The organism is Cryptosporangium sp. NPDC051539 (genome assembly GCF_044454545.1).
Taxonomy (GTDB): domain Bacteria; phylum Actinomycetota; class Actinomycetes; order Mycobacteriales; family Cryptosporangiaceae; genus Cryptosporangium.
The window spans coordinates 599455-654307 of sequence record NZ_JBITDV010000002.1; the positions used below are offsets into that span (position 1 = coordinate 599455).

A 54853-nucleotide genomic window follows, 5' to 3' on the forward strand; every position below is an offset into this window, starting at 1 on the left:
TGGTGTTCCCGCGGCCGACGCCGAGTGAGATCCGCCCGTTGGACAGGATGTCTTCGGTCGCCAATCGCTCCGCGACGCGCAGCGCGTGATTGATCCTCGTCGGCAGCAGCGTCACCAGATGGATGAAGTGGATCCGGCTGGTCAGCGCCATCAGGTACGGGTAGATCACCTCGGGAGCGGAGGTCGTGGCCGTGCCGATCGCGACGTGTTGTTCGGAGGTGCCGAACGCGTCGAACCCGACCTGTTCCGCGAGCAGCACCTCGTCGATGAGCTCGCGGTAGCGCTGCTCGTGGGTGTGCCCGGGCGGGGTCTCTCCCTCGCTCATGAAGATGAACCGCATGCGTCTGGACCGCCTTCAGACTCGACGTGTTAATCGTCGCTAACAATCAACCCGGCGATCAGGTTTGTCAACGGCCGGCCGAGAGATCGGGCCCTGGACGCAGGATCGGCAGCTCATAGCGACTATCTGAGCCTTCGATGTCGGCTCCAACGCGTTCCACAGTGGCTCCTAGATGTTAATATCAATTAACTCCAGGAGGAGATATGACCGAATCGCAGACTTATGGGAAGGTCGCACGCCGGCCGGGGACGGAAGGCACTATTTCGCCGGCCGCGCAGTATGGTTCGGGCCGATGAGCATTCAGCCGTTGCCCGCCAAGCGCGCATCCACCGGCCGCCGCCGGGATCAGCTGATCGCGGTCGCCGCCGAGCTCTTCCTGCAGCACTCCTACGACGCCGTCACCGTCGAGATGATCTCCGCGCGGGCCGGCATCACCGGGCCCGGGCTGTACCGCCACTTCCAGAACAAACAGGCCCTGCTGATCGCGGTTCTCGAAGAGCCCACGCGGATCGTGCACGAGGCCGCGAGGCGGATCGCCGAGTCGACCGCCGATCCCCGGGCGGCCATCGTGGGGATGGTCGAGTCCCACATCCGGCTGATCCTGCTGGGGCCGCCGAGCACGCTCATCTTCGCCAAGAACGAGCACGCGCTGCCCGAGCACGACCGCCGACGCATCCGGCGCGAGATGGCGATGTACGCCGAGGAGTGGATCTCCGTCGTGGCCCCGTTGCGACCCGATCTGTCCGAACCCGAGGTGCGCCTGCTCACCCAGTCCGTGTTCTCGATGCTGAACACGGCTGCGACCCTGAGGAAGGGCCTGGACGAGGAATCGATCTCCTCCACCATGCGACAGGCGGCGTTGCACGCACTGCTCGGGCGGGGCAGCCCGTGATGCCGACCTGCCCCGCTCCGCACCGGCCCCTATGACGCCTCTTCGGACGCGGGGGTGCGGCGGTGGGCGCGGTGTTCGGTGTGGGCGAGCACGATCGTCGGGAGAGTGGCGGCGATCGTGATCGCGAGCACCCAGAGGAACGCGGTCCCGAACGCGCCGGCCTGCCCGCTGGGCGTGCCGTGGTGGCGGAGCTGACCGGTGAGGACGACCGTGAGCACGGCCGTGCCGATCGCGCCGCCGACGCGTTGGAGGACGTTGAGCTGCGGGGTGGCGTCGGGGATCTTGTCCGGCGGCAGGGCACCGTAGGCGGCGGTCATGGCCGGGATGATCGACAGGCCGAACCCGATGCCGCGGATGACCATGACGACGCACAGCAGCAGGTAAGGGGTCGTTGCGGTCAGGAACACGAACGGGATGGTCGAGGCCACCAGGACGGCGGCACCGGTGAAAGCGGTGATCCCGGCGCCGTAGCGGTCGGTGAGCGGCGCCGAGAGCAGCGCGCCGAACCCGGTCGGTGCGAGGAGGAGCCCGGTGAGGATCACGCCGTCGCCGCGGACGGTCTGGAGGTACAGAGGCATGAGGATCATCCCGCCGAAATTCGCGGCGCCGAGTGCGAACTGGGCAACCGACGCGGCGGTGAACCCCCGACCGGCGTACAGCCTGAGGTCGAGCAGCGGTCGCTCCGCCCGCAGGGCGTGCACGACGAAGCCGACCACCGCGGCCGATCCGGCCGGCAGTGCCACGAGGGCAGCCGGGTCCGGCGCACCCGCGGCGCCGAGTTCGGTCAGCCCATAGGTGATCCCCACGATCCCCGCGGCGGCCAGGATCAGGCCGATCACGTCCAGTGGTCCCGCGTCGTCCCCCCGGGTTCGAGGGAGGAGCCGCCGGGCGAGGACGAGTCCGACGACGCCGACGGGGACGTTGATCCAGAAGATCGCCCGCCAGTCGATGCCGTGGATGAGCAGACCACCGATCAAGGGCCCGAGCGTCGGGGCGAGCACGATCGGCACCGCGATCAGGCCCATCACCCGCCCCATCTGCGCCTTGGACGACTGTGCGGTCCAGATCATCGTGCCGACCGGCAGGATCGCCCCGCCGCCGACGCCTTGCAGTGTTCGGGAGGCGATCAGCATCCCCACGCTCGACGAGCACGCGCACAACACCGACCCGACGGTGAACACCGCCAGCGCGGCGACGTACAGCCGGTCGGCACCGAACCGGCGGGCTGCCCAGCCGGTCGCCGGGATGACCGCGGCGAGCGCGAGGAGGTAGGCGGTCACGACCCACTGCACCGTCCCCAGTCCGGCGCGCAGATCGACCGAGAGCGTGTTCACCGCGACGTTGACGATCGTCGAGTCCAGGAACGACAGCGACGCACCGATCATCACCACCCCCACCGATCGGCGCAGGGCGGACGAGAACGGTTCAGCGGAGACGGTCATCGTCACGTCATTCATCAGCAACGCACTCCTCAAGTTAGCCAGGCCTAAGTTAGGCTGGCCGCTGTGCGCGCACTGGCCAATCGATACCCGAAACCGGACAGCCCGGCGGCATCGCCGATCCTGTGCATCGACCGCGACACGGCTCAGGACCACGAGCTGCTGCACCTGCACTCGCACCCGGAACCGATGCTCACCTGGAGTTCGACCGCGACGCTGATGGGTACCGTGGCCGGTCGTGACTGGGTGATCCCGCCCGGCTTCGGGCTCTGGGTGCCCGGCGGCGTCGAGCACGCCGGTGCCGTGCTGCACGCGGGCGAAATGTTGACCGTGACGTTCGCCGCCGACGGCTGCCCCCTCGACTGGACCGAGCCCACCTGTATCGCGGTCGGGTCGCTGCTGCGCGAGGTCATCACCCACCTGCACCACATCGCTCCCGACGACCCCAGTCGTCCGGCCGCCGAGGCGCTCATGTTCGCGGTGCTGGCCCCGCTACCCGCGCATCACATCCAGGTGACACTGCCCGTCGACCCCCGGGCCCGCACGATCGCCGAACGGCTCATCGCCCACCCGGCCGACCAGCGCGAACTCACCGCCTGGGCCGACTACGTCCACGCCAGCGTCCGCACCCTGTCTCGGCTGTTCCGCGCCGAGACCGGGCTCAACTTCGCCACCTGGCGCACCCAGGTCCGCGTTCGCGCCGCCATTCCGATGCTGGCCGACGGCAGATCGGTCAACGCCACCGCCCGAGCGGTCGGCTACCGCAAACCCAGCACGTTCATCGCCGCCTTCCGCCGGGCGACCGGCCACACTCCGGGCACCTACCTGCCGCCGACGCGGTAGGCCGGGGCCGGTGGACCGCCCGAGGCGGCGGGCGAGCCGGGCGACGATCAGATGGCGCTCAGCGTGCGGGCGATCGAGACCGGTTGGCGAGGCCGCGCCAGCCGGCGCAGCCGTCCGTGGTGATCAACAATCAGGTCGGCGCGTACGCGGCGGCGACCGTCGCGCCGGTGTACGCGATGCCACTCAGGATCGGCCTGTCCGGTGGGGCGCACACATTGCACCTGCTCGCCACGCTGTTCACCTGCGGACCATGGGCGCCGATCTGGATCATCCACGCGATCCTCGCGGGCCGAACTGTTCGATAGGCCCGCCGGTCCCGGCCCGCCCGGCGCGTCGTTGCCGGGAGCTGCTTCTTTTTGACGACTCAGTCGGCTCGAGGGACAGGTCGCAGGCCGTCGACCAGAACGTTCAGCAGACGGGCGGCCCTGGCGTCGTGCTGGCGCGGGCGCGCCACCGTGAAGATGCCGATGAGGCCGGCCGCGAGGTCTTCGGCACTGACGTCGGCGCGGATCTCGCCCGTCGCACGTCCGGCGGCGAGGATGTCGTCGACGGCCGCGAGCAGCTCGGTCTGGGTTCGGTTGTGGGCGATCTCGCCCGACTCGATCATCGCGAGCAGCGTGTCGAGCATGCCGTTCTTGGTCGCGATCCAGTCCCCGAACAGGTCCATCCACCGTCGCAGCGCCGCGGCCGGGGGCAGCTCGGCGAGGAGCTCGCGGGCGCCGGCGGTGAGCCGCTCGACCTGATCGCGGTAGACCGCGTCGACCAGCGCTTCGCGGGTGGGGAAGTGCCGGTAGAGCGTGCCGATGCCGACCCCGGCCTCCCGGGCGATCGCGCGCATCGACGGCTGGGCATCGGCGGACACGAACACCCGGGTCGCGACTTTCAGGAGTTCGTCGCGGTTGCGGGTCGCGTCCGCCCGCAGGGCGCGGCTCTCCGGCTCCGTCAAAACGGATCACGCTCCGGTTGTGTTACGTTGAGGATGTAAGCGGAGCATAGTCCGGTTTGAGGAGACGTGACGATGAGCGTCCACACCACGAGCAGAGCGGTCCGGCTCGAGTCGTTCGGCGGCCCCGAGGTCCTGCACGTCCGCGAGGTGCCCGCGCCGCAGGCCGGCCCGGGACAGATCCGCGTGCGAGTCACCGCGGCCGGGCTGAACCCGATGGACTGGTTCATGACGTCCGACGCGGACACCGCCACCCGGTTCGGCCTGAGCCTGCCGTCCGGGTTCGGAACCGACTACGCCGGGGTGGTGGACCAGACCGGCGACGGCGTGACCGGGTTCGCGACCGGCGACCGGGTGTTCGGCGGCGCCCTCTCCCGCGCGGTCGCCGACTACGTCGTCATCGACGTGGCCGGGTCCATCGCCGCGGGCGGCGACGCCCACCACACGCCCGACGGCGTCGACGACCGCACCGCCGCGACCCTGGCCATCGCCGGATGCACGGCCGCCGCGGCGCTCGCCGTCGTCGGCCCCGGCCCGGGCGACACGCTGCTCGTCGGAGGCGCGGCCGGCGGCGTCGGCGTGTTCACCGTCCAACTCGCCCGCCTCGCCGGCGCCCGCGTGATCGGGACGGGATCGGCCGCCTCGGCGGAGGCACTGCGTGCCCTCGGGGTCGAGCCGGTCGTGTACGGCGACGGTCTGGCCGACCGTCTCCGGGCGCTGGCTCCCGACGGCATCACCGTGGCGATCGACCTCTACGGGGCGGACGCCGTGCACGCGGCCCGAGAAGTGGGCGTGCCCGACGAGCGCATCACCACGATCGCCGCACAGATCGACGGGATCACGCCGTCGAACGGGGCGAATGCCGCGCCCGGGGCCGTCGACGAGATCGCCCGCCTGGTCGCGGCGGGCCGGCTCCGGGTGCCGATCGCGGCGAGCTTCCCGGTGGAGCAGATCCGCGCCGCGGTCGAGCTGCAGGCCGGGCGGCACGTGCACGGCAAGGTCGTCGTCGACCTGTAGCCGTCGGCTAACCCGGAGGCAGCGTGACCAGGAACGTGGCTCCCGGCCCGGCGGTGGAGTCGAGCGTGACGTCGCCACCGGCGCCGTGGGCCAGCCGCCGGGCCAGGGGCAGGCCGAGTCCGGCTCCCCAATGCCCGGCTTCCGGCCCGGCGCTGAAGCCGGGGTCGAAGAGGCGATCGGCGATGTCAGCGGAAACGCCGGGGCCGTCGTCCCGGACGGTGATGGTCACAGCGGTGCCGGTCCGGGCCGCGCTGAGCGTCACGCCCGACCGGGCGTAGCGGCGGGCGTTGTCGAGCAGCGGGGAGAGGATCCGGTCCAGGACGTCGGCGTCGACTCCCGCGGTCAGGCCGGACTCCGGCTCGGGACGCACGACGAGGGCGACGCCGGGTCCGGCCGCCTCGACGAGACCGTGCAGAGCCGGGCCGAGTGCACACCGCCCGGGGACGGCCCGCGAGCGGCCCCGGGCCTCGGTCAGGAGCGTCTCGATCAATCCGCTCAGCCGTGCGATCCCGGCCGCCAGCGACGCGTGTCCGGCCTCGAGCTCGGCCGGGCCGCGTGGCCGGCTCCGCAACAGGTCGAGCTCGGCGGACATCGCGGCGAGCGGCGTCCGGAGTTCGTGGGAGAGCTCGGCGGTCAGCTGCCGATCGCTGCGCACGACGGCTGATTGACGGGCGAGGAGCTCGTCGAGGATCACGGCGAGCCGGTCGAGCTCGGCCGGCCGGCGCTGGTCGCCGAAACGGTGCTCCAGGTCGTTCGCGCTCCAGTCGGCCGCCTGCCGCGCCATCTGCTCGACCGGCCGCAGCGTGCGCGCCACCACCGCGCGGGACGTCGAATACACGAGCGTCAGCAGGATGAGCGCGACGACGGCGGACCCGATCAGCGTGACGCGGCGGGCGTCCAGGGAGGCGTCCAGGTCGATCGCCGCGACCACGGTGGCCACTCGCTTGCCGTCGATCGTCACCGGCTGGGCGTAGAGGCGGGTGAGCAGGTCGTCGCCGGCCCGGGCGAACCCGCCGGTGCGGGCGAGCCGGTCGGCGGCCTGCTCCAGCTCCCGGTCGCCGGACGGGCGCAGCACGGCTCGGTTCCCGGCGTAGACCCAGATCCCGCGGTCGATCCCGGCCCCGTCGGCCGGGGCACGCAGCGAGACGGCACCGGCGTTGTCCACAGTGACGAGCGCGGCCACAGCGGCGGTCCGGGTGCGGAGGGTATCGTCGGCCTGGGTCGCCAGCCGGTCGGCGAGGATCAGGTTGAATGCGGCGGTCAGCAGCACCACCCACACCGCGGTGACGGCGAGTGCTGCGAGAGCCAGGCCACCGCGCAGGCTTCCCGGGGTGAGCCGGCGCCGCAGCCGGCCGGCCCATTCGGTCACCGTCCTGCGGTGGTTCGGGCTCAGCGTGATCATGAGTACCGGTAGCCGACGCCGCGGACGGTCTCGATCGTGTGGGTCGTGTCGACCGCGGAGAGTTTCCGGCGTAGCCGGGCGATCGACTGGTCGACGCTGTTGTCGCTGACGTAGCTGTCGTCGGGCCAGCCGGCCTGGCGCAGTTCGCGGCGGCGGATCACCGCGCCCGGAGCAGCGAGGAGGCAGCCGAGCAGGCGGAACTCGGTCGGGGTGAGTTCGCTGCGGCCGGTCGGGGAGAGCAGAGCGTGCCCGGACGGGTCCAGCCGGAGGCCGGACGCGACGACCGGCGTGGGGTCGGGCAGGCGCTTGGCGAGCGCTCGGAGCCGGGCCAGGAGCTCGGCGACGTGGAAGGGTTTGGTGAGGTAGTCGTCGCCGCCGGCGGCGAAGCCGGTCAGCCGGTCGGAGAGCTCACCGCGGGCGGTCAGGAACAGCACCGGCGTGCCGAACCCGCGGGCCCGGAGGGCCTGGCAGACGTCGCGGCCGTCGGAGTCGGGCAGACCGACGTCGAGCACGGCCAGGTCGAACGACCCCGCTGCCGCCGTCGCCAGCGCGGCCGAACCGTCGACCGCCGTGGCGACCGTGTAGTCGTTCTCGCGCAGGGCGCGGGCGACGACGTCACGCAGTGCGTGGTCGTCCTCGACCACCAGGATCCGGAGGCCTGTCACGACGCCAGTATCGCTACCGTGCGTGGGCTCACGCACGAGCGGCTCGCTCGATCCGGTCGACGTGCGTGACCGTCAGGTACACCACCGTGGCCACGATCGCGGCGAGGAACAGCAGGCTGGTGAGGAGCGTCCCGAGCCCGGCGCCGCCCTCGGACCGGTCCCCGCTGAGGAAGTCGCCCAGCGAACCACCCAGCGGACGGGTGAGCACGTAGGCGATCCAGAACGACAGCGTCGCCCCGAGGCCGAACCGGTAGGCGGCGAAGACGACCGCGAGGGCGGCAGCGAAGATCACCACGGCGGTGAGCAGGCCGATCCCCAGCGTGTCGATGAGCAGGTCGCCGGTCGCGGTGCCCAGCGCGAACGTCACGATGACGACGAGCCAGTAGAACGCCTCGCGACGCGGGGTGAGGATCGAGTGGATCGAGAGCGTCCGCTCGGTGCGGTACCAGACCCCGAACGTGAGCAGGAGCAGCGCGGTGAACACCGCCGTACTGACCCAGAGGCTGATCCCGAGCCCGTCGGTCAGGTTGTCGGTCACCAGCGTGCCGACGACGCTGACCAGCGCGACGACCGTCCAGTAGACGCCGGGGACGTACCGGCGGAGCCGGAACTGGACCGCCAGGGCGACCACCAGGATCACGCTCATGAGGATCGTCGTGCGCACGAGCCCGACACCCAGCGTGACGTTGAGGTAATCCGCCGCGCTCTCGCCGATCGTGGTGCAGAGAACCTTGATCACCCAGAAGAAGACGGTGATCTCCGGAACCTTGCTGAGCATCCGGCGGGCGGTCGGCGTGGCTGTCATCCTGGTCGTCCTCTCGGCAGTGGAGCGCTGACGAGAGCGAGACTGACCCGCGCTGCCTGACATTGACCTGACCGCCGGCTGCGGGGTGGCCGTCAGGTACGGGTGACCGTCAGGACGGGTGGCCGTCAGGACCTGTGGCCGTCAGGTTGTCGTCAGGTCCGGCGCGGCAGGCTGCGCCGCATGTCCCTCACGTACCCCGAGGCCCTGATCGTCGGCGCCCTGCAGGGCGTCACCGAACTGTTCCCGGTCTCCAGCCTCGGGCACAGCATCCTGTTGCCGGCGGTCGTCGGTGGCCGCTGGGCCCGCGACCTGAGCGTGTCGGCGCCGGAGTCGCCGTATCTGGCGTTCCTGGTCGGCCTGCACGTGGCCACGGCCCTGGCGTTGCTGGTGTTCTTCCGGCGCGACTGGGTCCGGATCACCGGCGGCCTCTTCTCGTCGATCCGGACCCGCCGGGCCGAGACGCCCGATCAGCGGCTCGCCTGGATGATCGTGCTGGCCACGATCCCGGTCGGGCTCACCGGACTGCTGCTCGAGCACACCTTCCGCACGGTCCTCGGAAAGCCGGTCCCGGCGGCGATCTTCCTCGTGCTCAACGGGCTGATCCTGCTGGTGGGGGAACGGGTCCGCCGCGCCGCCGCGGCCGAACCCTCGGCGGCGGCCGGCGCGGCCGGGCCGGCCGGGCCTGCCGCGCCGGCCGGGAGCGTCGCGGTGCTGGCCCGGGTGGACGCCGACCGCAGGCTCGCCCGCCTCGGATTCGGCCGGGCCACGCTGATCGGTTCGGCGCAGATCCTCGCGCTGCTGCCGGGCATCAGCCGGTCCGGCGTGACGATGATCGCCGGCCTCGGCCGCGGTCTCTCGCACACCGACGCCGCCCGCTTCTCGTTCCTGCTGGCGACGCCCGTGATCCTCGCGGCCGGCGTGCTGAAGATCCCGGACCTGTTCGGGCCGCTGGGCGCCGGGATCCACGGCCAGGTGCTGGCGGGCAGCCTCGCCGCCTTCGTCTGCGCCTACCTGGCCGTCCGGTTCCTGACCCGGTACTTCGAGACCCGCACGCTGGTTCCGTTCGGGCTCTACTGCGTGGCGGCCGGCCTGATCGGTCTCGCGCTCGTAGCCTGACCGGGCTCGGTCGCCCGGTGTGTGGCTCGGGTCCGGGCCCGAGCCCAGTTGCCCGGCGTGTGGCTCGGGCCCGGCCCGGGGTCAGTCGCCCGGTGTGTGGCTCGGGTCCGGCCCGGGCCGGACGGACGCCCCCCGGCGGCGCGCCCGGAGCAGCTCCACGCCGATCGGGACGACGGAGACGACGACGATCGTCAGCAGGATCAGCTCGATGTGGTTCCGCACGAACGCGATCTGCCCGAGGAAGTAGCCGAGCAGGGTGACGCCGACGCTCCAGAGGACCCCGCCGATCAGGTTGAACAGCACGAACGTCCGGTAGCGCATCCGCGTCGCCCCGGCCACGACCGGGGTGAACGTGCGCACGACCGGGACGAATCGCGCGAGCACGATCGAGCGGGCGCCGTAGCGGTCGAAGAACTGTCGGCCGCGATCGAGGTTCTGCGCTTTGAACAGGCGGGAGTCGGGACGGCGGAACAGGGTGGGCCCGACCCGGCGGCCGAAGAGGTAACCGACCTGGTCACCGGCGACCGCCGCCACCGCGACGAGGACGCAGACCAGCCAGAGCGGCTGGTGCAGGTACCGATGGCCGGCGACCAGCAGCCCAGCGGTGAACAGCAGCGAGTCGCCCGGCAGGAAGAACCCGATGAGCAGGCCGGACTCGGCGAACGCGATCACGAGGATGCCCAGTAACCCGAAGGTCGAGATCAGGTTCTCGGGGGACAGGAAGTGGGTCATTCGGTTCCGTTCGGGGACGGCCGTGGGGGTCGGTCCCCAGTCTCGGTCGGCCTACCTGACCGCGACCTGACGGGGCCCGGCGCCTGGTCAGGTTGCGGTCAGGAAGCGCGGGCCACGCTGGGCGCACATGTCCGACTACTCAAGACCTTTCTCGACCGGCAGGTTCGCCGCCGCATCGGCCGTGCTGTTCGGCGCGCTGCTGGTTCTGGTGCGGCTCCGCTGGGGGCCGCTGGCCGCCCTCGACCGGTGGGGGCTCGCCCGCACGCACGCCTACGCGGTGGACCACCCGGCGTTCGTCCTCGTGATGAAGGCGCTCAGCCGGGTGGGCTCGGCGCCGTACTACTGGGTGCTCGTCGTCGGACTCGTGGTCTGGTCGGCGTGGCGGCGCGCCGGGGGCGACGCGGTGTTCGCCGTCCTCGCGGTCGGGGGCGGCGAACTGCTCAACCTCGCGGCGAAGAGCCTGGTGGACCGGGTCCGGCCGGTGTGGCCCGACCCGGTCGCGACCGCGGGCGGGCTCAGCTTCCCCAGCGGCCACGCGCAGGGCGCGATGGTCGGATACGGCGTCCTGGTGATCCTGCTCGCCCCGGCGCTGGGCACCCGGTGGCGGCGGCTGCTGGTCGCGGCCGCTGCCATGATGGTGCTGGCCATCGGCTTCTCCCGAGTGGCGCTGGGCGTCCACTACCCGACCGACGTCGTGGGCGGCTACCTGCTCGGCGCGACGTGGCTGGCCGCGCTGCTCGCGATCGTCGGCCGGCCGGGGTGCCATCCAGCGGCGTGACCGTAAGGCGTTTCTAAGGTTCCTCCACGGCCGTTCGAAGTTGCGGTTGGTGTCCTCGACGTGGCGCTGGAACCGCTCCAGCGCGACTGACCGAGGAGCACACACATGCGCCGACGTATTCGCCTGGCGGTCGTGGCGGTCGCACTCGTCGCGTCCGCCGTCGCGGCGGTCCCGGCTTCCGCGGCGGTTCCGTCCGGTTCGCCGTCCGGGAAACCCGTCCTGGGCGCGACCGGGAAACCGTCTCCCGGCCCCGACGACCCGAAACTGTCCGACGAGCAGCTCAGGAAGCTGAAGCAGCAGCAGGCCGGACGTCCGGGCAAGCATCGGTCGGGCCTGAACGACGCCCAGCTGGCCGATCTGGCCCGCCGTCTCGGCGTGTCGAAGTTCCGGCTGGTCCGGGCGCTGACCCACGCGAAGACCGCGACGGTGGATCCGCGTCGGCTGAGCCCGGCCGTCGTCCGGGCGTTCGCCTCCGAACTCCGCCTCTCCCGGGCGCAGGCGCGGAAGGTTCTGGAGTTCGTGTTCACCGCGCCCGCGAAGAAGACGGTGGACGGTCCGAAGGACTGACGGGGTCCTGCTCGGACCGGGGTACCGGTCCGAGCAGGCTCTCCCGCCGGTGTGGACGGGGTGGGATGGTGGGTCGGATGCCGTACACGGAGCCCAACCGGCTACTGGTGGTCGACGACGACGAGTCGGTCCGTCGATCGCTGACCCGCGCGCTGCGCCGGGACGGATTCGACGTCACCGAGGCGGCCGACGGCACGGCGGCGCTGGCGGAGCTGGCCCGGGTCCGGCCGGCCGCGGTGGTCCTCGACGTCCTGATGCCCGAACCCAACGGGCTCGAAGTCTGCCGCCGCCTGCGCGCGAGCGGTGACACCACCCCGATCCTGATGCTGACCGCGCGCGATCTGGTCGCCGACCGGGTCGCCGGTCTGGACGCGGGAGCCGACGACTACCTGGCCAAGCCGTTCGCGCTCGAGGAGTTACGGGCCCGGCTGCGGGCCCTGCTGCGCCGGACCGGCGCGTCGCACGAGGTGCTGCGCCACGGCGACCTGGAGCTGGATCTGACCGCGTGCCGGGCGACCCGGAGAGGCCGGCCGGTGCCCCTGACCCGGACCGAGTACGCGTTGCTCGAGCTGTTCCTGCGCAATCCCGGCCGGGTGCTGAGCCGGAGGACGATTTTCGAGTCCGTGTGGGGCTACGACTTCGGCCCGGGCTCGACCGGGCTCTGGGTCTACGTCAGCTATCTCCGCGGGAAGCTGGAGGCCGATGGCGCGTCGCGGGTGATCCAGACCGTCCGCGGGCTGGGGTACGTGCTCCGGGACGAGCCGTGAACCTGCGCAGCCGGGTGGGGCTGGCCGGGGGGCTCGTGGTGCTGGCCGCGATGACCGTGGCGTCGGTCGTGGTCGGACCGGTCGTCGACGCCACGCTGCACCGGCAACTCGACGAGTCGCTGGTCGACACCGCGGCGACCGGACCCGCGACGATCTTGAAGATCAAGACGGAGAACTCGGGCACGACGCCGGAGGACAAGCCGATCCGGGTCATGGACCCGGTGCGGTTCGGCTCGTCGATTCTGCAGATCGTGCCTCCGCCGGACAACGCCGGCCCGGACGAACTCGCCCCGGCACTCGGTCCGGCGGACGACCGGGACGCGGCGGTCGCCGGTGGCACCTCCGCGCCGTACTTCCGGGACGTCACCTACCGCGGAGCGGCGTACCGGCTCTACACCGCGCCGTTGGAAGGCAGCCCCGGTGCGCTCGTTCGGGTGGCCCGGCCGGTCTCCGAGCAGGCGGCCACGGTGCGTCTGGTCTGGCTGCTGCTCGCCACCCTCACCGTGCTGGGCACGGCCGGCGCCGCAGCCCTCGCGCGGCTGTCGGCCGGCCGCGTGCTGCGACCGGTGGTCACGCTGACCCGGACGGTGGAGTACGTGGCCTCCAGCGGCGACCTCGACGCCCGGGTCGGTCCCAGCAGCGCGGACGAGGTCGGCCGGCTCGCCGGCGCGTTCACCACGATGATGGCGAACCTCGGTACCTCGATCACCGCCCAGCAGCGGCTGGTCGCGGACGCCTCACACGAGCTGCGGACGCCTCTGACCAGCCTGACGACCAACTTGGAGCTGCTGGAGGAGGGCACCGACCCGCAGGCGCCGGAACTGGTCCGGGAAGCCCTGACCCAGACGGCCGAACTCACCGCGCTCGTGAACGACCTGGTCGACCTGGGCCGGTACGGGCGCTCCGAGGCACACACCGAGGACGTCCGGCTCGACCTGCTCGTCGCGGATCTGCTCGCGAGGGCCGCCCGCCGCACGCCCGGCCTCGTGTTCGTCGGCGAGCTCGGCGAATGCGTCGTCCGCGCCGACCCGGACGCCCTCCAGCGAGCCGTCGGGAACCTGCTGGACAACGCGGTGAAGTGGAGTCCGCCGACCGGCCGGGTGCACGTGCGGCTCGCGGGGAGTACCGGGTACGCGACCGTCGAGATCAGTGACGAAGGGCCGGGCATCGACGACGCCGACCTGCCTTTCGTCTTCGACCGGTTCTACCGCTCGCCGCGGGACCGGTCGCTGCCGGGCTCCGGGCTCGGCCTCGCGATCGTCCGGCGCATCGCGGAGGCCCACGGCGGGACCGTCGCCGCCGAGCGGCGGACCGTCGGCACCCGGATCACGCTGCGGCTGCCGGCCCCGGCCACCTAGGAGGGTTCAGTCGTTGCGGGCCGTCTCGGGCCCGGTGATCCTCCGGAGCAGCGGAAGCGTGGAGGCGATGATCGCCAGGGAGATGCCGAGCCCGACGGACACGACGACGTAGTAGCCGAGCCCCGGCGCCTGGACCGAGAACTCGTACTGCGCTCTCAGGAACAGGTCGGCCGCGAGGAACCCGGTCCCGATCGCGACCGCCGAGACGATCAGCAGCGGGACGGCGCTCTCCAGCAGCACGACGCGGCGCAGCACGCCGAGCTGAACCCCGGTCAGGCGCAGCAGGCTGAACGGTCGCTTGCGTTCGCTGAGACCACCGGCCAGCGAGACGGCGAGGCTGAAGCCCGCGATGACCAGGCTGACCACCGTCACCACGTCGGCCAGCTGCTGGTACTGGGTCATGCTGGCCGAGATCGACGTCTGCTGCTCGCCGACGGTCATCGGCGCCCGCGCGTCCGGATACGCGTTCAGGAGAACGGTCCGGACCTGCTCGATCGCCGTCGTCGACCCGTCGGTGCCGACGACGATCTGCTGGACGGGCAGGCGCGCGAGCGCGGCGGTGGAGATCGCGGCGGCGGGCCACACCCTCGGCCAGTCGCCCGGATCTCCCCAGCCGATCGCGCCGAAGCCCGGCGCGACCGACGCCGCTTCCGCGCCCGGCGGGCAGACGCTGAACCCGGGCATGGTGGCCAGATCCGTGCACGAGGCCAGGCCCGCGTCGTGCGGCGGCCCGTGCTCGGCCGGGTCGCCCCAGGCCGGATCCTTGGTACCGAGCGGATTGGTGTGGACCAGCGTCACGCCACGCACGCCGTCGATCGAGCGGAGCCGGATCAGCGTCGCCGCGGGTGGCGGAGGGGGCGCCCCGACGGGCTCGCCGGTGATGTCGTCGCGTTCGGTGATGAAGTCGGTCAGCATCGCGCCGCCGACCGCCGCACTGGCTTCCGACACCCCGCGCTTGGCGGTGATCGTCGTCATCAGCGCGATGCTGCCGCTGGCGACGCAGAGCGCGAGTACCAGGCCGCTGACCGCGCGGAAGCCGGCTTTCGGGTCGTCGGAGAGCCGTCGTCCGGCGATCAGCAGCGCGGGCGAGCGGACCCGCCGGGCCATCAACCGGGCGCCGAGCAGGGTCAGCCACGGTCCGGCGATGACGATCCCGGCCAGCACCAGGAGGCTGGCCGCGGTGTAGACCTGGATCTGCTCGACGGTGGACTTCGGGATCCGGCCGACGAAGTACGCGAACACGCCGAGACCGGCGGCGAGCGGGATCAGCCGCCAGGCGCGGGGCGGGCGCGGCGTGACCCGCCGGGTGACGCCCAGCGGGGAGATCCGCACCCGGCGCAGCGCGATCCGGGCCGCGACGGCGGCCAGCACCGGGACGCCCGCGGCGACGAGCGCGGCCTGAGCGGGACGGAGGGCCAGGTCGGACGCGAAGAACCGGGTGCCGGTGAAGTCGACCCGGGCCAGCAGCGGATGGAACGCGAAGAACAGACCGAATCCGGCGCCGACCCCGAGCACGGTCGCGACGGTCGACTCCACGGTGGCGATCGTCGAGATCTGCCTCGGCGTCGCGCCGACCAGACGCATCGCGGCGAAGCGTTGCTCGCGGCGGGCGGCGGCGAGCCGGGTGGCCATTCCGATCAGGACGAGCACCGGGAAGATCAGCGCGGCCACCGCGACGTAGAGGACGAGGGTCTGGCCGTTGGCGTTGAGGTTGGGACAGCCGCTGCAACGGGCCGGCGGGCTGGTCCGGAACGCGGTGACCCGGGTGGCCTGGGTGTCCTTCGCGAGCTGATCGGGGCGCAACCCGACCACGACGATCAGGGAATCGGGGCCCGGTAGCGCCGACCGCCCGATGCGGCCGGCCCGGTGTCCGGGAAAGCGATCGCCCAGCTCGGCGGCGGGGACGTCGCGGAGCAGTGCGGTCAGCGCGGGCGAGGCGTAGTACTCGCCCGGCGCGGGCAACCGGGGGAGGCCCGGCGGGACCGGCGAGCCCGGCCCGGTCGCCGCGACGTCGATCCGGCCGATCAGCTGACCGTCGTAGAGCTGGGACCGGGCCGAGAACCACAACGGGTCGCCGGCGGCGGGCTGCGCGGTCGCGGACCCACTGAAGATCCAGGCGTACCGGCCGGTCTGCGTGTCGGTGGCGTGGAGAGCCGCCAGCGTGGCCAGCAACAGGCCGACACCCAGCGCGACCGCGGCCGCGATGATCGCCAACCGGCTCGCGGCCTCCTTGCCGCCGGCCAGCGTGAGACGGAGCCCGAGCGTGATCACGACGGGACCCTCCCGACCGACATCGGTGACACCGTGCCGTCCCGGACGATGACCTCACGATCGGCGTAGGAGGCCACCCGGGGCTCGTGGGTGACCAGAACGACCGTGGTGCCCTCCTCGCGGGCGGTGGCGATCAGCACGTCCATGACCTGCTCGCCGGTGAGCGAGTCGAGTGACCCGGTCGGCTCGTCGGCGAAGAGGACGCCCGGGCGGGCCACCAGCGCGCGGGCCAGCGCGACGCGTTGCGCCTGGCCGCCGGAGAGCTCCCCGGAGCGGCGCCGCTCCAGCCCGTCGAGGCCGAGGCGCCCGAACCAGGATCTGGCCTCGGCCAGCGCGCCGCCCCGCCGCCCCTTGCCCAGCAGCAGCGGAAGAGCCACGTTCTCCTCGGCAGTCAGCTCCGGGACGAGCTGGCCGAACTGGAAGACGAATCCGAAACGCTCCCGGCGCAGCGCGCTGCGTTCGGTCTCACCCAGCGTGTCGACCCGGCGCCCGTCGTACCAGACCTCTCCGGAGTCGGGGACCAGGATTCCGGCCAGGGAGTGCAGCAGGGTCGACTTCCCCGATCCACTGGGGCCCATGATCGCGACGATCTCCCCGGCGGCCACGGCCAGGTCCGCGCCGCGGAGCGCAGGGGTCTGATCGAAGGAGAGCATCACGTTCCTGGCCTCGACGAGGAGTGCGGACGGCGCGGTCATACCTCGGTGTATACGCTCGGCGTATACACCGAGTCAATACAGGCACCTCCAGACGCCTGTCGATGCGAGGTGAGGCAGATGACAGATTCCCGATTTGAGGGGTAGGGAGTTGTCTGTGCAGATGGTCACTATGCTGCTTCCAAGCAGGACGGTCTTCGGCCGGAGAGAGGCAGATTGATGACCAGCGGCCCCAACTCTGACTTACAGGCCCGCCTGCGCACCGACCAGCCGGCCAGTGCGCGGATGTGGGACTACCTGCTCGGCGGCAAAGACAACTTCGCCGCGGATCGCGCGGCCGCCGAGGCCATCACCGCCCAGCTCCCCGAGATGGTCGAGCTGGCCCGGGCCGGTCGTCAGTTCCTCTCCCGGGCCGTCGGGTTCCTGGCCGGCGAGGCCGGCATCCGCCAGTTCCTCGACGTGGGGCCGGGGCTGCCGACCGCCAACAACACCCACGAGCTGGCCCAGCGCATCGCCCCCGAATCCCGGGTCGTCTACGTCGACAACGACCCGCTGGTCCTGGTGCACGCCCGTGCGTTGCTGACCAGCGGACCGGACGGCGCCGTCGACTACGTCGACGCCGACGCGCGGGATCCGGAACTGATCCTGCGAGCCGCGGCGGACACGCTCGACTTCTCCCGTCCGGTCGCCGTCATGATGGTCGGCATTCTCGGTCACATCCCGGACGAAGACGGTCCCGCGGAGATCGTCCGTACGATCGTCGACGCCCTGGCGCCCGGTAGCTACCTCGCGATCAACGACAGCATCAGCACGCCACAGAACGAGGATGCGGCCGAGACCGCCCACAGCAGTGGAGCGGTGGATTACGTCCTGCGGACCGTTGAGCAGATAACGGCATTTTTCGACGGTCTCGAGCTGGTCGAGCCCGGCGTGGTGTCGAATCCGCTGTGGCGGCCGGAACCGGGCACTCAGCCGAGGGAACTGGCCGTGTACTGCGGGGTCGCTCGCAAGAACTGAGGTTTCCGCGAGGCCGCCCCGACCTGCGGGCCGGCCTTCGCCATGCCGTTTTCTTTCCGTCGCTCATATATCATGTACCGTATGTCAAAGAGGCTTGCGGTGCGGGGAGGGTCGGATGACGGTCGCAGGAACGGTCGTTGGTGAGTCGGAGTTCGAGATCGGAGAAGATTTCGCCACGCGGGGATGGACCGATCTGCTTCCGGTCGTGGCCCCGACCCGGCCCCGGGTCGAGGCCCTGCTGGACGCCGTGGACGCCGATCCCGGCGCGACACTGCTGTCCGTCGAGGAGAACCGACGCGAGGTGACGGTCGGGCTCGCCGCGGTCAACGCGGTCATGGCGGGCTGCACGCCCGATCAGTTCCCGGTCGTGGTGGCCGCCGTACGGGGCTGGGCCGACCCCCGGTGGGGAGCGGGAGACCGCACCTACTTCTACATGAGCAACGCCAGCACGGGCGGCGCCGCACAGCTCGCGGTGGTGAACGGTCCCGTCCGTCGCGAATTGGGCCTGAACGGCGCAACCAACGTCTACGCACCCGTGGCCCACGCCAATGTGGCCATCGGGCGGGCGCTGCGGCTGATCCTGCGCAACGTCCTCGGCTTCCTTCCGAGCACGCTGGACCAGGCCACCCAGGGGCATCCCGGGAAAGCCGGGTTCTGCATCGCCGAGAACGAAGAACAGTCGCCGTGGGAGCCGCTGCACGTCGAGCGTGGGTTCGCCGCCGATTCCAGCACCGTGATGGTGATGAGCGCCCGCGGGCCGGAGCCGGTCGAGAACCGGACGAGCGGCAGCGCCGAGGGCGTCCTGTTCACGATCGCCGACACGTTGTCGCGGCTCGGCGCGATGGTGCCCGGCGGTCCGGTGGTCGTCGTGATGGGGCCGGAGCACGCGGACCTGATCGGCTCCAAGCACGGCTGGTCGAAGCCGGACGTCACGCAGTACCTGTACGAGAACTTTCGCCGGCCGCTGGCCGACTTCGAGCGGGCCGGGCTGACGCTCCGTCCGGATCCGGCGCGCGACCGGGCGTCCTACCGCTACGGCGCGAGGACGCCGGACGACATCGCGCTGATCGTCGCCGGCGGGCGCAACGCCGGGATCTCCTCGGTGATCACCAGCTGGTGTTACGCGACTCCACCGGGCGAGTTCATCCTCGCGCCGGTCGTCCGGAAGGGTGGGGCATGACGATCGAGGCGCTCGTTCCGGTACCGACGGATGCCGTGGCGCGGGCGAAGGTCGCGGCCCGGCCCACGCGCCGGCACGATCTGGTGGTCGGTCTGCTCGCCAACACCAAGCGCAACGCGCCCGAGCTGTTGCGGGCCGTGGCCGACCTGCTGCGCGAGGACCTCCCGGGCGCCACCGTGATCGGCCCGGTGATCACCGCCGGGGTGATGTTGCCGTCGGACGAACAGCTGGCCGACCTGATCGAGCGGTGCGACGTCGTGCTGACCGGGCTGGGAGACTGCGGCTCGTGCTCGGCGACCACTCTGCACGTCGCCACCGGGCTGGAGATCAGCGGAGTGCCGACCGCCGCGATCTGCACCGAGCCGTTCCTCGCCTCCGGCTCGGCGATGGCCGTCCGGCGGGGCATCCCCGGCTACGAGTTCGTGCGGGTGCAACATCCGGTCTCGAGCCTGGAACCGGACGAGATCGCCGAACGCGCCCGGGAGGCTCTGCCGCAGATTCTGTCGATCCTCGGTGTCGACGTGGTGAAAGCCGCCGAATCGCGCGAGGCTCTCGTCGCCGGGCTGGACGAATGAGCGCCGCCGCCGCCGACGACGTCGTCGAGGTCGCCGTCGTGGGCGGGGGCATCGCGGCGTTGAGCGCCGGGCTGTTCGCGGCCGGTTTCGGTCTGCGCACGACCGTCCTGACCGAGATCGTGATGGGTGGTGAGCTCCTCAACCTGGAGGAGGTCGACCGTTATCCGGGGATCCCCGGTGCGGTCTCGGGCAGCGAACTCGCCGGCCGGGTCGAGGCGCAGGCGGTCGAGGCGGGTGCGGACTTCGTCTACGACGACGTCACCCGGGTTTCCCGTGACTCCGGCGGATTCCTCGTCGCCGGCCTTTCGGCCGGCGTCCGCGCGTCGAGCGTCGTCATCGCGACCGGCGCCCGGCGCCGGACACTCGGCGTCCCGGGTGAGAGTGCGCTCGAAGGCAAAGGGATCTCCTACTGCGGCACCTGCGACGGGCCGTTGTTCAAGGATCGCGCCGTCGCCGTGGTGGGCGATCACGACTTCGCCGGCCGCGAGGCGTTGGTGGTCGCACGCTACGCGGCCGAGGTCACACTGATGACGTCCCGGCCTGCCCTCGAACTGGCTCCCGCGACCCGCGCGGCCCTCGAGGCGAGCGACCGGATCAACGTTCTGCTCAACGCGGAGGTGACGGGCCTGGACGAATCCGGCGGCAGACTGGCCGGGGTGCGAATCCGTGACGTGAGATCGTCGGCCGAGACGGAATTGCGGCTGGCCGGCCTGTTCGTCAACAGCGGGATGGTGCCGAACACCGCGTTGCTGGAAGCGCTGCTGGGTGAGGACGCCGAAGGTGGCGTGGCCGTCGACGGGGCGATGCGCGCCGCGGTGCCGGGGCTCTTCGCCGCGGGCTGGGCCCGCCGGGGGTTCGGGGGATACGCCGTGATGGCGGCGGCCGACGGTGCCGTCGCCGCCACCTCGGCGCGCGACTTCCTGCGCCCCGGCTGAGCCCCGGCCGCCGTCGCACGGAGGGCGGGTCAGCCTGCCAGCAGGCGCTCCAGGTGGAGCGGGTCGCCGAGGTAGACCTGCCCGGCTCCGGCCGAGGCCTCGTCCGGCCAGACGACGGTGTCGCCGGCGGCGATTCCCTCGACGATCCGGCGCGCGACCTCGGCGGGATCGGCCTTGTCGGCCTCGACGCCGGCGAGCATGTCGGTGTCGATCCCGCCGGGATAGGCACCGACGACCTCGATGCCCCGTCCCCGCACCTCGGCCCGCAACGCCTGGGTGAACGAGTGCGCGGCCGCTTTGGACGCGCTGTAGCCGGCCATCGGCCCGACCGGGGCGAGCGCGATCAGTGTGAGCACGTTCGCGATCGCGGCCGGCCCGTTCGCCTCCAGCACCGGGACGAACGCGCGGGTCACGCGCATCGTGCCGAGGTAGTTGGTGTGCAGGTCCCGGCTGAAGAGGTCGAGGTCGCCGTCCAAGGCGCTGCCGAAACCGAGCACCCCGGCGTTGTTGATCAGCAGGTCGACGTCCGAGGCCGCGCGTGCGGCGGCGTCGACCGAGGACTGGTCGGTCACGTCGAGCGCGAGGACGCGGACCCGGGGGTCCGCGGCGACGGACGGGTCGATCGACCGGGCGTCGCGCGCCGTGACGTAGACCTTGGCCGCGCCGGAGGCGAGGAGCTGAGCGACCAGACGTGCCCCCAGACCGCGATTCGACCCCGTGACCAGTGCAGTACTGCCGTTGATGTTCATGGGAAAACCGTACGATCCATACAACGCATCGGTCGATGCTTGATACGCGCGGTTTTTTGTCCGTCAGTCTCACCCCGGCTACTGTTCAGCCATGGATCTGTTGGGTGAGGTGCTCGCCGTGGCCGGTGTCCGGGGCACGGTCGCCGCGTCCGTGCACGCGGCCGAACCCTGGGGGCTGGCCCTCGACCGGGTGCCCGGTGCGGCCTTCCACGCCCTCACCGCGGGCACCGCGTGGCTGCGCATCGACGGGCGTCCCGCCATCCGGCTGATGCCCGGCGACGTCGTGCTGCTCCCGACCGGCCGCACCCACGGGCTGGCCAGCGACCGCGACGGCGCGCTCGACCCGTTCGACCACGTGGCGGCCGAACAGTCGCTCACCGGGGGAGGCGTCCTGACCGTCGGCAGTGGACAGGTCGGGACGCGGATCCTGTGCGCGTCGTACCGGCACGACCCGGCCATCGCGACCCCGGTGCTCACGCTGCTGCCCGACGTGATGCACGTACCCGCGGGCACGGGCGGGCCTGCGCTCGACGACACCGTCCGGCTGCTCGCCGGTGAGATCGCGGATCCCCAGCTCGCGATGACCACCGTTCTCGACCGGCTCGTCGACGTCCTCCTCGTCCAGCTGCTCCGCGCCTGGGTACGGGCCCAGCCGGCGGGGCCGTCCGTCTCCTGGCTCCGCGCGTTGAGCGATCCGGTCATCGCCGCCGCGCTCAGCGCGCTGCACACCGACCCGGCCCGCGCCTGGACCATCGATACGCTCGCCGACGAGGTCGCCGTCTCCCGCGCGACCTTGGCCAGACGCTTCCCCGCGCTGGTCGGCGACACCCCGTCGTCCTATCTCACCCGCTGGCGGATGGACCTGGCCTCCCGGCGGCTGCGCGACTCCGACGACCCGATCGAGGTGATCGCCCGGTCGGTGGGGTACACGTCGGAATACGCGTTCTCGCGGGCGTTCTCCCGGTCCCGCGGCCAGCCCCCGGGACGCTACCGTCAGGGTTCGAGGGCCAGTACCGCCCGGGTGTAGAGCAGCCCGAACCCGCGACGCTGGGCGTTCTGCTGCGACCGCGAACCCGGCTGGACGACGATGACCGCGACGTCGCAGCCGGCCTTCGTCGCGTCGGCGAGCCGGGCCGACAGCAGCGCGCTCTGGACGCCACGACGGCGGGCCTCCGGCACCGTCCCCGCGCCCGTGAGCTGGGCGATGCCGTCGACGACGTGCATGCTGCCGCCGCCGGCCGGCGTCCCGTCCAGCCGCGCCAGATAGCGCTCGGTCAGACCGGCGGCGTCGCGCTCGGCGTTCTCGAGCATCTCCCGCGGGAACTCCTCGTGCCAGGCGACTCCCTGCGTGTCGGGGTGGAGCGAGGCCTCGACGACGACGCCCAGCCAGCACTCGAACTCGTCGTCGGTGCTGGGGCGGACGTCGACGCCGGCCGGGTCGACGGGTACGGCCGCGTCGCCGAGGGCCCGGCCGAGGACGTTCTCGAACGAGACGAGCCGGTAACCGCGGCCGGCCAGCCGGTCGAGGAGCCCGGGGTCGGCGAGGCTGGAGATCTCGGCCTGGACCGGCGCGCCCCGGTCGGCGTAGGCCCGCTCGACGGCGTCGAACTCGGCCGGGCCGGGGAGGCCGTCGAAGCCGAGACCGGCCACCTTGTTCAGTGGCGACTCCGGTTCGGCGTAGCTGGCGACTCCGCCCGCGACCGGGATGACGAATCCGGCGCGATCGCCGCGGCGGCGGGCGGCGGCGGCGCTGCAGGCGGCGATGAATCGGCCTTCGGCCCGCTCGATGCGGCCGGCGAGTTCGAGGTCGCAGAACATGGGTCCTCCGTGAAGCGCAGAAGCAGGACGAGGCCGGCCAGGATCGCGGCACCGCCGGTCAACTGGATCGGCGACGGGCGATCGCCCAGGAACAGCACCGCGGTCAGTGTGCCGACCAGCGGCGTCAGGTTCTCGAGCTGACCGGCGCGGGCGGCCGGCACCTGGGCGATCCCGCGGTTGAACAGGACACTGCCGACGGCGCCGCAGACGACCACCGCGAAGCACGCCACCCACGCGGAAACCTCCGCGGTGTCGAGCCGGGTACCGCCGGTGGACCAGGACACGACCACGAACGGCACCACGCTCAGCGCGCCGCCGGTGCTCTGCCACGCGCTCGCGTTCAGCCCGTCGCCGTCCTCGTTGAATCGGCGGGTGGCGATCAGGTAGAGCGTGGAGGCGCCGACCGCCAGCAGGACCAGGACGTTGCCCAGCGTGGTGTCGGAGTCCGTGCCACGGCCCGGCCCCAGGGCCACCAGAACTCCTCCGGCGAGGCCGACGAGCAGCGCCGACATCGCCCGGCCCGACAACCGCTCGCGCAGGACGACCACCGCCAGCAGCACCGCCAGCAGCGGCTCGGCGGCGAGCAGGAGGCTGCCGCTGGAGGCGCTCGTGCGGGCCAGCCCCAGGTCGCCGAAGAGGAACGCCAGGCCCGGCACCAGCGCCCCGACCAGCATCTGCCGCACGGCGCCGCGCCGCCGCAGGCGCCCGCGGACGACCGCCGTGATCAGCAGCAGCGCCGCCGCGCCGGAAATCTCCACCGCGAGCAGGTCGACCGGCCGGACCGCACGCAATGCGACCACCGAAACCGTCGTGCTCACTCCGAAGGCTGCTGCCGCGAGCAGCAACGCCGGCTCTCCCGTACGCATCTCATCCTCCATCGGTAACCGCCGTTACGGTCACACTGGTTAGGGAGAGAGGCAACCAATTAAACCGGTACGGTGGTTACATGACCGGAGACGAGGAGCTGCTCCTGGCCGTGGCCAACACCGATCACGGCCACCACGACGAGTTCGCCGATGCCGCGTCGGTCCGGGCCTGGTGGCTCGCGCTGGGACGCCCGGCGACATCGCAGGCGGTGGAGGGCGTCGAGATGCTCCGCGCGCTGCGCGTCCTGATCCGCGGTCTGGCGTTGCGCAACAACGGCGTCGAGCCCGACCTGAGCCGGGCCACCGGCCTGGAGGCGCTCGGCCTCCGGCTGGACCTCGCCGGTGCACCGTCGCTCCGCGCCGGGGAGGGCGGCGATCTGGCGCACGAGATCGCCGCCGCGACCGTGACGGCCCTGCTCCGGGAGATGGCCCGGCCGGGATGGGCGAGGGTCAAGGCCTGTCGCGGCGACGACTGCCGCTGGGTCTTCGTCGACGGCTCGCGCAACAGCTCGCGGCGGTGGTGCGCGATGGCGGGCTGCGGGAACCGCGCCAAGGTGGCGACGTTCCGTGACCGTCACCGCCGCGAGGTGTCGACGTCGTGACGCGGGCGGACCGCGCCTCCGGTTCAGGCGACGGTGTCGTCCAGGCCGGCTGACTTCAGGCGCGCGGTGAGTTCCTCGAGCGCGCGCAACTCGGACCGGAGCGCGCGGCGGCCCGCCGGGGTGAGTTTGAGCCAGGTGCGGGCGCGTTTGCCTTCGTAACCCTTGGTGACCGTGACGAGATCGGCGTCGACGAGTACCTGCACGTGGCGGTTGAGGTTGCCGTCGCTGAGGTGGAGCTCGTCGCGCAGTGTCGCGAAGGCGCACTCGGGGATCTCGGCGAGCATCACCAGGACGCCGAGGCGGACCCGCTGATGGATGACGTCGTCGAGTCCGACGGCGGGGTGGGCGGACGGCTCGCTCAAGTCAGCTGTCCACGGAACCGGACGGCGCGGTAGGCGCCGACGAGAACGAGGGGCAGCGTCATGACCAGCAGGGCGAGCGCGGGCCGATCGAGGCCCAGCCCGAGCTGGCCACCGAGGGCGGGTCCGGAGCCGCCGGCCAGGAGCCAGTCCTGCCAGCCGAGCAGTCCTCCGACGAACCCGGTCGCGCAGAACTGCCAGGCCAGTGCGCCCAGCCACAGCCCGGCGACGGCGACGCCGATGCTGCGTTCGGCGAAACCCAGCGCGATGGCGGCGAGGGCGATGCTCAGCAGCGGGGTGAGCGGACCGTGCCACCAGGTGAACGCGGCCGGCGTTCCGGTGGGAGCGGCGAGCAGCGCCAGCAGGGCGAGCAGACCGGCGCCGCCGGCGGCGATCGGGATTCGCCAGTTCACCCGGACGCCCCGGCGGCTTTCGCGGCGGCGGTACCACTGGGCGACGAGGACGAAGGTGAGCGGGGCGAGGACCAGCCAGAACAGGTAGGACGCGAGGGCGCTGTGCTGTTGCTCGGGCAGGCCGGCCCAGTAGGGGTACTCGATCGTGACCCCGTCCGGCGATTGTGCCTGGGTTCCGGAGTTGATCGCGGAGGAGAAGGGGTGCCGGTAGAGCGCGATGCTCGCCAGCGGTACCGCGGCGAGTGCGAGGGCCGGTAGCCAGGCGCCGCCGTGGGCCAGCCGTCGGCTCCGGGTTTTCAGCTGGTTCATCTCCGCCAGTACGGCGGCGGACCGGGGACTGTCGTCATCCATTTTGCACCTCTGTTTTCCAAAGGACTTTGGATTACAGAGTGACTGGCCCCGGACGACCTGTCAACCCACTCCCGCGCCGCCGCCGGATGCGGCGGCCGGCCGGAACCGCACGCGATCCCCGGCCGGCCGGGGAGCGTTACCGCGGGTCCCGCACCGGGCGGAAGGCGGCCCGGAGCTCGGCCGCGAACAGCTCGGGCTCCTCCCAGGCGGCGAAGTGGCCGCCCCGCTCGACGTCACCGAAGTAGTTGAGCGTGGGATAGGCCTGCTCGGCCCAGCTCCTCGGCGTCCGCCAGATCTCGCCGGGGAACGCGCTGAAACCGACCGGTATCCGGGGCGCGGGCAGCGGCGCGCTGCCCGCGGACGGCGAGTCCGGCCCGTAGGCCTCCCAGTACGACCGGGCCGCGGACGCTCCGGTGCCGCTCAGCCAGTAGGCGGTGATGTTGTCGAGGACGTTGTCGCGGGTGAGGTTGCCCGAGGGGCGGCCGTCGACGAACGCCTGCGCGATCTTGTAGTAGGCGTCGGTGTCGTGGTCGAGCATCCAGGCGGCGAGCGCGGACGGCGAGTCCAGCAGCGCGTAGCCGATCGTCTGCGGCCGGGTGGCCATCTGCGTGAAGTACGCGATCCCGCTGGTCTGGAACGTCTTGATCGCTTGGAGCGCTTCGCGTTCGGCGTCCCCGTCGTTCGGCAGCGACGCCGGGTCGTTGAGCGCCGGGACGAGCAGGTTGGTGTGGATGCCGACCAGCCCGTCGGGGCCGAGCCGTCCCATCGCGTCGGTGATCCCGGCGCCGACATCGCCGCCCTGGGCCACGTACCGGTCGTAGCCGAGCCGGCGCATGAGCTCCGACCAGGCCCTCGCGGTGCGCACGAGATCCCATCCGACCTCGGCCGGCTCGCCCGAGAAGCCGTAGCCGGGCAGCGACGGCAGCACGAGGTGGAACGCGTCCGCGGCGCTGCCACCGTGCGCGGTGGGGTCGGTCAGCGGTCCGACGGAGTCGAGCATCTCGATCACCGAGCCCGGCCAGCCGTGCGTCATGATCAGCGGCAACGCGTCCGCGTGGCCGGACTGCACGTGGACGAAGTGGATCTCGACGCCGTCGATCTCGGTCGTGAACTGGGGGAGTGCGTTCAGCCGGGACGCGACCCGCTGGCCGTCGTACTCCGTCGACCAGTACTGGGTGACCGCGTGCAGGGTGGCCAGCTGCACCCCCTGCGAGCGGTCGCCGACGAGTTCCCTGGTCGGCCACCGCGTCGCGGCCAGACGTTGCCGCAGGTCGTCGAGCGTCTTGTCGTGGATCTGCACCGTGAACGGTCTGATCGTCATGTCGGGCGCCACCTATCTGCCGGAGCGAGGCGTGAAGGGCGACTCCCAGCCTGGCCGCATCCGGCGCCGCTCGACCCCGGGAAAGACCCTGGTCTTCCCCACCGGGTCACCGAGCGCGGTGAGGCGTTCCCACCGAGCTGATGTCGAAGACCGTGCCGGTGACGGTGAGGGCGTCGGATCCGGACGCCAGCAGTGCGTAGGTACCGACGTAGTCGGCCGGTTCGATCTGCCGCTCGAGCGCCGAGTACTTCTCCAGGTACTCCTGGATCGGGATATCGGCGATCCGGCGCTGATCGAGGCCCAGCGACCTCGGTCCGCTCAGGTTGGTGGCCATCCCTCCCGGCGCCACCCCGTTCACCCGGATCTCGGGCGCCAGCTCGTAGGCCAGCTGCCGTACGACGCCGAGTCCGGCGTGCTTCGTCGCCGTGTAGAGGACGCCGCCGCCCTGCGGGTAGAAGGACGCGTTGGAGAGCGTGAGGATGATCGCGCCGCGCGCTTCCTTGAGTGCCGCCGCCGCGGCGTGGGCGCCCAGCAGGTAGCCCAGCACGTTCACGGCGAACAGGTCGCGGAAGCCTTCTTCGAGCTCGCCGGGCGAGAGGTCCACCAGCGTGCGGCTGAAATCCCACAGGCCGACGTTGCCGATGAAGACGTCGAGCCGCCCGAACGTGTCCACGGCCGCGGCGACGGCCCGTTCGTTGTCCGCGTAGGAGGTCACGTCGCCGGTCACGGTAACGACGTCGCCGCGATCGAGCGAGGCCGGGTCCCGGTCGAGCAGGACGAGGTGCGCTCCCTCGAGGAGGAAGCGGTCCACGATGGCTCGCCCGATCCCGGAACCGCCGCCGGTGACCAGGACGACTCGCCCCGCCAGGCCGCTCACGCCGACCGGACGAACTCGGTCACGAGCCGGTTGAATTCCGCGGCGTGCTCGAGCTGCGCCCAGTGGCCGCACCGGTTCAGCAGGACCATCCGCGAATTCTGGATCATCGACATCGCGCGGAGGCTGATCTCCCAGTGGACGGTCCGGTCGTCGCGGCCGTGGATGACGAGCGCGGGCACGCTGGACGTCGGCAGTGCCTGGGCCGCGGACACGAACGCCTCCTGGCCCAGGCCGGCCTTGGCGCGCTCGAGCCAGTCGTGCAGGTGCCCGGGGTGCGCCGAGGCCGCTGCCGAGCGCTGTTCGGCGAGCTCGTCGGTGGCGAACGTGGGGTCGAAGCACATGACCTGGACCAGCCGCTTGAAGTTCGCCGGCGACGGGTCCTGGTAGGTCTCCACCAGCACCTTGAAGCCTTCGGTCATCCCGGCGGGCGACAGCACGTTCACGCCCCAGACCCCGGAACCCATCGTGATCAGGTGCGAGACCCGCTCGGGCCAGCGTGCGGTCAGGACGATACCGACCCCGCCGCCCATCGAGTTGCCCACGATCGCCGCCCGCTCCAGGTCGAGGGCGTCCATCAGCTGTTTGACCGCCTCGCCCTGGTCGAACCTGGACTCCACCGGCTGGGGACTCGACTCGCCCCATCCCGGCATGGTGACCGCCACGACCCGGAAATGCTGCGCCAGCGGCTCGATGTTCGGGGCGAAGTTCGACCAGCCGGTGGCACCGGGCCCGCTGCCATGGATCAGCAGGACCGGATGGCCCTCACCGGCCTCGTCGATCTGGATCTCGTAGTCCGGGGTGCGGACGATCCGGTGGGAAATCATGATGCGCTACTCCTCGGGGAGATCGACGAGGACGTCGTCGCCGACGACCTTGACGGCGTAGGTGGCGACCGGGCAGGTCGCCGGGAGGCTGAGCACCTCTCCGGTCCGGATGCAGAACTTGGCGAAATGCCACGCGCACTCGACGACGTCCCCGTCCACGTAGCCGTCGGCCAGGGACGACTCGTCGTGGGTGCAGGTGTCGTCGATCGCGAAGTACTCGTCGTCGACGTGGAACAGGGCGATCGGGCGCGCGCGCTCGACCTGGAAGCCCTCGCCTTCCTCGATGTCGGACGTGCTGCACGCCTTTGTCCAGGTCACGTGGTTCTCACCTTCTTGAGTAGGTCCCGGAGCGGGAGGCCGTCGCCGACGAGATCGGCGCGAGCCGCGGAGAGGCCGAGGAGCCGGCGCGCGGCGCCGACCTCGCGCGGGCGATCGAGGCCGCACACCGCGACGACGACCTCGTCACGGAGCCAGAACCCCAGGTACGACTCCGACGTCGAATCCCGCCGCAGCACGAACTCGTCGGCCGGGCCCGGGCGGCCGACCATCTGGAACGTGAGCCCGAACTGGTCGGACCAGACGTACGGCGGCTCGGTGAACGCGGTCGGATGCCCGGCCATCGTCGCGCCCACGGCGGCGCCGTGCTTCAGCGCCACGTCCCAGTGCTCGATCCGGCCCGGCCCACCGACCAGGTGGGGGTGCGGCTGGCTCGCGACGTCTCCGGCCGCGTACACCCACGGCACGTCGGTGCGCCCGTGGGCGTCGACGACGATGCCCTGATCGTCGGTGGTGACGCCGATCGAGCGGGCCAGCTCGAGGCGCGGCGAGACACCGACGCCGACGACCACCGTCGCGGCCGGGATCCGCGCCCGGTCGTCGAGCACGACCGCATCGGCCTCGATCCGCTGCACCGTCCGCCCCAGGGCGAACCGCACCCCCCGGTCCCGGTGCAGTTCCAGCGTCCGCAGGCCGATCCGTTCGTCGAGGGCGTGGAGCGGCCGGGCGCCGACCTCGACCACGGTCACGTCGAGCCCGAGCTCGCGGGCGAGGGCCGCGAGCTCGAGCCCGATGAAGCCCGCGCCGACGACCACGAGCGGGCCGCCGGACGCGAAGCGATCAGCCAGCGCCTCGGCGTCCGAGGCATCGCGGAGCACCAGTACGTGAGAGCGGCCGGAACCCGGGACGGCCAGCCTGCGCGCCGCGACTCCGGTGCTCAGCAGGAGCGCATCGACACGCAAGGAGTCCGCGCCGAGCCGGACGGTCCGCGAGACCGGATCGACGTCGTCCACCCCGACGCCGAGCCGCAGCTCGATGCCGAGCTCCGCGAACCGGTCCAGCGCCACGATCGGGCGAAGCGTGCGGCCGGCCGGCTTGGAGAGCGGCGGGCGCTCGTACGGCGGGTGAGGATCCCGGTCGATGAGCGTGAGACGTCCCTCGTAGCCGTGCGAGCGCATCGCGAGCGCGGCCGAGACGCCCGCGGCGCCGGCTCCCACGATGGCGCAGTGCTGCATCACGTTCCTCGCTTTCGCCGGCCGGGCATTGAATATTCTGGCATCTGAGATACCGTATCTCGCATCTTAGATGTTCCCCAGAGCGGAACAGTGAGGGGAGGTTCTGGTGGAGCTCCAGAAGGACGAGGACACCGGCCGCGACACCTCGGCGGGCAAGGCACTGGCACTGCTGGACGCGCTCGGCGGCCCCCGCGCCGTGCTGGGCGTCTCCGAGCTCGCGCGGATCGTCAGCCTCCCCAAATCGACCGCGCACCGCCTCCTGGTGGTGCTCATCGAGAGTGGCTACGTACGGCGGGCCGGGGACAAGTACGCGCTGTCGACCCGGGCGTTCGAGCTGGGCAACCAGGTCACGGTCGCCCGGTCGAACGGCTTGCGGGAGCGCGCGATGCCGGTGCTGGCCGAGCTCTACGCCCAGACCCGGGAGGCGATCCACCTCGGCGTGCCCGCCGGTGCCAGCGTGCTCTACGTCGAGAAGCTCTTCGGGCCGGACTCGGTGCGAATCAACACCGCGGTCGGCATGCGCAGGCCCCAGTACGCGACCGCGCTGGGAAAAACGATGCTCGCGTTCTCGGAGCCGCAGTCCATGCAGGCCCGCTACTACCGGTTCACGGCGTTCACGATCGCCCACCCCGACCTGCTGGGGCGGGCTCTCGAGCGGGTCCGCGAAGAGGGGTTCGCCACCGACCACGAAGAGACGTTCCTCGGGGTCTCGTGTCTCGCGGTGCCGGTGCTCGACCGGCGGACCGGGCGGCCGGTGGCCGCGCTCTCGGTCTCGGCCGCGGTCGGCGGCCGGTCCGTGCTGCGCTACAAGGCCGTGATGCTCAAGGCCGCCGAGCAGCTCTCCGGCCACGTCAGCACGCTCGTCGCCTGAGGGTTCGGCCAGGCGGAACGCGTTCGTTGCCGCCACCCGCCGACCGCTCGCACGATCGGTGAACCACACCAGAGGAGACCGCATCCCATGACAAAAGTCCAAGCACTCGGCTACCTCGGCCTCCGAGTGAAGAGCCTCGAGGACTGGGAGGTCTTCGCGACCGAGATCCTGGGCCTGGCCGCGTCCCGGCAGGGGGACGCGGTGGTGTTACGCATGGACGAGCGCGCTCACCGGATCACCCTGCGGGCCGGTGACGACGAGCTCGACTACGTCGGGTGGCAGGTCGCCGGTCCGGACGCCCTGGGCGAGGTGGCCGCCGCGCTGGAGGCGGCCGGTGTGCCCTACCGGGACGACGCCGGGCTGGCGGAGCTCCGGGGCGTGCGCCGGCTGCTCAGCTGCACCGACCCGGCCGGGTACCGGCTCGAGTTCCACTACGGCCCGACCATGCTGCAGGAGCCGTTCGTCTCCCCGACCGGTGCCCGATTCGTCACCACCACGAAAGACGGCGCCGACACCGGGCTGGGTCACGTCGTCGTGCTCTGCGACAACGTCGACGAGACCACCGAGTTCTACCGGCGCGTCCTCGGCTTCGCGGTGAGCGACCACATCATTCCGGTCCCCGGCCTGCTCCTCACGTTCCTGCACACGAACCCGCGGCACCATTCGCTGGCCGTGGCCCCGATCTACGGGGACGGGTCGCCCGGGATCAACCACTTCATGGTGGAGGTCGACGACCTCGACGTCGTCGGTCGCGCCCTGGACAAGGTGCACCAGCGCAAGATCCGGCAGCTCGCGACGTTCGGACGTCACACGAACGACAAGATGCTGTCGTTCTACGTGCAGTCGCCCTCCGGCTTCGGTGTCGAGTACGGCGCCAACGGGCTGCTCATCGACGACGAGACCTGGTCGGTCGTGACGTACGACGCCTCGTCGTACTGGGGCCACGTCTTCGACCCGGCGTGACCCTTCAAGAGCGAGCGGAGAACCGACATGAATCTGGAAAAGCTCGTCGACGTCGAGACCGGTGAGCTGGACCGCCGGATCTTCAGCGACGACGAGATCTTCGAGCTGGAGATGGAACACATCTTCTGCCGGGCCTGGCTCTTCCTGTGCCACGAGACGCAGATCCCCAAGCGGGGCGACTTCTTCGAGGCGCCGATGGGCAAGGACAACGTCCTCGTGGTCCGTCAGCGCGACGGCGGCATCAAGGCCCTGCTCAACACGTGCACGCACCGCGGCAACGCGGTCTGCCGGGCCGAGGAGGGCAACGTCCGGAACTTCATGTGCACCTACCACGGCTGGACGTTCGGCCTGGACGGCGAACTCGTCGGGGTGCCCGGGCTCTCCGACTTCTACCGCGGCGACCTGGACAAATCGCAGCACCCGTTGCGCAAGGTGGCCCAGATCGACAACTACAAGGGGTTCGTCTTCGCGACCATGGACCCGGACGCCCCGCCACTGCCGGAGTTCCTCGGACGCACCGGCCGGATCGGCATCGACCTGCTGGCCGAGCGGGGTGACATCGAGGTCCGCCCGGGCGTCCAGAAGTTCACGCTGAACTGCAACTGGAAGTTCACGGCCGACAACGCGTTCGACTACTACCACCCGCAGATCACCCACATCTCGGCCCAGGCGGTCGGGATGATCCCCAGTGCCGACGTGACCGACAGCGGTGGCGCCAAGACCGACGAGGGCAAGAACCTCGGCGTGCAGCGGCTGCCCACCGACCTGGAGACGCTGGTCGCGCTGGGCGAGTACGGGCACGCGATCTCCGGGCCGAGCGTCGACTCGATGCTGAAGACCCTCCCGCCGGAGATGCACGAGCTCGTGACCTGGCGCCGGGACCCCGGCCCGCTCGCGGCCCTGGGCCCGGTCGGGTCCCGGTTCGCCGGCCACCCGCACCTGTTCCCGACCACCTGGTTCACGATGGACTCGCAGATCAGCCTCCGGGTGCCGCGCAGCGCGGGCGTCACCGAGGTGTGGTGGTTCAGCTTCAAGGACCGCAACGAGTCGCCCGAGGAGCAGAAGGCTCAGCTCGGCCGCCAGATCCACGCGTTCGGCCCGGCCGGCTTCCTCGAGCAGGAGGACGGCGAGAACTGGTCGCAGAGCACGCTGCAGACCCGCGGCGGCGCCAGCCGGGACATTCCGCAGCTGCTCAAGATGGGTCTCGGTCGCGGCAAGATCATCCACGAGGACGGCGTGGCCCGCATCGAGGCCCCCGTCAACGAGCACGCCCAGCTGTGGACCTATCTGTCGTGGCTCGCGTGGGTGAAGGGCACGAGCTGGGCCGAACTGCGCGCCTCCACCACGCCCGGCGACTACATCTGAGGACGAGCCATGGATCTGGAGACGGCCATCGCGCCGGAGAAGATCTCCGCGATGTACCTGCAGTACGAGGTCGAGCGGTTCTACACCCACGAGGCCGCGCTCCTCGACCACCAGCGATTCTCCGACTGGGTGGAGCTGTTCACCGACGACACCACCTACTTCATGCCGATCCGCCGGACGGTTCCGCGTCGCAACCTCGCGAAAGAGTTCACGCAGCCGGGGGAGATGGCGTTCTTCGACGACGACAAGGCGACGCTCGTCGGCCGGGTGCAGAAGCTCGCGACCGGTACGGCCTGGGCCGAGGACCCGCCGTCGCGGACGCGCCACCTGGTGACCAACGTGCGGATCATCGAGGACGAAGGCACCGAGCTGACCGTCGAGACCTGCTTCCACCTGTATCGGACCCGGCTGAAGTCGGAGATCGACGAATGGATCGGGCGCCGCGAGGACGTGCTGCGCCGTACCGACGAGGGGTTCCGGATCGCCCGGCGGCACATCTTCCTCGACCAGACGATCCTGCTGTCGCAGAACCTCAGCAACTTCTTCTGATGGACTCGGCAACCGGCCTCTGTTACGAGACGTACGGCGACCGGGCGAACCCGCCGCTCCTCCTGATCATGGGGATCGGGACCCAGCTGAACGGCTGGGACCGGGGCTTCGTCGACGGGCTCGCCGGCGCGGGCTTCTTCGTGATCCGGTACGACCATCGCGACGTCGGGCTGTCCCGGCGCAGCGACGGCACGCCGGATCTGGCCGCGATCCGGCGTGGCGACCTGCGGACCCTGCCGTACACCCTCGACGACCTGGCCGCCGACGCGGTCGGCCTCCTGGACGCGCTCGGGATCTCGCGCGTCCACCTGCTCGGGGCGTCGATGGGCGGGATGGTCGCGCAGCTCGTCGCGATCACGTATCCCGAGCGGGTGCTCTCGCTGTGCTCGCTCATGTCGAGCACCGGCGACCGGTCGGTCGGCCAGGCCCACCCGGCCACCATGGAGCTGATGCGCCGGCCCGCTCCGGCGACCCGGGAGGAAGTCGTCGAGGCGGCGGTGGAACGCTCACGCGTCCTGGCCGGGAGCGGCTTCCCGTTCGACGAGGACGCGGCCCGGAGCCGGGCGGCCGTGGCCTACGACCGCGCTCACGACCCGGCCGGCCGGCTCCGGCAGCAGGCGGCCGCCATCGCCTCGCCGGACCGGACGGTCGCTCTCCGCGGCCTGCGTGTCCCGACGCTCGTCGTCCACGGCAGCGACGACCGCCTGATCGACGTCAGCGGTGGCCGGGCGACCGCCAACGCCGTTCCGGGCGCCCTTCTCGAGGTCGTCGACGGCATGGGCCACGGCATCGTGCCCGGCGCCTGGTCCCAGATCATCGCCGCGATACGGCACAACGCGGCCCGCGCCACAGGAGACAACAGGTGACGGTTCAGCTCGGGTTCGATCCCGACGTCCTCCGCGAGAAGTACCGGGTCGAGCGGGACAAGCGGCTGCGCCCGGAGGGTTCACGCCAGTACCAGGCGCTCGAGGGCGAGCTCGCGCATTTCATCGACGACCCGCACACACCGAGGATCTCGCGGGACGCGGTGCACGATCAGGTCGACGTCGTCGTGATCGGCGGGGGATTCGGAGGCCTGCTTCTCGGTGCGCGCCTGCGCGACCTCGGATACGACGGCATCCGGCTCGTCGAGCAGGGCGGTGACTTCGGCGGGACCTGGTACTGGAACCGCTACCCGGGCGCCGCGTGCGACACCGAGGCCTACATCTACCTCCCGCTGCTGGAGGAGACCGGCTACATGCCCACCGAGAAGTACGTGAAGGCGCCCGAGATCCTCGAGCACTGCCGCCGGATCGCCCGGCACTACCGCCTCTACGACGACGCGCTGCTGCAGACCCGGGTCTCGGGGGTGACCTGGAGCGAGGACACTGCGCTCTGGACGATCGAGACCGACCGCGGCGACGTGTTCACCGCCCGGTACGTCTGCATGACCGCCGGGGCGATGCAGAAGCCGAAGCTGCCGGGCGTGCCCGGGATCGAGTCGTTCGTCGGCCACACGTTCCACACGTCCCGCTGGGACTTCGCCTACACGGGAGAGGAGCTCGAACGGCTCGCCGACAGGAAGGTCGCGATCGTCGGGACCGGGGCGACCGCCGTCCAGGCGATACCGCACCTGGGCGCGAGCGCCGGGCACCTCTACGTCGTCCAGCGCACGCCGTCGGCGGTCAACGCGCGCGACAACCGGCCGACCGACGAGGTCTGGGCCGCGTCGCTGCACCCCGGCTGGCAGCGGGAACGGATGGACAACTTCTCGACGTTCGTCGCCGGCGGCGACGCCGAGACCGACCTGGTCAACGACGGCTGGACCGCGATCTACCGGCTCCGCACGCTCAGCGGCGGCGTCCTCGACGAGATCGACGACTTCGCCAAGATGGAGGAGATCCGCGCCCGGGTCGAGGCCGTCGTGCGCGACCCGGCGACGGCGGAGGGGCTCAAACCCTGGTTCCGGGCCCTGTGCAAGCGGCCGTGCTTCAACGACGACTACCTCGAGACGTTCAACCGCCCGAACGTCACGCTGATCGACACCGACGGCCAGGGCATCGAGCGGGTCACGCCCACCGGGATCGTGGTCGGCGGCACCGAGTACGACGTCGACTGCCTGGTCTTCGCCAGCGGGTTCCAGGTGGGTGCGCCGTTCGCGAAGAGGCTCGGCTACGACGTGGTCGGCCGGGGCGGCCGCGCGCTGAGCGAGAAGTTCGCCACCGGCATCTCGACGCTCTACGGGATGCAGACCAACGGTTTCCCGAACTTCTTCATCGTCGCGCTCAACCAGGTGGGTGTGAGCTCGAACTTCGCCCACGTCCTCGACGTCCAGAGCCGTCACATCAGCCAGGTGATCGCGGAAGCCGACCGGAGGAAGGCCCGCGCCGTCGACGTGGTCGTCGCGGACGAGGAGGCCTGGGTGCGGACCGTCTTCGAGTCGTCGCGGGCGAACCTGGAGTTCCTCGAGTCGTGCACCCCGGGCTACTACAACAACGAGGGGCAGCCGAACGCGACCACGTCCCGGCGCAACGGAGCCTACGGCCCCGGGATCGTCGCGTTCGACCACCTGATCAGCGATTGGCGTGCACAGGGGTCGTGGTCGGGGCTGTCCTTCGAGACAGCGTGACCGGCCCGCTCTCCGGGCTGGTCGTCGCGGACTTCTCCCGGATCGTCGCCGGCCCCTACTGCACGATGCTGCTCGGCGACCTGGGCGCCGACGTCATCAAGGTCGAGAGCCCGGCCGGCGACGACACCCGGACGTTCGTCCCGCCGGTGCGGGCGGACGAGTCGACGTACTACCTGGCGGTGAACCGCAACAAGCGGTCGATCGCGCTGGACTTCGCCGATGCCGGCGACCTGGCGGTCGCCCGCGGGCTCGCGGGCCGGGCCGACGTGCTCGTGCACAACTTCCGGCCGGGCGGCCTGGAGCGCTACGGCCTGGGGTATTCCGAGGTCGTCGCGGCGAACCCCGGTGTCGTCTACTGCGCGATCAGTGGGTTCGGGGCCACCGCTCGGCCCGGCTACGACCTGCTGATCCAGGCCGTCTCCGGGATGATGTCGCTGACCGGCGAGGCCGGCGGGCCGCCGTTACGGGCCGGGATCTCCGCGGTCGACGTGATGACCGGGCTGCACGCGACGGTCGCGGTGCTCGCCGCGCTGAACCATCGGGCCGCGACCGGTGAGGGCCAGCTCGTCGAGATCGACCTGCTGTCCAGCGCGCTGGCGTCGATGATCAACCAGACCTCGGCCTACGTCGCCGGAGGCGTCGTGCCGCAGCGGATGGGGAACGAGCACCCGAGCCTGTACCCCTACGGCCCCTTTCCGACGGCGGACCGGGACCTGATCGTCATTGCAGGCAACGACCGTCAGTTCGCGGTCCTGTGCGACGTGCTCGACCGTCGCGGCCTGGCCGGCGACCCGCGGTTCACCACCGTGGGCGGCCGCAACCGGCACCGCTCCGAACTACGGCCGGAACTCGAGCGCGCGCTGGCCACCCGCGGCGCCGACGAGTGGGCCGACCTGCTCACCCGGGCCGGCCTGCCGTGCGGTCCGATCAACGACGTGCGGGGCGGGGTGGAACTGGCGGCCCGGCTCGGCCTCGAGCCGGTCGTGGACGTCGAGGGGGTGCCGATGGTGCGCAACCCGGCCCGCTACTCCCGGACGCCGCCCACGTACCGGCACCGCCCGCCCCCGCTCAACGGTGCGGAGGCGGACGTCCGGGCCTGGCTCGCCACACCGAGATGAGGACAACGACTGTGTTCAACGCCCGGAAACCCGTCGCGATCGTGACCGGAGCGGCCCGGGGGATCGGCCGCGGGGTCGCGACCCGGCTGGCCGCCGACGGCTGCGCCGTCGCTGTCCTCGACCTCTCCGCGGAGGCGTGCGCCGCCACCGTTTCCGACATCGAAGACGCAGGCGGCACCGCCCTCGCCGTCGAGGCCGACGTCTCGGTCGAGGCCGACGCGGACGCTGCGGTCGATCGCGTGGTGGCGGAGCTCGGCGAGCCGGCGGTGCTGGTGAACAACGCCGGGATCGTCCGCGACAACCTGCTGTTCAAGCTCCGGCCGGACGAGTGGGACGCGGTCATCGGCGTGCACCTGCGGGGCGCCTACCTGATGTCGCGGGCCGCCCAGAAGTACATGGTCGCGGCCGGGTGGGGCCGGATCGTGAACCTCTCCAGCACGTCGGCCCTGGGCAAGAAGGGTCAGGCCAATTACGCCGCGGCCAAGTCCGGGCTCCAGGGGTTCACCAAGACGCTGGCGATGGAGCTCGGGAAGTTCGGAGTGACCGCCAACGTGGTGGCGCCGGGGTTCGTCGTGACCGAGATGACCCGGGAGACCGCGGTCCGGATCGGGATGCCGTACGACGAGTACACCGCCGTACGCGCCGCGGAGATCCCGGTCGGCCGGGTCGGCCGGCCGGACGACATCGCCGCCGCCGTGTCGTTCTTCGTCAGCGAGGAGGCCTCGTTCGTGTCCGGCCAGGTCCTCTACGTCGCCGGCGGCCCGAAGGCGTGAGGATCCCGGCGTCGGGATCGCCCAGCCCGGGCCGACGTCGACGCCGGCCCGGGTGTTCGCGACGAGCGTCGTCAGATCGCCATCCCGCCGCCCATGTCGATCATCGCGCCGTTCATCGCGCTGGCCGCGTCGCTGGCGAGGAACGCGACCATGTTCGCGACCTCCTCGGGCAGTTCGTAGCGCTGGATGGCGGTCCGCCCGCGCGGGTAGAGCGTCTCGGGACGGTCCTCGGTCAGCGGCCGCCCCGGCCCCCACATCGACCCGGCGTTGACCCCGAGCACCTGAATCCCGGAAGGGCCGAGCTCCTTGCCCAGGAACCGGGTGAACTGGCCGAGCCCGGCCTTGAGGGCGCCGTACACGGTGAGCCAGGGCATCGCCGAGCTCCCGGCCTCGGAACCGATGTTGATGATCCGCCCGGAACCCTGCGGCAGCATGTGGTCGAGCACCGCGCGCGTGCAGTACATCGGCCCGGTCAGCGTGCCGCGGACCGAGCGGTCGATCTCTTCGCGCCCGAAGTCGACGAAGTTCCCGACGACGACGTCGGCCGCGTTGTTGACCAGGATGTCGATGCCCCCCAGGGCGTCGGCGGCTTCGGCCATCACGGCCTGGACGCCGTCCCAGTCCATGACGTCGCCGTGGATCGGAATCACGTTCGTTCCCCATCGCGACGCCGCCGCGGCCGCGACACCGGGAGCGTCCGGCGCGTCCGGGTGCCGGGAGAAGCCGCGCTCCCGCACCTGCGAAGCGCTCAGGTCGACGACCGCGACGTCCGCGCCCAGCCCGGCCAGCCGGTTCACGCAGGCCTGGCCGAGGTTGATCCCTGCCCCGCCGGTGACGACCGCCCGCCGGCCCCGCAGGTCCAGCAGGTCGGTGACCCGCTTTCCGATGCTGTCGAGCGGGATCCGCGTCTCGTCCCACCAGACCGTCTGCGATCCGCGGCCGGCGTCGATGTGGTCCTGGAGCACCTGCTGCAGGAAGTGAGTGGTCACGGGCGCTCCAGAGTGGTGACGACCCGCCCGCGGACGAGCGGCCGGAACATGGAATACGGGATCGGGTATTGGTTCGCGCCGATTTCCGGGGCACCGCGCCAGCGGTACAGGCCGAGGCAGCGGGACGTGTTCATCACGACGCCGATGGCCTCGAAGAAGCGGGACGTCCGGGCCAGGTCCGGCAGGGCCGCGTTCATCGCCAGGAGCTCGATCGGCGTGCCGCCGCACTCGTCGGGCGCGAGCCGGGCCCGGGCGTCGACCGAGCTGATCGGCGTGGAGCCCCACGCGGCGAACCAGCCCAGGTACGGCACGTCCGGTGCGGCCTCGACGGCCTCGAACGAGAACCGCCGGGAATGGCTCGACAGCCGCACGCCGAGCAGCCGGGCCTGCTCGGGCCAGGGAATGCGGGGCTCGACGACCAGCGGCACGTCGAACCGCCCCGCGTGGTCCGGCGGGACGCGGGGCAGCCCGGCGAGGTAGTCGGCCGGGGTGGTGCCGAGCCGGGCCGGGAACCCGGCCCGGACGTAGGCGTCGGTGGTCCGGGTCCACAGGTCGTCCCGGAGTGACCGCAGCGGCGGGGCCGCCGAGCGCGTGCGGACCCCGAGCATCCGGCCGTGGTCGCTCGGCGTGAGGTCGTAGGCGACCAGCAGCGAGCCCGGGGCCGGCGGCTCGTCCTCGCGGCCCTCCTCGGGCTGGTCACCGTCGAACCGGGCCGCGATCGTGCGTCCGTCGTAGGAGGTGGCCAGTCGCGTCCAGGTGCGCCGGTCGTCGAGGTGGTGGCCGGTCAGCCGGTGCTGGTCCTGGCTCGCCACGATGTACTGGTCGAGCGTGAGCGGAGTTCGTCCGGCCGCGGTCACCGCCGCGCGGACCGCCGGTTCGTCGAGGTCGAGCCGAGGCGCGTCGCGCGCGGTCTCGTAGTCGAACCAGCCCCAGGCGTCGGCGGTGTTGACGAAGCCGTTGGCCGGTGCCTCGGCGTAGGAGTCCATGGCCGGGAAGATCGCCCGGAACCGGTCCCGGGTGAGATGCGAGCTGAGCTCGTGGGGCAGGTAGGCGACGGCTCGCCCCTCGTCGCGCAGCGCGGCCAGCTCGGCGTCGGAGCAGGGGCAGGGCGGGACCGAGATCGTCAGGCCCAGCTTCCGGCCGCGGGACGCCCACACCTGTCGGTGCCACCGGGTCTGCTCCTCGGCCGAGAGCGGTTCCCCGGGCGCGGCGGGCACGGCCTCGAGCGGTTCCCCGTCCGCGGCCGGGACGGCCGAGGTCACCCGCGGCTCCGGTGCAGCACCGCCACTTCGGTGAACGAGTGCAGCCCCCAATGCCCGTTCTCGACGCCGATCCCGCTCCACTTCGCGCCGCTGAACGGCTGGTCCGGGCGGAGGGCGAGGTGGGTGTTGACCCACGCCGTGCCGCAGTCCAGCTCGTCGGCCACCGCCGCCGCCCGGTCGGCATCGGTTCCCCATACCGAGCCGGAGAGCCCGAAATGCGTGCCGTTCGCCCGCGACACCGCCTCGTCCACCGACCGGTACGGCAGCACCGGGAGCACCGGCCCGAACTGCTCCTCGTCGACGACGGCCATCCCGTCCGAGACGCCACGCAGAATCGTCGGCCGGTAGAAGAACCCGGGGCCGTCGACGGCGGCGCCACCGGCGACGGCCTCCGCTCCGCGCCGCACCGCGTCGGAGACGAGCGCGGCCACCCGGTCGCGCTGCGGCGCGTTGTTCAGCGGACCGAGCCGGCTCGACGGGTCGCTGCCCGGGCCGACCCGCACCGAGCCGGCGACCGCGGCGAGCGCCTCGACCACCTCGTCGTAGCGGTGCTCCGGGACGTAGACGCGCTTGACCGCCGAGCACACCTGCCCGTTGTTGCGGAACGCCGACCAGAACAACGGTTCCGCGATCGACGAAACGTCGACGTCGTCGAGCAGGATCGCCGGGTCGTTGCCGCCGAGCTCCAGCGTCAGGCGCTTGAGGTCCGGTGCCGCCGCGGCGGCGACGTGCTTGCCGGTGGTCACCGAGCCGGTGAACGAGATCTTGCGCGGCACCGGGTGGCCGGTCATCGACGCACCGAGCGGGTCGGAACCACTGACCACGTTCAGGACGCCGGCCGGCAGGACGTCGGCCAGCACCTGACCGAGCAGCAGCGTCGCGAGCGGGGTGTACGGCGAGGGCTTGAGCACCATCGTGTTGCCGGCGCGCAGCGCGGGCGCGATCTTCCAGGCCGCGAGGCTCAGCGGGAAGTTCCACGGGGTGATCGCCGCCACCACCCCGAGCGGGCGGCGCCGGACGCGGATGAAGGCCTTCTCGTCGTCCTGGAGGATCTCGTCGGCGACGCCGAGCCCGGCGAAGTGGCGGAGCCACACCGCCACCGACCGCACCTCCATCCGGGCGTCGGCCAGTGGCTTACCCTGCTCCCGGGTGAGTACCGGGGCGAGCGTGTCGACAGCGGCGAGCACGGCATCGGCGCTCGCGAGCAGCAGCTCCTGCCGGACGGCCGAGTCCTGCCGCCAGCTCCGGTACGCGTCGGAAGCGGACCGCATCGCCGAATCCAGCAACGCCGGAGTGCATTCCGGCGCGGTGGCGAACGGTACGCCGGTGGCCGGGTCGGCCACCTCGAAGGATCCGCTCGTGGTGACGGCCTCGCCGCCGATCGTCATCGGGGTCATCGGTCAGCCTTCCAGCTGGAGCTGACGGCGAGCGCCCTCGACGTCAGCGATGTCGAGGTCGAGGGAGCGCGCCAGGGCCGCCGCGCGGGCGACGAGCGGTGCACTGCCCGGCGCGAGCTCGCCCTTGCGCAGGTGGAGCGTGTCCTCCAGCCCGGCGCGGCAGTTGCCACCGAGGGCCAGGCCGATCGCGGTGAGCTCCAGGTTGGCCCGGCCGATCGCGATGACCTGCCAGGCCGCGCCCGCGGGGAGCCGGCGCACCATCGTCAGGAGGTTCTCGGCGGTCGCGGCCATCCCGCCCCGGACCCCGAGCACGATGCTGAACTGCAGCGGTTCGGCCAGCAGGCCTTCGTCCCGCAGCCGCAGGCACGCGTCGAGGTGACCGGTGTCGTAGATCTCGAGCTCCGGCTTGACCCGGAGCTCCCGCATCCGGGCGGCCAACCGGCGCACGCCCGCGGGCGGGTTCCGGAACTCTCCGTCGCCGAAGCTCATGCTGCACGGGTTCAGCGTCGCCATCTCCGGGCGCAGCTCCACGAGCCGCTCGCGTTCCTCGAACGGCACCATCAGGCCGACGCCGGTCGACAGCTGCACCAGGATCGGGCACCGCTCCCGGATCAGTTCGAGGGTGCGCGCCGCGATGTCGAGGTCCGCGGTCGGCCGGTCGTCACGGTCGCGCAGGTGGAGGTGGGCCACCGCGGCCCCGGCCGCGTACGCCTCCGCGACCTGGCCGGCGATCTCGTCGGGCTGCGTCGGCAGCCAGGGATTGTCCTGCTTCGTCGCGAGGGGCCCGGTGGGTGCCACGGTGAGGATCACAGGACGTACGATATATGGAGTACGATATCTCAGCAACATCCGGAAGAGAGCAGGCGCCCGTGGTCGATCCCGTGACCGTCTCGGTCATCACGCACCGGTTCGAGGCGATCGTGCAGGAGATGGGCGAAGCGATGCTGCGTACCGCCTACTCGCAGATCCTCAACTCGAGCCGGGACTTCTCCACGGCGATCACCGACCGGGAGGCGCGGCTCGTCGCCCAGGCCGAGCACGTGCCGATCCACGTCGGCTCGATGCCGTGGGCGGTCCGGGCGATCACGGACTTCTTCGGCGACTCGATCAGGCCCGGGGACGTGTACCTGCTCAACGACCCCTACCACGGTGGCAATCACCTGCCCGACCTGACGACGTTCGTCCCGGTCTTCTTCCAGGGCGAGCTGCGGTTCTGGTCGATCAACCGGTCGCACCAGAGCGACATCGGCGGCTCGGCCCACGGCGCCTACAACCCGAGCGCGACCGAGATCTGGCAGGAGGGCCTGCGGATCACCCCGCTCAAGCTGTACGACGCCGGGGTGGTCCGCGAGGACGTCATGCAGATGATCGCGACCAACGTGCGCCACCCGGACGACTTCCTGGGCGACCTCCGGGCGATGATCGGGTCGTCCTGGGTGGGGGAGCGGCGAGTCCTGCAGCTGCTCGACGAGTACGGCGCCGGGACGGTCACCGAGGCGATCGACGCCATCCTCGACAGCGCCGAGCGTCAGACCCGGGCCTGCATCTCCACCTGGACCGACGGCGTCTACCAGGGCGAGGCCGTCCTGGACGACGACGGCCACGGCACCGAGGACGTCTACATCCGGGCCACCGTGACCGTGGCGGGGGATTCGCTCCACGTCGACCTGAGCGACTCCCACCCCCAGGTCATCGGCTTCGTCAACTCGTCGTACCCGAACATGATGTCCGCGGTCCACATGGCGCTGTCCTTCCTCATCGAGCCGCGGACCCCGAAGAACTCGGGCACGTTCCGGCCGCTCACCGTGACGGCGAAGGAAGGCACGGTGGTGTGGGCCCGGCCGCCGGCGCCGGTCACGCTGGCCACGAACCACTGTGCCCAGGAGATCGCCGAGTCGGTGATCAAGGCGCTGGTGGGTGCCTGTCCCGACCGGGTGATCGCCGGCTGGGGCCGTCGGTTCCGGATCGCGATCAAGGGCGTCGATCCCCGCACCGGGCGTCAGTTCATCTGGCATCTCTTCCACGCGCGGCCGGGGGGCGGTGCCTCCCCGGCCGGGGACGGGTGGGAGACGGCCGGCGAGGGCCAGGCGATGGGCTCCTCCAAGTTCGGTTCGATCGAGGTCGCCGAGGTCCGGTTCCCGCTGTTCTTCGAGCACCACGAGTTCCGTCCCGATTCGTTCGGCGACGGTCAGTACCGCGGTGGTGCCGGTTCGGTACTCCGGCTCCGGATGGAGACCGAGGAGCCCTCGGTCGCGAACACGGCGGGCGACGGCGTCCGCCACCCGTCGTTCGGAACGCTCGGTGGACGCGACGGAACCCCGCACCGCTACCGGCTCCTCGCGGGCGACGACGTCCGGGAGCTCCGGACCAAGGAGGTCGACATCGAGGTCCCGCCCCACGCGGTGTTCCTCGTCGAGTCGGCGGGCGGCGGTGGTTACGGGCCGCCGTCCGAGCGGTCTTCCGCCGCGCGACGCCGGGATGCCGAAAACGGCTTCATCGTGCCGGAAGGGGCCTGACCATGTACCGGATCGGCATCGACATCGGCGGCACGTTCACCGACCTGGCCGCGGTCGACGGCGACGGCCGGGTGGTGATCGCCAAGTCCTCCTCGACCCCGGGGGACCCGTCCGACGGGCTGCTGGACGGGCTGACCAAGCTCGCCGCCGCGCTCGGCCTCCCGCGCGAACAGTTGCTGGCCGAGACCGAGCGGATCGTGCACGGCACCACGGTGGCGACCAACGCGCTGCTCGAGGGCAAGGGCGCGAAGGTCGCCCTGCTCACGACCGAGGGTCACCGGGACGTGATCGAGATGCGCGAGGGGATGAAGGACGACCGCTACAACGTGCGGATGGCGCCTCCCGAGCCGCTGGTGCCGCGGGCCCGTCGTCTCGGGGTCGCCGAGCGGATGCGGGCGGACGGCACCGCCGCCCGGCCGTTGGCCGCGGAGTCGCTCGCAGGCGCGGTGGAAGCGGCGGCCGCGTCGGGCGCGGAGGCCATCGCGGTCTGCTACCTGCACTCCTACCGCAACCCCGAGCACGAGAAGGCGACGGCCGCCGTCCTGGCGGCGAAACTCCCCGGCACCTACGTGTCGCTCTCGAGCGAGGTGCTGCCCCAGATCAAGGAGTACGAGCGGGTCTGGACGACGGTCGTCAACGCGTACGTCGGTCCGGTGCTCGCCGACTACCTGTCCCGGCTGAGCGGCCGCCTGGCCGACGCGGGCTACGCGGGCGAGGTGATGGTCATGCACTCGCACGGCGGGGTCGCCACGATCCCGGAGTCGAGCCGGCTCGCCGCCGGAGCCGTCCTGTCCGGGCCGGCCGGGGGCATCGCGGCCGCGAAACAGGCCGCCAAGCTGGTCGGGACCGGTGAGCTGATCACGTTCGACATGGGCGGCACGAGCACCGACATCGCGCTGCTCCAGGACGGCGAGGCGCCGCTGACCGCGGAGAAGCAGGTCGGCCTGGCCAAGGTGTCGCTGCCGACCCTGGACATCCACACGCTCGGCGCGGGTGGCGGCTCCATCGCCCGGGTCGACGCCGGCATCCTGCACGTCGGCCCGGAGAGCGCGGGCGCCCGGCCCGGCCCGGCCTGTTACGGCCGGGGCGGCACCGCGGCCACGGTCACCGATGCGAACGTCGTCCTCGGGTTGCTCGATCCGGCCAGTTTCGCCGGCGGTGACCTGCCCCTGGACGCGGCCGCCGCTTCGTCGGCCGTGACAGACGTGGCCGACGCGCTCGGGGTGACGGCCGTCGAGGCCGCGGCCGGGATCTCCAAGGTCGTGAACACCACGATGGCCGAGGGCATCCGGATCGTGTCGGTCCGCCGTGGCGTCGACCCGCGCGGCTTCACGCTGGTCTCGTTCGGCGGAGCCGCGGGCATCCACGTGACCGAGGTGGCGCGGCTGCTCGACATCGAGCGGGTGGTCGTGCCCAACGTGGCCTCGGTGCTCTCCGCGTGGGGCATGCTCGCCACCGACCTGCGCTACGAGATGGTGCGCTCCCACATCGGGGACGCGGCGTCCACCACGGCCGACGGGTTGCGCAGCCTGCTGGCCGACATGGAGCGCAGCGGACGGGACAGGCTCGACGGTTTCGGCGGGCGGATCGAGGTCCGGCGCGCCCTCGACATGCGCTACGGCGAGCAGATCTACGAGATCACCGTGCCGATCACCGACGTCGACGTCGAGGCGGCCGGCTTCGTCGACGAGGTGGTCACGCGGTTCCACGAGCGGCACGACGAGCTCTACGCCTACAACGCGCCGGGCCAGGAAGTCGTCATCGTGAACGCGCGGACCACGATCGTCGGCAAGCTGCCGGAGCTGCGTGCCGAGCCGCTGCCGGCCGGTGGCGGTGAGAGTCCGGAGGCCGGCCTGCGCCGGGTCTACCTGGACGGCTGGATCGACGTCCCGGTCCACCGGATGGCGACCGTGGCGCAGGGGGAACGGGTGAGCGGTCCCGCGCTCTTCGAGTCGGCCACCACCACGGTCCTGCTCCGCGCCGGAGACTCCGCGGTGATCGACGAACACGGTTGGCTCGACATCCGGCTGGAGAAGTAGATGACCGTCCGTCAGGCGCTCGAGCGGGCCGAGCAGCGGTACGCGGCGAGCAATTCCGCGAGTGAGCGCCGGTACCGGGACGCGACGGCCGTGCTGCCCGGGGGCAACACCCGGACCTCGCTCCACTACTCGCCGTTCCCGGTCACGTTCGCGTCGGGGGAGGATCAATTCCTCACCGACCTCGACGGGCACCGCTACGTCGATCTGCTCGGCGAGTACTCGGCCGGCCTCTACGGCCATTCGGACGCCGCGGTGCTGGCGGCCGTCCGCCGGGCCCTCGACGAAGGGCTGTCGTACGGTGGTCCCAACCGTTACGAGGCCGGGCTGGCCCAGGAGATCGTCCGGCGGTTCCCGTCGGTCGAGTTGCTGCGGTTCACGAACTCCGGTACGGAGGCGAACCTCTTCGCGATCGGGACGGCGCGGGCCGTCACCGGGCGCGGCACGGTGCTCGTCTTCGAGGGCGGTTACCACGGAGGGGTGCTGAGCTTCCGCGGTGCGACGCCGCTGAACACGCCGTATCCGTACGTCGTGTGCGACTACAACGACGTGCCGGGGACGCTGGCCGCGATCGAGCAGCACCGCGACGACCTGGCCGCGGTGATCCTCGAACCGATGCTCGGCGGCGCGGGCGCGGTGCCCGCGACGGCCGGGTTCGTCCGGGCGATCCGGGACGCGACGACCCGGCACGGTGTCGTCCTCATCGTCGACGAGGTGATGACCTCGCGGCTGGCGCCGGGTGGGCTCCAGGAGGTGTTCGGCGTGGTGCCGGACCTCACCACGTTCGGGAAGTACCTCGGCGCCGGGTTCAGCTTCGGCGCGTTCGGCGGCGCGTCGCGGTTGATGGCGAGGTTCGACCCGGGCGTGCCCGGCCACCTGTCGCACCCCGGGACGTTCAACAACAACACGGTGACGATGGCGGCCGGCCTGGCCGGGCTGCGCGACGTCTTCACGCCGTCGGCGACCCGGGCGCTGAATGCCCGGGGTGATCGCCTGCGCGATCGCCTCAACGCGCTGTTCGCCGAGGCCGGCGTGGCCATGCAGGCCACCGGGCTGGGCTCGATCCTGTCCCTGCACTTCCAGACCGGCCCGATCACCCGCAGCCGTGACATCGACCCGGCGCCCGAGAAGCGTGCCCTGCTGCATCTGGAGTTGATGCTGCGCGGCTTCTACATCGCCCGCCGGGGCTACCTCGCGCTTCCGCTGCCGGTGACCGACGCCGACGTGGACGCGTTCGCCGACGCGGTCCGGGACGTCGCGACCACCCACCACCGCCTGTTGCGCTGAGCCTCCGCGGTACGACGACTTGTCGGGGTCATCCGGTCGGGGTCATCCGGCGGGGATACCGCGACAAGTCGTCGTCGGACGCGCCGTCAGGCAGACAGGCGGTCCAGGCCGAGCTGGAACAGCGCGATCGCGTTGCCGCGGACGATCTTGTACGTCGTCTCGGCGTCGATGCCGGCGAACTGCTCGGCGAGGTGCTCGAGGGTGTGCGGGTAGGGACCGTCGGCGTGCGGGAAGTCGACCTCGAACATCAGGTTGTCGATGCCGATCTGATGGGCGTGCTCGATGGCGTGGCGGTCGGCGAAGAGGCAGCCGTACACGTTGCGCCGGATGTAGGTCGAGGGCAGCTCCTGCATCTTGACCTCGCCGTGGCCCCACGTGTGGTGGGTGTAGGCGTGGTCCATCCGCTCGATCGCGTAGGGCAGCCACCCGGCCTGGCCCTCCGAGTAGGCGAGCTTGAGGGACGGGAACCGGTCGAGCACGCCGGAGAAGATGAAGTCCGCCATCGACGCGTACGAGTTGGTGAACTGGAGCGTCGTCGTGAGGACGTCGGGTGCGTCCGGCGGCACCGGCATCATCTTCGACGACGAGCCGATGTGCATGCACAGGACGGTGCCGGTCTCCTCGCAGGCGGCGAAGAACGCGTCCCAGTTGCCGTGGTGGATGCTCGGGAAGCCGAGGTGGCCGACGACCTCGCTGAACGTCACGGCCCGGGCGCCCCGGGCGGCGTTGCGGCGGACCTCGGCCGCGGCCAGCGCGGGGTCCCACAGCGGCACGACCGGCAGCGGGATGTGGCGGCCGCCGGAGTCGCCGCACCACTCCTCGACGACGAAGTTGTTGTAGGCCTCGACGCACGCCAGCCCGAAGTCCCGGTCCTTGCTCGTCTGCTCGCTCAGCGCCTGGCCGCAGAAGCGCGGGAACGTCGGGAACGCGAGCGAGGCCTCGACGTGCTGGGAGGTCATCACCTCCAGGCGCGCCTTCGGGTCGTAGCACGCGGGGTGCATCTGGTCGTACGTCGCCGGCTCGTTGCCGCGCATGTCCGCGGACGTCTCGACGCCGTCGAGGATGAGGATCGGACGCCGGAGCACGTACGCGGAGTCGCCGAACAGCCAGACGTCACCGGGGTCACCGTCCGGGTCCTCGACCAGGCCGTTGAACAGCGTCGACGCCTTGCTGATCAGCCGCCGTTCGACCCGCGGCGCCCGATCCTGGTATTTCGCCGGTAGCCAGCGCTGGAACAGCGTCGGGGGCTCGATGATGTGGTCGTCGACGCTGATGATCTTCGGCAATTCGGTGGTCGTCATTCACGTATGATATCTCAGATATCAATGTCCCAGCAGGACGATGTCGCCGAGCGCGGCCACGAGCGCAACCTGCGGATCCGGCACCTGATTGGCGGCGGACGTGCCGCGCAACTGGCGCACGGCCTGGACGACCCGCTGGATCCGCTGCGATTCGCCCGTGTGCGAGTGCGACATCGTGCCGCCGTCGGTGACCACCGGGTAGCGTCCGCCGACCTCGATCGCGTCGCCGGCCACGAGGTCCGGCCCCTCGCCGACGTCGCAGTACCGGAACGCCTCGAAGTACCGGATGATCTCCCAGCTGAAGTTGTCGTAGAGCTCGAAGACGTCGACGTCCTCCCGGGCCAGCCCGGCGCGCGCGAATGCCCGGTCGGCCGCGTCCCGTCCCAGCATCCCGACCCGGTCGTAGGTCGGTGGGTGCGTGTAGCTCGGCCCCCAGCTCTCCGAGCCACCGCCGAGCACGCTGACGCCGGCACCAGGAAGATCCCGGGCCCGCTCCGACGTGGTGAGCACGAGCGCGCTGCCACCCTCGGCCGTCGTCGCGCAGTCGAGCAGGTGGTACGGGTCCGCGACCATCCGCGAGGCCAGGATGTCGTCGGCCGAGAACGGGCCGCGTCCGAAGTAGACCGCCTCCGGGTTGCGGGCGCCGTTGTTGCGGATCACGGCGGCGACGTGCGCGACCTTCGCCGGATCGACCGAGAACCGGTGCAGGTACTCCGCTGCCGACAGCGCGAACTCGGCCGGCGTCATCAGGCCCCAGCACTCGATGAACTCGTTCGAGGGACGCGTCCAGGGTGCGGTGCTGGCCGCGTCCTGGTGGATCCCCGCCTCACCCGCGGCCAGCACGACGACGTCGGTGACCCCGGACTCGATCGCGGTGGCGGCTTCGAGCACCGAGGCGGCGCCCGGCATCGCCCGGCCGGACCAGAAGTACGGGATCCCCATCGCGTACCCGAACTTGCGCGAGCCGTTCTGGTAGTCCAGCCCGGGCAGGATGTTCACGCCGGTGACGTCGGCGACGGTGAGGCCGGCGTCGTCCAGGGCGCCCCGGATCGCTGCCGCGGTCACTGTGTCGGAGGTCTCACCCTCCAGCTTGCGGGCCTGCCGGGTGTTGAACGCGCCCACGATGACGGCTTGCCTCATGCGCGCTCGAAGAACGGCAGCGTGATCTCGTCGGACTCCCGGTGGAACCGGACGCGGACGTCCGACCCGATCGGCGCCGCGGCGCCGACGATGTTCGTCAGCATCTCGTACCCCTCTTCCAGCCGGACGACGGCCACGACGTACGGCGGCTCGAAGGCCGGCGTCGGCGGCCTCCAGACCACCGTGCAGGTCACGACGTGGCCCAGGCCGGACGACTCGATCCACTCGTAGCGGGTGTCCAGGCAATGCGGGCAGAAGGCGCTGGGGATGAAGAAGCAGCGCGCGCAGTTCGCGCAGCGCTGCACCAGGAGCCTGCCGTCGAGGCAGCCGTCCCAGAACGGCTGTGACAGAGCGGTGGGTCGCGGCAGTGGACGGCGCACGGCGCTCAGCCGGCCGGCACGACGGCGCCGGGCTTCGCCATCGCGTCGAGCAGTTGGTCGAGGATCCGGAGGGCGTGGCCGGCGACCAGTGCGCTCGCCGCGGCGGAGTTGCGGGTGCGCAGGGCGTCGGCGATCTCCAGGTGTTCCAGCGCGTCCGGAACGAAGTCGCGCACCAGGCTGACGTCCCGCCGCCGCAGCGCCATCGTGAGGACGAACGCGTCCTCGATCGCCGAGCGCAGGAACTCGTTGCCCGAGGCGTCGGCCACCGCCAGGTGGAACCGGTGATCGGTCTGCCGGAAGTCGGCCGGATCGCCGGCCCGGGCGCACCCCAGGGACTCCGAGGCCCAGCGCACGATCGCCTCGAGCTGCTCGCCGGAGGCGTGGCCGGCCGCGTAGGTCGCGGCGCCCGACTCCAGGACCGCGCGGTACTCGAAGGCGTGCCGCACGGTCCGGACCGAGGGCAGCGTCACGCGGAGTCCCCGCGACGTCGGCTCGACGAGCCCGATCCGGCGCAGCCGCAGCAGCGCTTCGCGGACCGGGGTCTTGCTCACGGTCAGCTCCTTGGCCAGCGTCGCCTCGCTGACCGAGCTTCCCGGGGGAAGTGAGGCCTCGACGATCCGGTCGCGGATCGCGGCGAACACGAGGTCGGTGAGGTTGTCGGGCCTCTCGATCATTCAGGGCTCCCTGGCCGAGCGACGTATGGCATATCGTATCTCAGATAGAAGGAGGCTGTCATGAGCTACGAACAGTTCCTGGGGCGGCTCCGGGTGCTCGAGGTCGGCGACGAACTGGGCGAGTACTGCGGGAAGGTGCTGGCCGGCCTCGGCGCCGACGTCGTGCGGGTCGAGCCTCCCGGCGGAGCGGTGACCAGGACGTACGGCCCGTTCCTCGACGACGAGCCGCACCCCGACCGGAGCCTGTACTTCTGGCACCACAACCTCGGCAAGCGCTCGGTGGTCTTCGATCTGGACTCACCCGCGGACCAGGAGCGGTTCCGACGGCTGGCCGCGGACGCGGACGTGATCCTGGACAGCTGTCCACGGGACTACCTGGCCGAGCGGAACCTGCTGAACGAGGGTCTGATCCACGCGCGGATCTCGCCGTTCGGGGACGTCGGCCCGTGGCGCGACTACGCCGGCAGCGACCTGGTCCACCTCGCGCTGGGCGGCGTGATGATGAACTGCGGATACGACCCGGACCCGACGGACGGCTACGACACCCCGCCGATCGCGCCCCAGATGTGGCAGGCGTACTACATCGCCGGAGAGATGGCGGCGATGTCTATCCTGGCCGCCCTGACCTACCGGCTGCACACCGGGCGGGGACAGTCACTCTCTACCAGCGTGCACCAGTCGGTCAGCCAGAACACCGAGACCGATCTGCCGGACTGGATCTATCTCAAGCAGGTGCACCGCCGCGTCACGTGCCGGCACTCGACCAGCTCCGCCCGCAGTCCGTCGATCGCCCTGACCAAGGACGGCCGCTACGTCCTGCCCTACCGGACGTACGTCCGGTCGCAGGGCGACGAGTGGGACGCCACCGTCGAGCTGCTCCGCAAGTACGGCTTCGCGGCCGACCTGGACGACCCGAAGTACGCCACCGACCACCGCAACAGTGACGAGGCCCGCGACCGGCTCGCGCACCAGATCAACCTTCTGCTCGGCCAGACCCTATTCGAGCGTGACGTCTGGCGCGAAGCGCAGGCCCTCAACCTCCCCTGGACGCCGGTGCGGCGGCCCGAGGAGAACGCCACGGACGAGCACTGGCTGCAGCGGGGCGCGTTCTTCGACGTCGCCCACCCCGAGCTCGGCCGGACGTTCCGCTACACCGGCGGGAAGTGGGTCACCGAGGAGCTCGAGTGGCCCCGCGGGCCGCGGCCCCCGTTGGTCGGCGAGCACACCGACGAGGTCGAGGCCGAGTGGAGCGTCCGCGGGCCGTCGCGGACCGCACCTCGGCCGCAGGAGACCGTCGTCAGCCCCTACGGCAAGCCGTTCGCGCTGGCCGGCGTCCGGGTCGTCGATCTGAGCTGGATGCTGGCGAGCGCGGGCGCGGGCCGGTTCCTGGCCGCGATGGGCGCCGACGTCGTGAAGGTCGAGCACATCAGCCGGCCGGACCGGATGCGGTTCAGCCCGCTCGGCGCCTGCCCGCCCGGAGGCCGCGCCGAGCGCGACGCCGCGGTGGGACCACTGCCGACGCCCGTCTACTCCGGCGACGACGGCAGCCCGAACCGCAGCGGCTCGTTCATGGAGATCAACGCGGGCAAGCGGTCGCTCTCGCTCAACCTGAAACACCCGGAGTCGCGGAAGATCCTCGAGAACCTGATCCGGGACGCCGACATGGTCGTGGAGGGCTTCTCGCCCGGCACGATGACCCGGATGGGGCTCGGTTACGACCGGCTCCGCGAGCTCAACCCCCGGATCATCTACGTGCAGCAGAGTGGCCTGGGCGAACGGGGCAGCTACGGCCAGGTGCGCACGTTCGGCCCCAGCGCCCAGGCGATCTCCGGGATGAGCGACATGTCCGGGCTGCCGGCGCCGTTCCCGCCGGCCGGGATCGGCTACTCCTACCTGGACTGGTTCGGCGCCTACAACATGGCGACGGCGATGCTGGCCGCGCTCTACCGCCGGGACGTCACCGGGCTGGGCTGCCACATCGACGCCTCCCAGGGTGAGACCGGGATCTACCTCACCGGGACCGCGATCCTCGACAAGACCGCCAACGGCCGGGACTGGTCGCGCTACGGCAACCGCTCGCCGTACAAGCCGGCGGCTCCGCACGGTGCGTATCCCACTCGGGGGGAGGATCGGTGGCTCGCGCTGGCGGCGTTCACCGAGGCTCACTGGGACGCCGTGGCCGACGTGCTGGGGATCGCGGATCAGCGGTTCGCCACGCTCGCGGATCGGCTCCGGAACGCCGACGCGCTGGATCGGGTCGTGGCCCGGGCGACCGCGGACCGCGAGGGATTCGAACTGATGCACGCGCTCCAAGCACGCGGGGTGCCGGCCGGCGTCTGCCAGACCGCCGAGGAGCGGGTCGAGTCGGACCCGCAGCTGGCGGCGCTCGGGTGGCTGGTCGAGCTGGAGCAGAGCGAGCTCGGCCGGTGGCCGGTCAAGGAGCACCCGACCTGGTTCTCCGAGACGCCCACGTACATCGGCGGCCGGTACGACCGGTCCGGCCCGAGCTACGGCGAGGACACCGACGACGTGTTGGCCGAGCTGGCCGGGCTGGGACCGGACCGGATCGCCGAGCTCCGCGCGGACGGGGCGCTCTGACCTCACGGTCCGCCTCGCTCAGCGCGCGAGGCGGACCGTTTCGATCACCGACGTGCAGGTCCGGGCGGCTATCGCCTCGGCTCCACCGAGGCAGCTCAGCACGAAGAGCGTCCCGCCGCCGACGGCGCAGGCCAGCGGCATCCGACCGCTGAAGTCCACGACGTCGACGACCTCGCCGCCCTCCACGACCCGCCGGCAGTCGGACGTCCAGGGCGACGCGCACCAGATCCCTCCGGCCGGGTCGGCGGCGATCCCGTCGGCACTGGCCGGGGCGAGATCGGCCCACAACCGGCGTCCGGACAACGAACCGTCCGGGGCCCGGTCGAAGGCGGTCAGCCGCTGGGCCGGGAACTCGGCGACCACATAGGTGCGTCCGTCGTCGAGCAGGACCGGTCCGTTGGGCGCGTCGAGCCGGTCGGCGACGACCCGGGCGCGGCCGTCCGGCTCGACGAGGATCACGACGCCGTCCGCGTCGACCGGCCGCGGCGCCGTGCTCGCATGCGTGCCCATCGAGCCCACGTACGCGCGCCCCTGGGCGTCCACCACCATGTCGTTGAGGCCGCCGACGGCGAGCCCGGACAGATCGGCGTGCACGACGACGTCGCCGGTGGGCTCCAGGCGGAGCACGCTCGGCTCGGCGAGCGTGACGATCAGGAGCCGGCCGTCGGGCAGGAAGCCCAAACCGCTCGGGCGCGCGACGTCGACGACCACCTCGGCCCGGCCCGACCCGTCGACGGTCATCACGCGGTCGGCGAAGATGTCGGAGAACCAGAGCCGGTCGCCGCGCCACCGAGGGCTCTCGGCGAACCGGAGACCGTCGAGGAGCGGTTTCACAGGCCCGCCATCTTCGTCACCGCGTCCAGCGCCCGCAGGGTCTCGTCCGGTGTCGGCGGCGGGGCCGACAGCGTCGCCACCCCGACCGCGGCCCAGTCTTCGAGCGGGATCCGGGTGCCCGGGTGGTTGTAGAGCAGCACCATGAGGCGCCCGGCCCCGGCCGCCGCGTAGGCGTCCCGGATCTCCTCGCTGGGGTCGCGCACGCC

Annotated in this window: 56 protein-coding genes (2 of these 56 running past the window's edge); 27 read left to right on the forward strand and 29 right to left on the reverse strand. The window is 71.6% G+C overall.

Annotation, left to right across the window (positions count from 1 at the left end):
* Positions 1-340 carry the 5' portion of an LLM class flavin-dependent oxidoreductase gene (locus ACIBZJ_RS08770; protein ID WP_395927132.1) on the reverse strand. Its footprint begins 863 nt before the window's first position, so 340 of the gene's 1203 nt are visible here — the first part of the coding sequence; it begins with the start codon at positions 338-340; the stop codon falls past the left edge of the window.
* Positions 341-632: 292 nt separating this feature from the next.
* Between ACIBZJ_RS08770 and ACIBZJ_RS08775 the strand changes: the two genes are divergently transcribed.
* Positions 633-1232, forward strand: coding sequence for a TetR/AcrR family transcriptional regulator (locus tag ACIBZJ_RS08775; RefSeq protein ID WP_395927134.1), 600 nt, complete (start codon positions 633-635; stop codon positions 1230-1232).
* Between the two features lie 29 nt (positions 1233-1261).
* On the opposite strand, the gene ACIBZJ_RS08780 is transcribed toward ACIBZJ_RS08775, so the two are convergent.
* Entirely contained in the window at positions 1262-2689 is a 1428-nt protein-coding gene (locus tag ACIBZJ_RS08780) for an MDR family MFS transporter (protein WP_395927136.1), read from the reverse strand.
* A 48-nt stretch (positions 2690-2737) separates the two neighbouring features.
* Here ACIBZJ_RS08780 and ACIBZJ_RS08785 point away from each other — a divergent pair, with 48 nt between their 5' ends.
* Complete coding sequence (locus ACIBZJ_RS08785) at positions 2738-3514, forward strand: helix-turn-helix domain-containing protein (protein WP_395927138.1); 777 nt, start codon at positions 2738-2740, stop codon at positions 3512-3514.
* Between the two features lie 116 nt (positions 3515-3630).
* On the forward strand, positions 3631-3819 hold the full coding sequence (locus ACIBZJ_RS08790) for a hypothetical protein (protein ID WP_395927140.1): 189 nt from the start codon (positions 3631-3633) through the stop codon (positions 3817-3819).
* A 59-nt stretch (positions 3820-3878) separates the two neighbouring features.
* Here the strand turns inward: ACIBZJ_RS08790 and ACIBZJ_RS08795 are convergent, their stop codons facing one another.
* The gene (locus ACIBZJ_RS08795) at positions 3879-4460 is read right to left on the reverse strand and encodes a TetR/AcrR family transcriptional regulator (RefSeq protein WP_395927142.1); all 582 of its coding nucleotides are present in this window, start codon (positions 4458-4460) and stop codon (positions 3879-3881) included.
* Positions 4461-4532: 72 nt separating this feature from the next.
* Here ACIBZJ_RS08795 and ACIBZJ_RS08800 point away from each other — a divergent pair, with 72 nt between their 5' ends.
* Positions 4533-5474 (forward strand): NADP-dependent oxidoreductase, encoded by a 942-nt coding sequence (locus tag ACIBZJ_RS08800; RefSeq protein ID WP_395927144.1) that lies wholly within the window; start codon positions 4533-4535, stop codon positions 5472-5474.
* Between the two features lie 7 nt (positions 5475-5481).
* On the opposite strand, the gene ACIBZJ_RS08805 is transcribed toward ACIBZJ_RS08800, so the two are convergent.
* Genes ACIBZJ_RS08805 through ACIBZJ_RS08815 form a run of 3 tightly spaced genes read right to left on the reverse strand, consistent with a single transcriptional unit; the run spans position 5482 to position 8346 of the window.
* The gene (locus ACIBZJ_RS08805) at positions 5482-6843 is read right to left on the reverse strand and encodes an ATP-binding protein (RefSeq protein ID WP_395927146.1); all 1362 of its coding nucleotides are present in this window, start codon (positions 6841-6843) and stop codon (positions 5482-5484) included.
* A gap of 29 nt (positions 6844-6872) precedes the next feature.
* Entirely contained in the window at positions 6873-7541 is a 669-nt protein-coding gene (locus ACIBZJ_RS08810) for a response regulator transcription factor (protein ID WP_395927148.1), read from the reverse strand.
* A 28-nt stretch (positions 7542-7569) separates the two neighbouring features.
* Positions 7570-8346: a hypothetical protein gene (locus ACIBZJ_RS08815; RefSeq protein WP_395927150.1), complete on the reverse strand. Its 777-nt coding sequence runs from the start codon at positions 8344-8346 to the stop codon at positions 7570-7572.
* A gap of 180 nt (positions 8347-8526) precedes the next feature.
* On the opposite strand from ACIBZJ_RS08815, the gene ACIBZJ_RS08820 reads away from it, so the two are divergent.
* The gene (locus ACIBZJ_RS08820) at positions 8527-9462 is read left to right on the forward strand and encodes an undecaprenyl-diphosphate phosphatase (protein ID WP_395927152.1); all 936 of its coding nucleotides are present in this window, start codon (positions 8527-8529) and stop codon (positions 9460-9462) included.
* An 81-nt stretch (positions 9463-9543) separates the two neighbouring features.
* Here the strand turns inward: ACIBZJ_RS08820 and ACIBZJ_RS08825 are convergent, their stop codons facing one another.
* Positions 9544-10194, reverse strand: coding sequence for a DedA family protein (locus tag ACIBZJ_RS08825; protein WP_395927154.1), 651 nt, complete (start codon positions 10192-10194; stop codon positions 9544-9546).
* Between the two features lie 127 nt (positions 10195-10321).
* On the opposite strand from ACIBZJ_RS08825, the gene ACIBZJ_RS08830 reads away from it, so the two are divergent.
* The 4 genes from ACIBZJ_RS08830 to ACIBZJ_RS08845 all read left to right on the forward strand — a co-directional run bounded on the left by ACIBZJ_RS08830 (position 10322) and on the right by ACIBZJ_RS08845 (position 13664).
* Positions 10322-10972, forward strand: a complete 651-nt coding sequence (locus ACIBZJ_RS08830) for a phosphatase PAP2 family protein (protein ID WP_395927156.1) — start codon at positions 10322-10324, stop codon at positions 10970-10972.
* A 105-nt stretch (positions 10973-11077) separates the two neighbouring features.
* Complete coding sequence (locus ACIBZJ_RS08835) at positions 11078-11539, forward strand: hypothetical protein (RefSeq protein WP_395927158.1); 462 nt, start codon at positions 11078-11080, stop codon at positions 11537-11539.
* A gap of 77 nt (positions 11540-11616) precedes the next feature.
* Positions 11617-12306 carry a response regulator transcription factor gene (locus ACIBZJ_RS08840; protein WP_395927160.1) on the forward strand — a complete coding sequence of 230 codons (690 nt, stop codon included), beginning with the start codon at positions 11617-11619 and terminating at the stop codon, positions 12304-12306.
* Complete coding sequence (locus ACIBZJ_RS08845; RefSeq protein ID WP_395927162.1) at positions 12303-13664, forward strand: sensor histidine kinase; 1362 nt, start codon at positions 12303-12305, stop codon at positions 13662-13664. Before ACIBZJ_RS08840 ends, ACIBZJ_RS08845 begins: the two co-directional genes overlap by 4 nt.
* 6 nt (positions 13665-13670) lie before the next feature.
* Here the strand turns inward: ACIBZJ_RS08845 and ACIBZJ_RS08850 are convergent, their stop codons facing one another.
* Together ACIBZJ_RS08850 and ACIBZJ_RS08855 are read right to left on the reverse strand one after the other, a co-directional pair.
* A complete protein-coding gene (locus tag ACIBZJ_RS08850; protein ID WP_395927164.1) occupies positions 13671-15935 on the reverse strand; it encodes an FtsX-like permease family protein in 2265 nt (754 codons plus the stop codon).
* Positions 15932-16630 carry an ABC transporter ATP-binding protein gene (locus tag ACIBZJ_RS08855; protein WP_395927166.1) on the reverse strand — a complete coding sequence of 233 codons (699 nt, stop codon included), beginning with the start codon at positions 16628-16630 and terminating at the stop codon, positions 15932-15934. Before ACIBZJ_RS08855 ends, ACIBZJ_RS08850 begins: the two co-directional genes overlap by 4 nt.
* 177 nt (positions 16631-16807) lie before the next feature.
* Here ACIBZJ_RS08855 and ACIBZJ_RS08860 point away from each other — a divergent pair, with 177 nt between their 5' ends.
* From ACIBZJ_RS08860 to ACIBZJ_RS08875, 4 genes are all read left to right on the forward strand, one after another.
* A complete protein-coding gene (locus ACIBZJ_RS08860; RefSeq protein ID WP_395927168.1) occupies positions 16808-17605 on the forward strand; it encodes an SAM-dependent methyltransferase in 798 nt (265 codons plus the stop codon).
* A 115-nt stretch (positions 17606-17720) separates the two neighbouring features.
* Entirely contained in the window at positions 17721-18785 is a 1065-nt protein-coding gene (locus tag ACIBZJ_RS08865) for a hypothetical protein (protein WP_395927170.1), read from the forward strand.
* Positions 18782-19360: a UGSC family (seleno)protein gene (locus tag ACIBZJ_RS08870; protein ID WP_395927172.1), complete on the forward strand. Its 579-nt coding sequence runs from the start codon at positions 18782-18784 to the stop codon at positions 19358-19360. Before ACIBZJ_RS08865 ends, ACIBZJ_RS08870 begins: the two co-directional genes overlap by 4 nt.
* Positions 19357-20295, forward strand: a complete 939-nt coding sequence (locus ACIBZJ_RS08875) for an NAD(P)/FAD-dependent oxidoreductase (protein WP_395927174.1) — start codon at positions 19357-19359, stop codon at positions 20293-20295. The genes ACIBZJ_RS08870 and ACIBZJ_RS08875 overlap by 4 nt, the downstream gene beginning before the upstream one ends.
* Before the next feature lie 29 nt (positions 20296-20324).
* Here ACIBZJ_RS08875 and ACIBZJ_RS08880 read toward each other — a convergent pair whose 3' ends face one another.
* Positions 20325-21044, reverse strand: coding sequence for an SDR family NAD(P)-dependent oxidoreductase (locus ACIBZJ_RS08880; RefSeq protein WP_395927176.1), 720 nt, complete (start codon positions 21042-21044; stop codon positions 20325-20327).
* A gap of 91 nt (positions 21045-21135) precedes the next feature.
* On the opposite strand from ACIBZJ_RS08880, the gene ACIBZJ_RS08885 reads away from it, so the two are divergent.
* Positions 21136-22071 carry an AraC family transcriptional regulator gene (locus ACIBZJ_RS08885; protein WP_395927178.1) on the forward strand — a complete coding sequence of 312 codons (936 nt, stop codon included), beginning with the start codon at positions 21136-21138 and terminating at the stop codon, positions 22069-22071.
* On the opposite strand, the gene ACIBZJ_RS08890 is transcribed toward ACIBZJ_RS08885, so the two are convergent.
* Together ACIBZJ_RS08890 and ACIBZJ_RS08895 are read right to left on the reverse strand one after the other, a co-directional pair.
* Positions 22038-22808, reverse strand: coding sequence for a GNAT family N-acetyltransferase (locus tag ACIBZJ_RS08890; protein ID WP_395927766.1), 771 nt, complete (start codon positions 22806-22808; stop codon positions 22038-22040). The genes ACIBZJ_RS08885 and ACIBZJ_RS08890 overlap by 34 nt on opposite strands.
* The gene (locus ACIBZJ_RS08895) at positions 22700-23728 is read right to left on the reverse strand and encodes a DMT family transporter (protein WP_395927180.1); all 1029 of its coding nucleotides are present in this window, start codon (positions 23726-23728) and stop codon (positions 22700-22702) included. Before ACIBZJ_RS08895 ends, ACIBZJ_RS08890 begins: the two co-directional genes overlap by 109 nt.
* A gap of 80 nt (positions 23729-23808) precedes the next feature.
* Here ACIBZJ_RS08895 and ACIBZJ_RS08900 point away from each other — a divergent pair, with 80 nt between their 5' ends.
* Positions 23809-24330 carry a CGNR zinc finger domain-containing protein gene (locus ACIBZJ_RS08900; protein ID WP_395927182.1) on the forward strand — a complete coding sequence of 174 codons (522 nt, stop codon included), beginning with the start codon at positions 23809-23811 and terminating at the stop codon, positions 24328-24330.
* A 23-nt stretch (positions 24331-24353) separates the two neighbouring features.
* Here the strand turns inward: ACIBZJ_RS08900 and ACIBZJ_RS08905 are convergent, their stop codons facing one another.
* The 7 genes from ACIBZJ_RS08905 to ACIBZJ_RS08935 form a co-directional block, all read right to left on the reverse strand.
* Positions 24354-24692: a transcriptional regulator gene (locus tag ACIBZJ_RS08905; RefSeq protein WP_395927184.1), complete on the reverse strand. Its 339-nt coding sequence runs from the start codon at positions 24690-24692 to the stop codon at positions 24354-24356.
* Positions 24689-25453, reverse strand: a complete 765-nt coding sequence (locus ACIBZJ_RS08910) for a hypothetical protein (RefSeq protein ID WP_395927186.1) — start codon at positions 25451-25453, stop codon at positions 24689-24691. Before ACIBZJ_RS08910 ends, ACIBZJ_RS08905 begins: the two co-directional genes overlap by 4 nt.
* Positions 25454-25589: 136 nt before the next feature.
* Positions 25590-26774: an epoxide hydrolase family protein gene (locus tag ACIBZJ_RS08915; RefSeq protein WP_395927188.1), complete on the reverse strand. Its 1185-nt coding sequence runs from the start codon at positions 26772-26774 to the stop codon at positions 25590-25592.
* 106 nt (positions 26775-26880) lie between these two features.
* Positions 26881-27651, reverse strand: a complete 771-nt coding sequence (locus tag ACIBZJ_RS08920) for an SDR family NAD(P)-dependent oxidoreductase (RefSeq protein WP_395927190.1) — start codon at positions 27649-27651, stop codon at positions 26881-26883.
* Positions 27648-28475, reverse strand: a complete 828-nt coding sequence (locus ACIBZJ_RS08925) for an alpha/beta fold hydrolase (RefSeq protein ID WP_395927192.1) — start codon at positions 28473-28475, stop codon at positions 27648-27650. Before ACIBZJ_RS08925 ends, ACIBZJ_RS08920 begins: the two co-directional genes overlap by 4 nt.
* A 6-nt stretch (positions 28476-28481) precedes the next feature.
* A complete protein-coding gene (locus ACIBZJ_RS08930; RefSeq protein WP_395927194.1) occupies positions 28482-28793 on the reverse strand; it encodes a bifunctional 3-phenylpropionate/cinnamic acid dioxygenase ferredoxin subunit in 312 nt (103 codons plus the stop codon).
* Positions 28790-29986, reverse strand: coding sequence for an NAD(P)/FAD-dependent oxidoreductase (locus ACIBZJ_RS08935; RefSeq protein WP_395927196.1), 1197 nt, complete (start codon positions 29984-29986; stop codon positions 28790-28792). The genes ACIBZJ_RS08930 and ACIBZJ_RS08935 overlap by 4 nt, the downstream gene beginning before the upstream one ends.
* Before the next feature lie 106 nt (positions 29987-30092).
* Here ACIBZJ_RS08935 and ACIBZJ_RS08940 point away from each other — a divergent pair, with 106 nt between their 5' ends.
* The 8 genes from ACIBZJ_RS08940 (at position 30093) to ACIBZJ_RS08975 (ending at position 38233) form a co-directional block, all read left to right on the forward strand.
* Positions 30093-30857 (forward strand): IclR family transcriptional regulator, encoded by a 765-nt coding sequence (locus ACIBZJ_RS08940; protein WP_395927198.1) that lies wholly within the window; start codon positions 30093-30095, stop codon positions 30855-30857.
* Between the two features lie 87 nt (positions 30858-30944).
* Positions 30945-31820 (forward strand): VOC family protein, encoded by an 876-nt coding sequence (locus tag ACIBZJ_RS08945; RefSeq protein WP_395927200.1) that lies wholly within the window; start codon positions 30945-30947, stop codon positions 31818-31820.
* Between the two features lie 27 nt (positions 31821-31847).
* On the forward strand, positions 31848-33185 hold the full coding sequence (locus ACIBZJ_RS08950) for a Rieske 2Fe-2S domain-containing protein (RefSeq protein ID WP_395927202.1): 1338 nt from the start codon (positions 31848-31850) through the stop codon (positions 33183-33185).
* 9 nt (positions 33186-33194) lie between these two features.
* Positions 33195-33734, forward strand: coding sequence for an aromatic-ring-hydroxylating dioxygenase subunit beta (locus ACIBZJ_RS08955; protein ID WP_395927204.1), 540 nt, complete (start codon positions 33195-33197; stop codon positions 33732-33734).
* Complete coding sequence (locus ACIBZJ_RS08960) at positions 33734-34600, forward strand: alpha/beta fold hydrolase (protein ID WP_395927206.1); 867 nt, start codon at positions 33734-33736, stop codon at positions 34598-34600. Before ACIBZJ_RS08955 ends, ACIBZJ_RS08960 begins: the two co-directional genes overlap by 1 nt.
* Positions 34597-36342: a flavin-containing monooxygenase gene (locus ACIBZJ_RS08965; protein ID WP_395927208.1), complete on the forward strand. Its 1746-nt coding sequence runs from the start codon at positions 34597-34599 to the stop codon at positions 36340-36342. The genes ACIBZJ_RS08960 and ACIBZJ_RS08965 overlap by 4 nt, the downstream gene beginning before the upstream one ends.
* A complete protein-coding gene (locus tag ACIBZJ_RS08970) occupies positions 36339-37460 on the forward strand; it encodes a CaiB/BaiF CoA transferase family protein (RefSeq protein ID WP_395927210.1) in 1122 nt (373 codons plus the stop codon). Before ACIBZJ_RS08965 ends, ACIBZJ_RS08970 begins: the two co-directional genes overlap by 4 nt.
* On the forward strand, positions 37457-38233 hold the full coding sequence (locus ACIBZJ_RS08975; protein ID WP_395927212.1) for an SDR family oxidoreductase: 777 nt from the start codon (positions 37457-37459) through the stop codon (positions 38231-38233). The genes ACIBZJ_RS08970 and ACIBZJ_RS08975 overlap by 4 nt, the downstream gene beginning before the upstream one ends.
* A gap of 71 nt (positions 38234-38304) precedes the next feature.
* On the opposite strand, the gene ACIBZJ_RS08980 is transcribed toward ACIBZJ_RS08975, so the two are convergent.
* The 4 genes from ACIBZJ_RS08980 to ACIBZJ_RS08995 are packed head-to-tail and all read right to left on the reverse strand — an operon-like array spanning position 38305 to position 42730.
* Positions 38305-39222 carry an SDR family NAD(P)-dependent oxidoreductase gene (locus ACIBZJ_RS08980; protein WP_395927214.1) on the reverse strand — a complete coding sequence of 306 codons (918 nt, stop codon included), beginning with the start codon at positions 39220-39222 and terminating at the stop codon, positions 38305-38307.
* Entirely contained in the window at positions 39219-40484 is a 1266-nt protein-coding gene (locus ACIBZJ_RS08985) for a hypothetical protein (RefSeq protein WP_395927216.1), read from the reverse strand. The genes ACIBZJ_RS08980 and ACIBZJ_RS08985 overlap by 4 nt, the downstream gene beginning before the upstream one ends.
* Positions 40481-41872 carry an aldehyde dehydrogenase family protein gene (locus ACIBZJ_RS08990; RefSeq protein ID WP_395927769.1) on the reverse strand — a complete coding sequence of 464 codons (1392 nt, stop codon included), beginning with the start codon at positions 41870-41872 and terminating at the stop codon, positions 40481-40483. Before ACIBZJ_RS08990 ends, ACIBZJ_RS08985 begins: the two co-directional genes overlap by 4 nt.
* 12 nt (positions 41873-41884) lie before the next feature.
* Positions 41885-42730, reverse strand: a complete 846-nt coding sequence (locus tag ACIBZJ_RS08995) for a 3-keto-5-aminohexanoate cleavage protein (protein WP_395927218.1) — start codon at positions 42728-42730, stop codon at positions 41885-41887.
* On the opposite strand from ACIBZJ_RS08995, the gene ACIBZJ_RS09000 reads away from it, so the two are divergent.
* The 3 genes from ACIBZJ_RS09000 to ACIBZJ_RS09010 are packed head-to-tail and all read left to right on the forward strand — an operon-like array spanning position 42706 to position 47720.
* Complete coding sequence (locus tag ACIBZJ_RS09000; RefSeq protein ID WP_395927220.1) at positions 42706-44397, forward strand: hydantoinase B/oxoprolinase family protein; 1692 nt, start codon at positions 42706-42708, stop codon at positions 44395-44397. The genes ACIBZJ_RS08995 and ACIBZJ_RS09000 overlap by 25 nt on opposite strands.
* A 2-nt stretch (positions 44398-44399) precedes the next feature.
* Entirely contained in the window at positions 44400-46436 is a 2037-nt protein-coding gene (locus ACIBZJ_RS09005; protein WP_395927222.1) for a hydantoinase/oxoprolinase family protein, read from the forward strand.
* Positions 46437-47720 (forward strand): aspartate aminotransferase family protein, encoded by a 1284-nt coding sequence (locus tag ACIBZJ_RS09010; protein ID WP_395927224.1) that lies wholly within the window; start codon positions 46437-46439, stop codon positions 47718-47720.
* 86 nt (positions 47721-47806) lie between these two features.
* On the opposite strand, the gene ACIBZJ_RS09015 is transcribed toward ACIBZJ_RS09010, so the two are convergent.
* Genes ACIBZJ_RS09015 through ACIBZJ_RS09030 form a run of 4 tightly spaced genes read right to left on the reverse strand, consistent with a single transcriptional unit; the run spans position 47807 to position 51215 of the window.
* Positions 47807-49021, reverse strand: coding sequence for an amidohydrolase family protein (locus ACIBZJ_RS09015; RefSeq protein ID WP_395927226.1), 1215 nt, complete (start codon positions 49019-49021; stop codon positions 47807-47809).
* Positions 49022-49042: 21 nt separating this feature from the next.
* Positions 49043-50161 (reverse strand): thiolase family protein, encoded by a 1119-nt coding sequence (locus ACIBZJ_RS09020; protein ID WP_395927228.1) that lies wholly within the window; start codon positions 50159-50161, stop codon positions 49043-49045.
* Complete coding sequence (locus tag ACIBZJ_RS09025; protein WP_395927230.1) at positions 50158-50541, reverse strand: Zn-ribbon domain-containing OB-fold protein; 384 nt, start codon at positions 50539-50541, stop codon at positions 50158-50160. The genes ACIBZJ_RS09020 and ACIBZJ_RS09025 overlap by 4 nt, the downstream gene beginning before the upstream one ends.
* Positions 50542-50546: 5 nt before the next feature.
* Positions 50547-51215, reverse strand: coding sequence for a GntR family transcriptional regulator (locus ACIBZJ_RS09030; RefSeq protein ID WP_395927232.1), 669 nt, complete (start codon positions 51213-51215; stop codon positions 50547-50549).
* Between the two features lie 60 nt (positions 51216-51275).
* Here ACIBZJ_RS09030 and ACIBZJ_RS09035 point away from each other — a divergent pair, with 60 nt between their 5' ends.
* Positions 51276-53813: a CoA transferase gene (locus ACIBZJ_RS09035; RefSeq protein ID WP_395927234.1), complete on the forward strand. Its 2538-nt coding sequence runs from the start codon at positions 51276-51278 to the stop codon at positions 53811-53813.
* Between the two features lie 18 nt (positions 53814-53831).
* Here ACIBZJ_RS09035 and ACIBZJ_RS09040 read toward each other — a convergent pair whose 3' ends face one another.
* Together ACIBZJ_RS09040 and ACIBZJ_RS09045 are read right to left on the reverse strand one after the other, a co-directional pair.
* The gene (locus tag ACIBZJ_RS09040) at positions 53832-54647 is read right to left on the reverse strand and encodes an SMP-30/gluconolactonase/LRE family protein (protein ID WP_395927236.1); all 816 of its coding nucleotides are present in this window, start codon (positions 54645-54647) and stop codon (positions 53832-53834) included.
* Positions 54644-54853, reverse strand: the final stretch of a protein-coding gene (locus ACIBZJ_RS09045) for a TIGR03619 family F420-dependent LLM class oxidoreductase (protein ID WP_395927238.1). 690 nt of this gene lie beyond the right edge of the window; only the last 210 of its 900 coding nucleotides appear in the window; its start codon lies off the right edge, out of view; the stop codon is at positions 54644-54646. The genes ACIBZJ_RS09040 and ACIBZJ_RS09045 overlap by 4 nt, the downstream gene beginning before the upstream one ends.

What these genes read in the sequence shown, in the direction of transcription:
- ACIBZJ_RS08885 (WP_395927178.1), top strand. Translation starts at nt 21,136, where the DNA reads ATGGATCTGTTGGGTGAGGTGCTCGCCGTGGCCGGTGTCCGGGGCACG.
- ACIBZJ_RS09030 (WP_395927232.1), bottom strand. Translation starts at nt 51,215, where the DNA reads ATGATCGAGAGGCCCGACAACCTCACCGACCTCGTGTTCGCCGCGATC.
- ACIBZJ_RS08995 (WP_395927218.1), bottom strand. Translation starts at nt 42,730, where the DNA reads ATGTTGCTGAGATATCGTACTCCATATATCGTACGTCCTGTGATCCTC.
- ACIBZJ_RS08915 (WP_395927188.1), bottom strand. Translation starts at nt 26,774, where the DNA reads ATGACGATCAGACCGTTCACGGTGCAGATCCACGACAAGACGCTCGAC.
- ACIBZJ_RS08835 (WP_395927158.1), top strand. Translation starts at nt 11,078, where the DNA reads ATGCGCCGACGTATTCGCCTGGCGGTCGTGGCGGTCGCACTCGTCGCG.
- ACIBZJ_RS08830 (WP_395927156.1), top strand. Translation starts at nt 10,322, where the DNA reads ATGTCCGACTACTCAAGACCTTTCTCGACCGGCAGGTTCGCCGCCGCA.
- ACIBZJ_RS08860 (WP_395927168.1), top strand. Translation starts at nt 16,808, where the DNA reads ATGACCAGCGGCCCCAACTCTGACTTACAGGCCCGCCTGCGCACCGAC.
- ACIBZJ_RS08990 (WP_395927769.1), bottom strand. Translation starts at nt 41,872, where the DNA reads ATGACGATCGGCGGCGAGGCCGTCACCACGAGCGGATCCTTCGAGGTG.
- ACIBZJ_RS09005 (WP_395927222.1), top strand. Translation starts at nt 44,400, where the DNA reads ATGTACCGGATCGGCATCGACATCGGCGGCACGTTCACCGACCTGGCC.
- ACIBZJ_RS09035 (WP_395927234.1), top strand. Translation starts at nt 51,276, where the DNA reads ATGAGCTACGAACAGTTCCTGGGGCGGCTCCGGGTGCTCGAGGTCGGC.
- ACIBZJ_RS08775 (WP_395927134.1), top strand. Translation starts at nt 633, where the DNA reads ATGAGCATTCAGCCGTTGCCCGCCAAGCGCGCATCCACCGGCCGCCGC.
- ACIBZJ_RS08945 (WP_395927200.1), top strand. Translation starts at nt 30,945, where the DNA reads ATGACAAAAGTCCAAGCACTCGGCTACCTCGGCCTCCGAGTGAAGAGC.
- ACIBZJ_RS08955 (WP_395927204.1), top strand. Translation starts at nt 33,195, where the DNA reads ATGGATCTGGAGACGGCCATCGCGCCGGAGAAGATCTCCGCGATGTAC.
- ACIBZJ_RS08960 (WP_395927206.1), top strand. Translation starts at nt 33,734, where the DNA reads ATGGACTCGGCAACCGGCCTCTGTTACGAGACGTACGGCGACCGGGCG.
- ACIBZJ_RS08950 (WP_395927202.1), top strand. Translation starts at nt 31,848, where the DNA reads ATGAATCTGGAAAAGCTCGTCGACGTCGAGACCGGTGAGCTGGACCGC.
- ACIBZJ_RS08840 (WP_395927160.1), top strand. Translation starts at nt 11,617, where the DNA reads ATGCCGTACACGGAGCCCAACCGGCTACTGGTGGTCGACGACGACGAG.
- ACIBZJ_RS08820 (WP_395927152.1), top strand. Translation starts at nt 8,527, where the DNA reads ATGTCCCTCACGTACCCCGAGGCCCTGATCGTCGGCGCCCTGCAGGGC.
- ACIBZJ_RS09010 (WP_395927224.1), top strand. Translation starts at nt 46,437, where the DNA reads ATGACCGTCCGTCAGGCGCTCGAGCGGGCCGAGCAGCGGTACGCGGCG.
- ACIBZJ_RS08925 (WP_395927192.1), bottom strand. Translation starts at nt 28,475, where the DNA reads ATGATTTCCCACCGGATCGTCCGCACCCCGGACTACGAGATCCAGATC.
- ACIBZJ_RS08815 (WP_395927150.1), bottom strand. Translation starts at nt 8,346, where the DNA reads ATGACAGCCACGCCGACCGCCCGCCGGATGCTCAGCAAGGTTCCGGAG.
- ACIBZJ_RS08880 (WP_395927176.1), bottom strand. Translation starts at nt 21,044, where the DNA reads ATGAACATCAACGGCAGTACTGCACTGGTCACGGGGTCGAATCGCGGT.
- ACIBZJ_RS09020 (WP_395927228.1), bottom strand. Translation starts at nt 50,161, where the DNA reads ATGAGGCAAGCCGTCATCGTGGGCGCGTTCAACACCCGGCAGGCCCGC.
- ACIBZJ_RS08865 (WP_395927170.1), top strand. Translation starts at nt 17,721, where the DNA reads ATGACGGTCGCAGGAACGGTCGTTGGTGAGTCGGAGTTCGAGATCGGA.
- ACIBZJ_RS08910 (WP_395927186.1), bottom strand. Translation starts at nt 25,453, where the DNA reads ATGGATGACGACAGTCCCCGGTCCGCCGCCGTACTGGCGGAGATGAAC.
- ACIBZJ_RS08855 (WP_395927166.1), bottom strand. Translation starts at nt 16,630, where the DNA reads ATGACCGCGCCGTCCGCACTCCTCGTCGAGGCCAGGAACGTGATGCTC.
- ACIBZJ_RS08975 (WP_395927212.1), top strand. Translation starts at nt 37,457, where the DNA reads ATGAGGACAACGACTGTGTTCAACGCCCGGAAACCCGTCGCGATCGTG.
- ACIBZJ_RS08935 (WP_395927196.1), bottom strand. Translation starts at nt 29,986, where the DNA reads ATGCAGCACTGCGCCATCGTGGGAGCCGGCGCCGCGGGCGTCTCGGCC.
- ACIBZJ_RS08895 (WP_395927180.1), bottom strand. Translation starts at nt 23,728, where the DNA reads ATGCGTACGGGAGAGCCGGCGTTGCTGCTCGCGGCAGCAGCCTTCGGA.
- ACIBZJ_RS08875 (WP_395927174.1), top strand. Translation starts at nt 19,357, where the DNA reads ATGAGCGCCGCCGCCGCCGACGACGTCGTCGAGGTCGCCGTCGTGGGC.
- ACIBZJ_RS08900 (WP_395927182.1), top strand. Translation starts at nt 23,809, where the DNA reads ATGACCGGAGACGAGGAGCTGCTCCTGGCCGTGGCCAACACCGATCAC.
- ACIBZJ_RS08800 (WP_395927144.1), top strand. Translation starts at nt 4,533, where the DNA reads ATGAGCGTCCACACCACGAGCAGAGCGGTCCGGCTCGAGTCGTTCGGC.
- ACIBZJ_RS08780 (WP_395927136.1), bottom strand. Translation starts at nt 2,689, where the DNA reads ATGAATGACGTGACGATGACCGTCTCCGCTGAACCGTTCTCGTCCGCC.
- ACIBZJ_RS08825 (WP_395927154.1), bottom strand. Translation starts at nt 10,194, where the DNA reads ATGACCCACTTCCTGTCCCCCGAGAACCTGATCTCGACCTTCGGGTTA.
- ACIBZJ_RS09015 (WP_395927226.1), bottom strand. Translation starts at nt 49,021, where the DNA reads ATGACGACCACCGAATTGCCGAAGATCATCAGCGTCGACGACCACATC.
- ACIBZJ_RS08870 (WP_395927172.1), top strand. Translation starts at nt 18,782, where the DNA reads ATGACGATCGAGGCGCTCGTTCCGGTACCGACGGATGCCGTGGCGCGG.
- ACIBZJ_RS09000 (WP_395927220.1), top strand. Translation starts at nt 42,706, where the DNA reads ATGGAGTACGATATCTCAGCAACATCCGGAAGAGAGCAGGCGCCCGTG.